Origin of the sequence: Enterobacter sp. HSTU-ASh6 (genome assembly GCF_026319105.1) — a bacterium.
Classification (GTDB): Bacteria; Pseudomonadota; Gammaproteobacteria; order Enterobacterales; family Enterobacteriaceae; genus Enterobacter; species Enterobacter sichuanensis.
The window spans coordinates 1-57,671 of record NZ_WSPD01000006.1 but is presented as its reverse complement, the minus strand read 5'-3'; the positions used below and the strand labels follow the sequence as shown (position 1 = coordinate 57,671).

48 protein-coding genes (1 of these 48 running past the window's edge) are annotated in these 57,671 nt (G+C 55.5%); 23 read left to right on the top strand and 25 right to left on the bottom strand.

All coding sequences use genetic code 11. The features are described from left to right. From aceE to traT, 4 genes are all read left to right on the top strand, one after another. A protein-coding gene (aceE, locus tag GM298_RS09055) for a pyruvate dehydrogenase (acetyl-transferring), homodimeric type (protein WP_025756775.1) crosses the window boundary here: on the top strand, window positions 1-881 show its 3' portion. 1,783 nt of this gene lie to the left of the window's left edge; the window shows 881 of its 2,664 coding nt (coding positions 1,784-2,664); its start codon lies beyond the left edge, outside the window; the stop codon is at window positions 879-881. A gap of 14 nt (window positions 882-895) precedes the next feature. Next, window positions 896-2,791 carry a pyruvate dehydrogenase complex dihydrolipoyllysine-residue acetyltransferase gene (gene aceF / locus GM298_RS09050; RefSeq protein WP_025756776.1) on the top strand — a complete coding sequence of 632 codons (1,896 nt, stop codon included), beginning with the start codon at window positions 896-898 and terminating at the stop codon, window positions 2,789-2,791. 175 nt (window positions 2,792-2,966) lie between these two features. Next, window positions 2,967-4,391: a dihydrolipoyl dehydrogenase gene (gene lpdA / locus GM298_RS09045; protein ID WP_003856313.1), complete on the top strand. Its 1,425-nt coding sequence runs from the start codon at window positions 2,967-2,969 to the stop codon at window positions 4,389-4,391. A 195-nt stretch (window positions 4,392-4,586) separates the two neighbouring features. Continuing rightward, a complete protein-coding gene (traT, locus tag GM298_RS09040) occupies window positions 4,587-5,318 on the top strand; it encodes a conjugal transfer complement resistance protein TraT (protein WP_025756777.1) in 732 nt (243 codons plus the stop codon). Between the two features lie 63 nt (window positions 5,319-5,381). On the opposite strand, the gene GM298_RS09035 is transcribed toward traT, so the two are convergent. Further along, on the bottom strand, window positions 5,382-6,173 hold the full coding sequence (locus GM298_RS09035; protein WP_266153986.1) for a DUF2950 family protein: 792 nt from the start codon (window positions 6,171-6,173) through the stop codon (window positions 5,382-5,384). Between the two features lie 10 nt (window positions 6,174-6,183). Continuing rightward, window positions 6,184-7,743, bottom strand: a complete 1,560-nt coding sequence (locus GM298_RS09030) for a DUF3300 domain-containing protein (RefSeq protein WP_262747800.1) — start codon at window positions 7,741-7,743, stop codon at window positions 6,184-6,186. 894 nt (window positions 7,744-8,637) lie between these two features. Here GM298_RS09030 and acnB point away from each other — a divergent pair. After that, a complete protein-coding gene (acnB, locus tag GM298_RS09025; RefSeq protein WP_032672437.1) occupies window positions 8,638-11,235 on the top strand; it encodes a bifunctional aconitate hydratase 2/2-methylisocitrate dehydratase in 2,598 nt (865 codons plus the stop codon). Window positions 11,236-11,386: 151 nt separating this feature from the next. Continuing rightward, complete coding sequence (gene yacL / locus GM298_RS09020) at window positions 11,387-11,749, top strand: protein YacL (protein ID WP_014830673.1); 363 nt, start codon at window positions 11,387-11,389, stop codon at window positions 11,747-11,749. Between the two features lie 31 nt (window positions 11,750-11,780). On the opposite strand, the gene speD is transcribed toward yacL, so the two are convergent. The 3 genes from speD to GM298_RS09005 all read right to left on the bottom strand — a co-directional run bounded on the left by speD (window position 11,781) and on the right by GM298_RS09005 (window position 13,908). Next, complete coding sequence (speD, locus tag GM298_RS09015) at window positions 11,781-12,575, bottom strand: adenosylmethionine decarboxylase (RefSeq protein WP_025756782.1); 795 nt, start codon at window positions 12,573-12,575, stop codon at window positions 11,781-11,783. Next, window positions 12,576-13,445: a polyamine aminopropyltransferase gene (gene speE / locus GM298_RS09010; RefSeq protein WP_025756783.1), complete on the bottom strand. Its 870-nt coding sequence runs from the start codon at window positions 13,443-13,445 to the stop codon at window positions 12,576-12,578. Between the two features lie 115 nt (window positions 13,446-13,560). Next, entirely contained in the window at window positions 13,561-13,908 is a 348-nt protein-coding gene (locus GM298_RS09005) for a YacC family pilotin-like protein (protein ID WP_025756784.1), read from the bottom strand. Window positions 13,909-14,053: 145 nt separating this feature from the next. Here GM298_RS09005 and cueO point away from each other — a divergent pair, with 145 nt between their 5' ends. Next, entirely contained in the window at window positions 14,054-15,622 is a 1,569-nt protein-coding gene (gene cueO / locus GM298_RS09000; protein WP_266153985.1) for a multicopper oxidase CueO, read from the top strand. 91 nt (window positions 15,623-15,713) lie between these two features. Here the strand turns inward: cueO and GM298_RS08995 are convergent, their stop codons facing one another. Continuing rightward, window positions 15,714-18,104 carry a glucose/quinate/shikimate family membrane-bound PQQ-dependent dehydrogenase gene (locus tag GM298_RS08995; RefSeq protein WP_025756786.1) on the bottom strand — a complete coding sequence of 797 codons (2,391 nt, stop codon included), beginning with the start codon at window positions 18,102-18,104 and terminating at the stop codon, window positions 15,714-15,716. A 208-nt stretch (window positions 18,105-18,312) separates the two neighbouring features. Between GM298_RS08995 and hpt the strand changes: the two genes are divergently transcribed. After that, window positions 18,313-18,849, top strand: a complete 537-nt coding sequence (gene hpt, locus GM298_RS08990) for a hypoxanthine phosphoribosyltransferase (RefSeq protein ID WP_025756787.1) — start codon at window positions 18,313-18,315, stop codon at window positions 18,847-18,849. Between the two features lie 48 nt (window positions 18,850-18,897). On the opposite strand, the gene can is transcribed toward hpt, so the two are convergent. After that, window positions 18,898-19,560: a carbonate dehydratase gene (gene can, locus GM298_RS08985; protein ID WP_013095615.1), complete on the bottom strand. Its 663-nt coding sequence runs from the start codon at window positions 19,558-19,560 to the stop codon at window positions 18,898-18,900. 107 nt (window positions 19,561-19,667) lie between these two features. Between can and GM298_RS08980 the strand changes: the two genes are divergently transcribed. From GM298_RS08980 to GM298_RS08970, 3 genes are all read left to right on the top strand, one after another. Then, window positions 19,668-20,594 (top strand): ABC transporter ATP-binding protein, encoded by a 927-nt coding sequence (locus GM298_RS08980; RefSeq protein WP_045285856.1) that lies wholly within the window; start codon window positions 19,668-19,670, stop codon window positions 20,592-20,594. Further along, window positions 20,591-21,361, top strand: a complete 771-nt coding sequence (locus GM298_RS08975; protein ID WP_023334536.1) for an ABC transporter permease — start codon at window positions 20,591-20,593, stop codon at window positions 21,359-21,361. Before GM298_RS08980 ends, GM298_RS08975 begins: the two co-directional genes overlap by 4 nt. Window positions 21,362-21,466: 105 nt before the next feature. Then, the gene (locus GM298_RS08970) at window positions 21,467-21,907 is read left to right on the top strand and encodes a PTS sugar transporter subunit IIA (protein ID WP_025756789.1); all 441 of its coding nucleotides are present in this window, start codon (window positions 21,467-21,469) and stop codon (window positions 21,905-21,907) included. An 8-nt stretch (window positions 21,908-21,915) separates the two neighbouring features. Here GM298_RS08970 and GM298_RS08965 read toward each other — a convergent pair whose 3' ends face one another. The 5 genes from GM298_RS08965 to GM298_RS08945 all read right to left on the bottom strand — a co-directional run bounded on the left by GM298_RS08965 (window position 21,916) and on the right by GM298_RS08945 (window position 27,615). After that, the gene (locus GM298_RS08965) at window positions 21,916-23,022 is read right to left on the bottom strand and encodes a fimbrial protein (RefSeq protein ID WP_128338886.1); all 1,107 of its coding nucleotides are present in this window, start codon (window positions 23,020-23,022) and stop codon (window positions 21,916-21,918) included. Between the two features lie 66 nt (window positions 23,023-23,088). Continuing rightward, entirely contained in the window at window positions 23,089-23,643 is a 555-nt protein-coding gene (locus GM298_RS08960; RefSeq protein WP_025756791.1) for a fimbrial protein, read from the bottom strand. 23 nt (window positions 23,644-23,666) lie between these two features. Continuing rightward, window positions 23,667-24,263 (bottom strand): fimbrial protein, encoded by a 597-nt coding sequence (locus GM298_RS08955; RefSeq protein ID WP_266153984.1) that lies wholly within the window; start codon window positions 24,261-24,263, stop codon window positions 23,667-23,669. A gap of 2 nt (window positions 24,264-24,265) precedes the next feature. Then, window positions 24,266-26,842 (bottom strand): outer membrane usher protein, encoded by a 2,577-nt coding sequence (locus tag GM298_RS08950; protein WP_266153983.1) that lies wholly within the window; start codon window positions 26,840-26,842, stop codon window positions 24,266-24,268. Between the two features lie 35 nt (window positions 26,843-26,877). Continuing rightward, window positions 26,878-27,615 (bottom strand): fimbrial chaperone, encoded by a 738-nt coding sequence (locus GM298_RS08945; RefSeq protein ID WP_045285860.1) that lies wholly within the window; start codon window positions 27,613-27,615, stop codon window positions 26,878-26,880. Window positions 27,616-27,938: 323 nt separating this feature from the next. On the opposite strand from GM298_RS08945, the gene GM298_RS08940 reads away from it, so the two are divergent. After that, on the top strand, window positions 27,939-29,183 hold the full coding sequence (locus GM298_RS08940; protein WP_025756794.1) for a polysaccharide deacetylase family protein: 1,245 nt from the start codon (window positions 27,939-27,941) through the stop codon (window positions 29,181-29,183). 1 nt (window position 29,184) lies between these two features. Here GM298_RS08940 and panD read toward each other — a convergent pair whose 3' ends face one another. The 9 genes from panD to thpR all read right to left on the bottom strand — a co-directional run bounded on the left by panD (window position 29,185) and on the right by thpR (window position 36,109). After that, window positions 29,185-29,565, bottom strand: a complete 381-nt coding sequence (panD, locus tag GM298_RS08935) for an aspartate 1-decarboxylase (protein ID WP_003856284.1) — start codon at window positions 29,563-29,565, stop codon at window positions 29,185-29,187. A gap of 32 nt (window positions 29,566-29,597) precedes the next feature. Then, on the bottom strand, window positions 29,598-30,449 hold the full coding sequence (gene panC / locus GM298_RS08930; RefSeq protein WP_126800512.1) for a pantoate--beta-alanine ligase: 852 nt from the start codon (window positions 30,447-30,449) through the stop codon (window positions 29,598-29,600). A gap of 11 nt (window positions 30,450-30,460) precedes the next feature. Next, window positions 30,461-31,252 (bottom strand): 3-methyl-2-oxobutanoate hydroxymethyltransferase, encoded by a 792-nt coding sequence (panB, locus tag GM298_RS08925; RefSeq protein WP_025756796.1) that lies wholly within the window; start codon window positions 31,250-31,252, stop codon window positions 30,461-30,463. 110 nt (window positions 31,253-31,362) lie between these two features. After that, complete coding sequence (folK, locus tag GM298_RS08920) at window positions 31,363-31,842, bottom strand: 2-amino-4-hydroxy-6-hydroxymethyldihydropteridine diphosphokinase (protein WP_025756797.1); 480 nt, start codon at window positions 31,840-31,842, stop codon at window positions 31,363-31,365. After that, window positions 31,839-33,236: a polynucleotide adenylyltransferase PcnB gene (pcnB, locus tag GM298_RS08915; protein ID WP_266154060.1), complete on the bottom strand. Its 1,398-nt coding sequence runs from the start codon at window positions 33,234-33,236 to the stop codon at window positions 31,839-31,841. The genes folK and pcnB overlap by 4 nt, the downstream gene beginning before the upstream one ends. Window positions 33,237-33,278: 42 nt before the next feature. After that, the gene (gene gluQRS, locus GM298_RS08910; protein WP_252087740.1) at window positions 33,279-34,169 is read right to left on the bottom strand and encodes a tRNA glutamyl-Q(34) synthetase GluQRS; all 891 of its coding nucleotides are present in this window, start codon (window positions 34,167-34,169) and stop codon (window positions 33,279-33,281) included. A 59-nt stretch (window positions 34,170-34,228) separates the two neighbouring features. Further along, window positions 34,229-34,684 carry an RNA polymerase-binding protein DksA gene (gene dksA, locus GM298_RS08905; RefSeq protein WP_001155232.1) on the bottom strand — a complete coding sequence of 152 codons (456 nt, stop codon included), beginning with the start codon at window positions 34,682-34,684 and terminating at the stop codon, window positions 34,229-34,231. 176 nt (window positions 34,685-34,860) lie between these two features. Beyond that, window positions 34,861-35,565 carry a DNA/RNA nuclease SfsA gene (gene sfsA, locus GM298_RS08900; protein WP_025756800.1) on the bottom strand — a complete coding sequence of 235 codons (705 nt, stop codon included), beginning with the start codon at window positions 35,563-35,565 and terminating at the stop codon, window positions 34,861-34,863. Further along, complete coding sequence (gene thpR / locus GM298_RS08895; RefSeq protein ID WP_266153978.1) at window positions 35,555-36,109, bottom strand: RNA 2',3'-cyclic phosphodiesterase; 555 nt, start codon at window positions 36,107-36,109, stop codon at window positions 35,555-35,557. Before thpR ends, sfsA begins: the two co-directional genes overlap by 11 nt. Before the next feature lie 73 nt (window positions 36,110-36,182). Here thpR and hrpB point away from each other — a divergent pair, with 73 nt between their 5' ends. The 6 genes from hrpB to fhuB all read left to right on the top strand — a co-directional run bounded on the left by hrpB (window position 36,183) and on the right by fhuB (window position 47,505). After that, a complete protein-coding gene (gene hrpB, locus GM298_RS08890) occupies window positions 36,183-38,612 on the top strand; it encodes an ATP-dependent helicase HrpB (protein WP_266153977.1) in 2,430 nt (809 codons plus the stop codon). 169 nt (window positions 38,613-38,781) lie between these two features. Continuing rightward, window positions 38,782-41,307: a bifunctional glycosyl transferase/transpeptidase gene (gene mrcB / locus GM298_RS08885; RefSeq protein WP_025756802.1), complete on the top strand. Its 2,526-nt coding sequence runs from the start codon at window positions 38,782-38,784 to the stop codon at window positions 41,305-41,307. 231 nt (window positions 41,308-41,538) lie between these two features. Continuing rightward, window positions 41,539-43,788 (top strand): ferrichrome porin FhuA, encoded by a 2,250-nt coding sequence (fhuA, locus tag GM298_RS08880; protein ID WP_025756803.1) that lies wholly within the window; start codon window positions 41,539-41,541, stop codon window positions 43,786-43,788. A 50-nt stretch (window positions 43,789-43,838) separates the two neighbouring features. Next, complete coding sequence (fhuC, locus tag GM298_RS08875; protein WP_045285869.1) at window positions 43,839-44,636, top strand: Fe3+-hydroxamate ABC transporter ATP-binding protein FhuC; 798 nt, start codon at window positions 43,839-43,841, stop codon at window positions 44,634-44,636. Beyond that, a complete protein-coding gene (gene fhuD / locus GM298_RS08870; RefSeq protein ID WP_266153975.1) occupies window positions 44,636-45,526 on the top strand; it encodes a Fe(3+)-hydroxamate ABC transporter substrate-binding protein FhuD in 891 nt (296 codons plus the stop codon). Before fhuC ends, fhuD begins: the two co-directional genes overlap by 1 nt. Next, complete coding sequence (gene fhuB / locus GM298_RS08865) at window positions 45,523-47,505, top strand: Fe(3+)-hydroxamate ABC transporter permease FhuB (protein ID WP_266153974.1); 1,983 nt, start codon at window positions 45,523-45,525, stop codon at window positions 47,503-47,505. The genes fhuD and fhuB overlap by 4 nt, the downstream gene beginning before the upstream one ends. Before the next feature lie 93 nt (window positions 47,506-47,598). On the opposite strand, the gene hemL is transcribed toward fhuB, so the two are convergent. Beyond that, window positions 47,599-48,879: a glutamate-1-semialdehyde 2,1-aminomutase gene (gene hemL, locus GM298_RS08860; protein WP_126800516.1), complete on the bottom strand. Its 1,281-nt coding sequence runs from the start codon at window positions 48,877-48,879 to the stop codon at window positions 47,599-47,601. A 177-nt stretch (window positions 48,880-49,056) separates the two neighbouring features. Between hemL and clcA the strand changes: the two genes are divergently transcribed. Both clcA and erpA read left to right on the top strand, forming a co-directional pair. After that, complete coding sequence (gene clcA, locus GM298_RS08855; protein ID WP_045285872.1) at window positions 49,057-50,457, top strand: H(+)/Cl(-) exchange transporter ClcA; 1,401 nt, start codon at window positions 49,057-49,059, stop codon at window positions 50,455-50,457. 85 nt (window positions 50,458-50,542) lie between these two features. Continuing rightward, window positions 50,543-50,887: an iron-sulfur cluster insertion protein ErpA gene (erpA, locus tag GM298_RS08850; RefSeq protein ID WP_008501923.1), complete on the top strand. Its 345-nt coding sequence runs from the start codon at window positions 50,543-50,545 to the stop codon at window positions 50,885-50,887. Between the two features lie 93 nt (window positions 50,888-50,980). Here erpA and GM298_RS08845 read toward each other — a convergent pair whose 3' ends face one another. The 3 genes from GM298_RS08845 to mtnN are packed head-to-tail and all read right to left on the bottom strand — an operon-like array spanning window position 50,981 to window position 53,111. Further along, window positions 50,981-51,598: a TRIC cation channel family protein gene (locus tag GM298_RS08845; protein ID WP_025756809.1), complete on the bottom strand. Its 618-nt coding sequence runs from the start codon at window positions 51,596-51,598 to the stop codon at window positions 50,981-50,983. 21 nt (window positions 51,599-51,619) lie between these two features. After that, complete coding sequence (btuF, locus tag GM298_RS08840) at window positions 51,620-52,420, bottom strand: vitamin B12 ABC transporter substrate-binding protein BtuF (RefSeq protein WP_266153973.1); 801 nt, start codon at window positions 52,418-52,420, stop codon at window positions 51,620-51,622. Then, window positions 52,413-53,111 (bottom strand): 5'-methylthioadenosine/S-adenosylhomocysteine nucleosidase, encoded by a 699-nt coding sequence (gene mtnN / locus GM298_RS08835; RefSeq protein ID WP_025756811.1) that lies wholly within the window; start codon window positions 53,109-53,111, stop codon window positions 52,413-52,415. The genes btuF and mtnN overlap by 8 nt, the downstream gene beginning before the upstream one ends. An 82-nt stretch (window positions 53,112-53,193) precedes the next feature. On the opposite strand from mtnN, the gene dgt reads away from it, so the two are divergent. The 3 genes from dgt (at window position 53,194) to cdaR (ending at window position 57,579) form a co-directional block, all read left to right on the top strand. Continuing rightward, entirely contained in the window at window positions 53,194-54,708 is a 1,515-nt protein-coding gene (gene dgt, locus GM298_RS08830; RefSeq protein WP_047957782.1) for a dGTPase, read from the top strand. A gap of 131 nt (window positions 54,709-54,839) precedes the next feature. Further along, window positions 54,840-56,276 carry a serine endoprotease DegP gene (degP, locus tag GM298_RS08825; RefSeq protein ID WP_025756813.1) on the top strand — a complete coding sequence of 479 codons (1,437 nt, stop codon included), beginning with the start codon at window positions 54,840-54,842 and terminating at the stop codon, window positions 56,274-56,276. Window positions 56,277-56,421: 145 nt separating this feature from the next. Continuing rightward, complete coding sequence (gene cdaR / locus GM298_RS08820) at window positions 56,422-57,579, top strand: DNA-binding transcriptional regulator CdaR (RefSeq protein ID WP_025756814.1); 1,158 nt, start codon at window positions 56,422-56,424, stop codon at window positions 57,577-57,579. Window positions 57,580-57,671 lie beyond the last annotated feature (92 nt).

The following is a 57,671-nucleotide window of genomic DNA, read 5'->3' as shown; positions in this document are numbered from 1 at the left end:
CGTTCTACATCTACTACTCCATGTTCGGGTTCCAGCGTATCGGTGACCTGTGCTGGCAGGCAGGCGACCAGCAGGCTCGCGGCTTCCTGATCGGTGGGACTTCCGGTCGTACGACCCTGAACGGTGAAGGTCTGCAGCACGAAGATGGCCACAGCCACATTCAGTCTCTGACTATCCCTAACTGTATCTCTTACGACCCGGCTTACGCGTACGAAGTGGCAGTCATCATGCATGACGGTCTGCATCGCATGTACGGTGAAGCGCAAGAGAATATTTACTACTACATCACCACCCTGAACGAAAACTACCACATGCCGGCAATGCCAGCAGGTGCCGAGGAAGGTATCCGTAAAGGTATCTACAAACTCGAAACCCTCGAAGGTAGCAAAGGTAAAGTTCAGCTGCTGGGTTCCGGTTCTATCCTGCGTCACGTACGTGAAGCGGCACAGATCCTGGCGAAGGACTACGGTGTAGGTTCCGACGTGTACAGCGTGACCTCCTTCACTGAACTGGCGCGTGATGGCCAGGATTGTGAGCGCTGGAACATGCTGCACCCACTGGAAACTCCACGCGTTCCGTACATCGCTCAGGTGATGAACGACGCGCCAGCGGTGGCGTCTACTGACTATATGAAACTGTTCGCTGAGCAGGTTCGTACTTACGTTCCAGCTGATGATTATCGCGTTCTGGGTACTGACGGCTTCGGTCGTTCTGACAGCCGCGAAAACCTGCGTCACCACTTCGAAGTTGATGCTTCTTACGTGGTTGTAGCAGCACTGGGCGAACTGGCTAAACGTGGCGAAATCGATAAGAAAGTGGTTGCGGACGCAATCACCAAATTCAACATCGATGCAGAAAAAGTTAACCCGCGTCTGGCGTAAGAGGTAAAAGAATAATGGCTATCGAAATCAATGTACCGGACATCGGGGCTGATGAAGTTGAAATCACCGAGATCCTGGTCAAAGTGGGCGACAAAGTTGAAGCTGAACAGTCGCTGATCACCGTAGAAGGCGACAAAGCCTCTATGGAAGTCCCGTCTCCTCAGGCTGGCATCGTTAAAGAGATCAAAGTCTCTGTTGGCGATAAAACCGAGACCGGCAAACTGATCATGATTTTCGATTCCGCCGACGGTGCAGCAGCTGCTGCACCTGCGCAGGAAGAGAAGAAAGCCGCTCCGGCCGCCGCTGCTCCAGCAGCTGCCGCAGCAGCAAAAGAAGTGAACGTGCCTGACATCGGCGGTGACGAAGTTGAAGTCACTGAGATCCTGGTGAAAGTGGGCGATACCGTAGCGGCTGAGCAGTCTCTGATCACCGTAGAAGGCGACAAAGCCTCTATGGAAGTGCCAGCGCCATTCGCGGGTACCGTTAAAGAGATCAAGATCAACACCGGCGACAAAGTGTCTACCGGCTCCCTGATCATGATCTTCGAAGTGGCGGGTGCTGCACCTGCCGCCGCGCCTGCTCAGGCAGCTGCTCCGGCTCCGGCCGCTGCACCTGCTGCTGCCGGCGGCGTGAAAGACGTTAACGTACCGGACATCGGCGGTGACGAAGTTGAAGTGACCGAAGTGATGGTGAAAGTGGGCGACAAAGTTGCCGCTGAACAGTCACTGATCACCGTAGAAGGCGACAAAGCGTCTATGGAAGTGCCTGCGCCGTTCGCGGGTACCGTTAAAGAGATCAAAATCAGCACCGGCGACAAAGTGTCTACCGGCTCTCTGATCATGGTCTTCGAAGTGGAAGGCGCTGCGCCTGCCGCAGCTCCGGCTGCCGCGGCTGCTCCGGCACCTGCCGCTGCACCGGCTCAGGCTGCTAAACCTGCCGCTGCCCCTGCTGCTAAAGCTGAAAAATCTGAGTTCGCTGAAAATGATGCTTACGTCCACGCGACCCCGCTGATTCGTCGCCTGGCGCGCGAGTTCGGTGTGAACCTGGCGAAAGTGAAAGGGACTGGCCGTAAAGGTCGTATCCTGCGCGAAGACGTTCAGGCCTATGTGAAAGACGCGGTGAAACGCGCCGAAGCTGCACCTGCTGCAGCCGCTGGCGGCGGTATCCCGGGCATGCTGCCATGGCCGAAAGTGGACTTCAGCAAGTTCGGCGAAATCGAAGAAGTGGAACTGGGCCGTATCCAGAAAATCTCTGGTGCGAACCTGAGCCGTAACTGGGTGATGATCCCGCACGTTACGCACTTCGACAAAACCGATATCACCGATCTGGAAGCGTTCCGTAAACAGCAGAACGCGGAAGCTGAGAAGCGTAAACTGGACGTGAAATTCACCCCAGTGGTCTTCATCATGAAAGCCGTTGCCGCTGCCCTTGAGCAGATGCCACGCTTCAACAGCTCTCTGTCCGAAGACGGCCAGAAGCTGACGCTGAAGAAATACATCAACATCGGTGTTGCGGTTGATACGCCAAATGGTCTGGTTGTTCCGGTCTTCAAAGACGTGAACAAGAAGAGCATTACTGAGCTGTCCCGTGAACTGACCACCATCTCCAAAAAAGCGCGTGATGGTAAGCTGACTGCCGGCGAAATGCAGGGCGGCTGCTTCACTATCTCCAGCATCGGCGGCCTGGGTACGACCCACTTCGCACCGATTGTTAACGCGCCGGAAGTGGCGATCCTCGGTGTGTCCAAGTCCGCGATGGAGCCGGTGTGGAATGGCAAAGAGTTCGTGCCGCGTCTGATGATGCCAATCTCTCTGTCCTTCGACCACCGCGTGATCGACGGTGCTGATGGTGCGCGTTTCATCACCATCATCAACAACATGCTGAGCGACATTCGCCGCCTGGTGATGTAATCGAAAAGCCGGCCGGTCGGCCGGCTTTTTTCTGATAATCTCATGGGGTTTATGAGGTTATTGGTGTAAGCGATAATTCGTGAGCCGTTTGTTGTTTCAAAATTGTTAACAATTTTGTAAAATACGGGCGGATAGAACGACCCGGTGGACGACGGGTATAAATTAAGAGGTCATGATGAGCACAGAAATCAAAACTCAGGTCGTAGTACTTGGGGCAGGCCCAGCAGGTTACTCCGCAGCATTCCGCGCAGCGGATTTAGGTCTGGAAACCGTCATCGTAGAACGTTACAGCACCCTCGGCGGTGTTTGTCTGAACGTCGGCTGTATCCCTTCTAAAGCGCTGCTGCACGTAGCGAAAGTTATCGAAGAAGCCAAAGCACTGGCTGAACACGGTATCGTCTTCGGCGAGCCGAAAACCGATATCGACAAGATTCGTACCTGGAAAGAGAAAGTTATCACTCAGCTGACCGGCGGTCTGGCGGGTATGGCCAAAGGCCGTAAAGTGAAAGTGGTTAACGGTCTGGGTAAATTCACCGGTGCGAACACCCTGGAAGTTGAAGGCGAAAACGGCAAAACCGTGATCAACTTCGACAACGCGATCATCGCGGCAGGCTCTCGCCCAATCGAACTGCCATTCATTCCACATGAAGATCCACGCGTGTGGGATTCCACCGATGCACTGGAACTGAAAACCGTTCCAAAACGCCTGCTGGTTATGGGCGGCGGTATCATCGGTCTGGAAATGGGTACCGTATATCATGCGCTGGGTTCAGAGATCGACGTGGTTGAAATGTTCGACCAGGTTATCCCGGCTGCAGACAAAGACATCGTTAAAGTCTTCACCAAACGCATCAGCAAGAAATTCAACCTGATGCTGGAAACCAAAGTGACTGCCGTTGAAGCGAAAGAAGACGGTATTTACGTTTCCATGGAAGGCAAAAAAGCCCCATCCGAACCACAGCGTTACGACGCCGTGCTGGTGGCTATCGGCCGTGTGCCGAACGGTAAAAACCTCGACGCGGGCAAAGCTGGCGTGGAAGTGGACGACCGTGGCTTCATCCGCGTTGACAAACAGCTGCGCACTAACGTGCCGCACATCTTTGCTATCGGCGATATCGTCGGTCAGCCAATGCTGGCGCACAAAGGCGTTCACGAAGGTCACGTTGCCGCTGAAGTTATCGCAGGCATGAAACACTACTTCGATCCGAAAGTGATCCCATCTATCGCTTACACCGAGCCAGAAGTTGCATGGGTGGGTCTGACTGAGAAAGAAGCGAAAGAGAAAGGCATCAGCTACGAAACGGCCACCTTCCCTTGGGCGGCTTCTGGCCGTGCTATCGCGTCCGACTGCGCAGACGGTATGACCAAACTGATCTTCGACAAAGAGACTCACCGCGTTATCGGTGGTGCTATTGTCGGTACCAACGGCGGCGAGCTGCTGGGTGAAATCGGTCTGGCTATCGAAATGGGCTGCGACGCGGAAGACATCGCGCTGACCATCCACGCTCACCCGACTCTGCACGAGTCCGTTGGCCTGGCGGCAGAAGTGTTCGAAGGCAGCATTACCGACCTGCCAAACGCAAAAGCGAAGAAGAAGTAAGTTTCTTCCGTGATTGCCTGACGCCTCCTCTGGAGGCGTTTTTTTTGCCTGAAAACTACCCGTTATGGTAGGTAAATTATTGTTATTTCCCCTAAAAATTTGCGTCTGTCTGCCGATACTTTTTTCACCATTGTGTAGCTACTGGCCGCACGGTTAACGATCTGGATTTTTGATTACACGCAAAAAGGAAATAACATGTCTTTGAAGAAAGTGATGGGGATTGGCTTATTAGCGGCAGTGATGACGCTGACCGGGTGCGGCGCGATGACGACGGCGGTGAAGAAGCGCAACCTGGAAGTAAAAACGCAGATGAGTGAAACCATCTGGCTTGAGCCATCCAGTGAGAAGACGGTCTACATTCAGGTCAAAAATACCTCTGATAAAGACATGAGCAACCTGCAGACGCTGCTGGCAAACGATCTGAGCGCCAAAGGGTACAAAGTCACGTCCTCGCCTGACAGCGCCTACTACTGGGTGCAGGCTAACGTCCTTAAAGCGGACAAAATGGACCTGCGCGAAGCCCAGGGCTATTTGAAAACCGGTTATGAAGGTGCCGCCGTTGGCGCTGCACTGGGTGCCGGTATCACTGCCTATAACAGTAATTCTTCGGGGGCGGCGCTGGGCGTAGGCCTGGCCGCTGGTCTGATCGGCATGGCTGCCGATGCGATGGTGGAAGATGTGAACTACACCATGGTGACCGACCTGCAGATCTCTGAGCGTAGCAAAGCGAAAGTTACTACCGATAACATCGCGGCGCTGCGTCAGGGGACGTCTGGCGTGAAACTGCAAACCAGCAGCGAGCAGGGCGATCGCGCGAAGTATCAGACCCGCGTGGTATCGAACGCTAACAAAGTCAATCTGAAGTTCGAGGAAGCGAAACCGGTTCTCGAAGCGCAGCTGGCGAAATCGGTCGCCAATATTCTGTAAGTTAAAAAGCCGGGTGGCAGCGCTGCCATACCCGGCTTATAACACTCAGCCCGTTGGCGGCATTCAGGGCGCGACGGGTTGCCAGGTTTTATCCGGGTTATATGAGGTGATCGCCTGGGCTTTCTGCGCCGAATCGCTACCGAGATCGGCCTGGTAAACCTTGTCGTCCTGGTTTATCACAAAGCTCATTACGCCCGTCTGGCCATAGCTGACCGGCCAGGCCACCATCGCGAAACCGTTGCTCTCCGGCAGGATCCGGAAGCGATAGCCGTGATAGCCGGTACCCGGTTCTTTCGGGCTAAATGCCGGGCCGAGCGGGCTGGGGGCTTCCCCGGGTGACGCGGGCCAGTACAAACCGTCTTTTTTCCCTTCCGAACTCACAATTTTCTGCGCGTAGGTTTGGTTCATCGCAAAGTAGCTTTGCTGCGCATCAACGTAGGCATGTAACGCTTCAATGGCGGCGAGCTCGTTACGTCCGATTTCGCGGGTCAGGATCTCTTCAGCACCTTCTTTGATATCGAATTGCCAGCCAGCGGGGGTTTTAATCACCGGAATAGGAAGCTGCCAGCCGCTGTCGCCAACGACAAGATGCGCCGTATCTCCTTCGACAACGGTGTTATGACGCACTTTCCAGTCGCGCAGGAAACGATCGACGGCATCCGGGTCAACGCCTTCCGGAGGCAGAAAATCGCGCCAGTTCTCGCCAAGCAGATTGCTCATCGCGCGCTCGTTATGCTCGCTTATGGCTTTTGCCAGCGCATCGGTCGCCTGGTCGGGCGTGGTAAAGGCTTGCTGCGCCATCGCCGAAGCGGAAAGCATGAACAGCACCAGTCCACTGAGAAGTTTACTTTTCATGTCGGTTCCCTTAGCGATGTCGAATTTCACGGCGTTCAGCGCGTCCAGCAGATGCCTGACGCGTCTGCTGCTGGCGGGCGGCGAGTTGTCTGCTTTGCGCACCACGTTGCTGCTGCGCCTGCCAGTTCGCGGAGCGGCTGTCGTTGCCGCTCAGCGCGTTGGCCCGGGGCTGGCTGTTTCGCTGCTGAAGCGTGCGCTGCTGCGCAGGTTGTGAAACCCGTTTCTCTTGTCTCTGGGTTGCAGCCTGACGGCTTTCTCGCTGCTGCGTGGTGGCGCGCTTCACCGTCTGCGGGTTGGTGTCGTAGCCACGGTAGTTATTGCGTTGCGAAATCTGCTTCAGCTGTTCGCTTGAGGCCTGACGTTGCATATCTTTCGTGGCAGGACGCGCCGTTTGGGGGAAGGTTTTACCCGTTGATTTCTCCATCTGGCTCAGGGCCGCCTGACGCTGGCTGTCGCGGTTAACCGGTTTTTGCTGTGTTGAACTTAACCCGGTTGCCGTGCTGGTGGAGTGGAATCGCGAGTTGAGCTGATTCGTGGGGTAGGGCACCCCTTCCCGATAAGCCGGGTTATGCTGCCAGGTACGGTTGGCGTCCGTCAGGCGCTGTCCGCTGATTTTATTGAAGTTCTCAACGTTAATATTGATGTTGTTATCACCGTTGCGGTTATAGCCGCCGTGATTATCCCAGTCGTCATGGTGATGATCCCAGTCATCGTCATCATCCCAGTCAATGCTGCTGAAAATGGCATAGGTTGTGGCGACACCCAGGCTGAAACCTAAGCCGTTGACGAAGCTGTTGCCAAACTGCTCCCCGGGTGACGGTGGGAGATACGTTGGTGGATAGGCGGTGTTTGGCCAGGTCCCGTAAACCGTATTGGGGTTATAGGTGGGAACGTAAACGACCTGCGGGTCGGCGGATTCAATTTTGATCACCGTTGGTGCGGGTGCAGACGCGGCGGTTGTGGTTGATTCGGCGGTGCTGGTTTTCGCCGGTGCCGGTTTTGTGACGGTGGTGACCGTCTGCTGAGGCGTCGATTGCAGGGCGCCGGTCTTCTGTGCCAGCGCGCGCAGGCGCTGAACGGAATCCATCACATCTTTTGGTTGCGCGAGGAACGCATCACCTAAATTTTGAACCCACGGCGGGTTTTCTCCCATTAGCGACATAAGCTGAGGGAAGGCGACCAGCGATTTTACGCTGGGATCCCAGGGCTGGCTGGCGACGGCCTGAATCGCGGCGTCCCCTTCCATTTTAGGGTTATCTTTTGACCACTGGGCCGCCTGGATCACGTTGGCCGGATAAGTCGAGGCCATTAAAATTTGTGACAGCAGGGCGTCCGGGTAGAGCGCGATGGGAGCAACCCACTGATCGATCTGCGCGGCAGAATACGTTGGCGCGACGACAGGGGCGGGTTGTGCTGCGGCAGGCGTAGCCGGTGCAGCCGGTTGTTGTGCGACAGGGGCTGGCGCAACGGGTTCCGTTGCACGGCTTTTGACAAACATGACGCCTGAGGCGGCAAGCAGCCCGGCACTGCAGAGAAGGACAAGCAGATGTGGTTTAAAGGGCAACTTCATAAAATGACTCCAACGAGACCAGCGCTGTGCCGTGAGGCGTTACGGTTGGCGTGAGTATTATTCACCCGTCTTTTACAGTTTTGACTTTTATTGGGAAGCGTCCGGTACGTCCGGATAAAGAGTGTGAGTATTTATTACACAATTATATGCGATGCGGGAAAAACCGCAGGGAATTCAGAAGGCCGCTCTTGCGAGCGGCCAGCAGCTAGTTGCCGAGGTTAACGACGAACAGCACCGTGATGTCGGATATATTCCAGCCACCGTGGAGTGCGGTAAGCAGTAAACCGAGCGCAACGATCAGCGCAGTGATTCGCATCTCCATTGCGTGCGTTCCTGTAAAGGCTACGCGGGTTCATTCCCCACCGGGAAAGGCAGAACCAGGCAAATGAGTGTATTGCCGCGTAGGTTACGGCACTGCTCCCGGGCCCGGTGACTGGTTGCTACACCAGCGAAGCAGGCCGGGTGCAACAGTATTACAGTAGGTACGCGCTGAGAAGCGGGGAAATGCAGTTGCATCCTTTTTCATCCGAAACTGGATGGCGGCTCATAAACGCCAGGAAGGGACTTGCAGATTTTCTTACTGAAGAGCAATATTAGTGTCGAGTGTATTGCCGCAAATCTGCCAGCCCGGTGTGCTACCACCGCAAGGCAACAAATTAACCGCTGTGAGGCGGTTTTTTTTGTACCCAAAATTCGCCTCATCTCTCCGCTACATCATGCTTAACGATTCAGCAAACTTTTTAATGTTGCTTTTTTGTAAACGGATTAACACTGTGCAGAAATCCTGCTATGCTGCCCGACGCGGTATCGGGCATTTACCCTACAAACTGCTGTCTCACAGGAGCGTGAAGAGAACGCCCGCCGCATATGACAATGAGAGCGAGGAGAACCGTCGTGCTAGAAGAATACCGTAAGCACGTAGCAGAACGTGCCGCCGAGGGAATTGTACCCAAACCGTTAGATGCAACCCAAATGGCCGCGCTCGTCGAGCTGCTGAAGAACCCGCCTAAGGGCGAAGAAGAATTCCTGTTAGATCTGCTGATCAACCGCGTACCGCCTGGCGTAGATGAAGCTGCCTACGTAAAAGCCGGATTCCTTGCTGCTATCGCCAAAGGCGAAGCCACCTCCCCACTGGTTACTCCTGAAAAAGCCATTGAACTGCTCGGCACCATGCAGGGTGGTTACAACATTCATCCGCTGATTGACGCGCTGGATAACGACAAGCTGGCGCCGATTGCCGCTAAAGCGCTCTCTTCCACGCTGCTGATGTTCGATAACTTCTACGATGTGGAAGAAAAAGCCAAAGCAGGCAATGTCTATGCGAAGCAGGTCATGCAGTCCTGGGCTGATGCCGAATGGTTCCTGAACCGTCCTGCTCTGGCTGAAAAAATTACCGTCACTGTTTTCAAAGTGACCGGTGAAACCAACACCGATGACCTCTCTCCGGCGCCGGATGCGTGGTCTCGCCCGGATATCCCTCTGCACGCCCTGGCGATGCTGAAAAACGCCCGTGAAGGTATCGAACCGGATCAGCCAGGCGTTGTCGGTCCGATCAAACAGATCGAAGCCTTACAGAAAAAAGGTTTCCCGCTGGCCTACGTGGGTGACGTTGTGGGGACCGGCTCTTCCCGTAAATCTGCGACCAACTCCGTGCTGTGGTTCATGGGTGACGATATTCCGCATGTGCCGAACAAACGCGGTGGCGGTCTGTGCCTCGGCGGTAAAATTGCACCCATCTTCTTCAACACCATGGAAGATGCCGGCGCACTGCCGATCGAAGTGGATGTTTCTAACCTGAATATGGGCGACGTGATTGACGTTTACCCGTACAAAGGGGAAGTGCGTAACCACGAAACTAACGAACTGCTGGCGAGCTTTGAGCTGAAAACCGACGTGCTGATCGATGAAGTGCGCGCCGGTGGCCGTATTCCACTGATCATCGGCCGTGGCCTGACGACCAAAGCGCGTGAAGCGCTGGGTCTGCCACACTCAGACGTTTTCCGTCGTGCGAAAGACGTCGCGGAAAGCAATCGCGGTTACTCGCTGGCGCAGAAAATGGTGGGCCGCGCGTGCGGCGTCGCTGGCATTCGTCCGGGCGCTTACTGCGAACCTAAGATGACCTCCGTCGGTTCTCAGGACACCACTGGCCCAATGACCCGTGACGAGCTGAAAGACCTGGCGTGCCTGGGCTTCTCGTCTGACCTGGTGATGCAGTCCTTCTGTCACACCGCGGCATATCCGAAACCGGTTGACGTGACCACGCACCACACGCTGCCAGACTTCATCATGAACCGTGGTGGTGTTTCCCTGCGTCCGGGCGACGGCGTGATCCACTCCTGGCTGAACCGTATGCTGCTGCCGGATACTGTGGGTACCGGCGGTGACTCCCATACCCGTTTCCCAATCGGTATCTCCTTCCCGGCGGGCTCTGGTCTGGTGGCGTTCGCGGCGGCGACCGGCGTGATGCCGCTGGATATGCCTGAATCCGTACTCGTGCGTTTTAAAGGCAAAATGCAGCCGGGTATCACCCTGCGCGACCTGGTTCACGCGATCCCGCTGTATGCGATTAAACAGGGCCTGCTGACCGTTGAGAAGAAAGGTAAGAAAAACATCTTCTCTGGCCGCATTCTGGAGATTGAAGGTCTGCCGGATCTGAAAGTTGAGCAGGCATTCGAGCTGACCGATGCGTCCGCTGAGCGTTCCGCTGCGGGTTGTACCATCAAGCTGAACAAAGAGCCGATTATCGAGTATCTGAACTCGAACATCGTGCTGCTGAAGTGGATGATTGCAGAAGGCTACGGCGACCGTCGTACGCTGGAGCGTCGTATCCAGGGCATGGAAAAATGGCTGGCCGATCCGCAGCTGCTGGAAGCCGATGCTGACGCTGAGTACGCGGCGGTGATCGACATCGATCTGGCGGATATCAAAGAGCCTATCCTGTGTGCGCCGAACGATCCGGACGACGCGCGTCCGCTCTCTGAAGTTCAGGGCGAGAAGATCGACGAAGTGTTCATCGGATCCTGTATGACCAACATCGGTCACTTCCGTGCTGCCGGTAAACTGCTGGATACCCATAAAGGCCAGTTGCCAACCCGTCTGTGGGTGGCGCCGCCAACCCGTATGGACGCGGCTCAGCTGACCGAAGAGGGTTACTACAGCGTGTTTGGTAAGAGTGGTGCGCGCATCGAAATTCCTGGCTGTTCCCTGTGTATGGGTAACCAGGCGCGCGTAGCCGACGGCGCGACGGTGGTCTCCACCTCGACCCGTAACTTCCCGAACCGTTTAGGCACCGGTGCGAACGTTTACCTGGCGTCTGCAGAGCTGGCGGCGGTTGCGGCGCTGATTGGCAAACTGCCAACGCCGGAAGAGTACCAGACCTTCGTGGCTCAGGTGGATAAGACTGCGGTGGATACCTATCGCTATCTGAACTTCGACCAGCTCTCTCAATACACCGAGAAGGCTGACGGGGTTATCTTCCAGACGGCGGTATAAAAACCAACCCCTCACCCTGGCCCTCTCCCCAAAGGGGAGAGGGGCTGGGGGTGAGGGGTATTTTTTTATTTTCATTCCTCCCACCTCTCACGCTTTTTTTCTTCCTCTCTGCTGCGATAATTACCGTAATGGCTTTGCAGAGGAAAACACTATGGATTACGAATTTCTGCGCGACATCACTGGGGTGGTGAAAGTGCGTATGTCGATGGGCCACGAAGCCGTAGGACACTGGTTTAACGAAGAGGTGAAAGAGAATCTCGCCCTGCTTGATGAAGTAGAACAGGCGGCAAATACGGTGAAAGGCAGTGAACGTTCCTGGCAACGTGCCGGACATGAATACACGCTGTGGATGGATGGCGAAGAGGTGATGGTGCGCGCCAACCAGCTTGAATTTTCGGGTGATGAGATGGAAGAGGGGATGAGCTACTACGACGAAGAGAGCCTGTCGCTGTGCGGCGTAGAGGACTTTCTGCAGGTTGTGGCGGCGTACCGGGCGTTCATGAAACAGAAATAGCTTACCGGAGCGTCCTTGCTCCTCGTGCGTTTTACACGGCCGGAATATTGCGGCCGTAGTAGATTTCGCGCATCTCTTTCCAGAGCAGGTCTGTGATGACCTTGCGCTCCTCTTCGCTCAAATCTTCTGGCCGGGTATGGAACATGTAATGCTTCAGGTCGAACTCCTTCAGCAACATCTTGGTGTGGAAAATGTTTTCCTGATAGACGTTCACGTCCACCATGTCGTACAGCGATTTCATGTCGTCGGACATAAAGTTCTGAATGGAGTTGATTTCATGGTCGATGAAATGCTTCATCCCGTTGATATCACGGGTAAAACCACGCACGCGATAATCAATCGTGACGATATCTGATTCCAGCTGGTGGATTAAATAGTTCAGCGCGTTTAGCGGGGAAATCACGCCGCAGGTCGACACTTCGATATCGGCGCGGAACGTGCACAGCCCACCTTCCGGATGACTTTCCGGGTAGGTATGTACGCAGATGTGGCTTTTATCAAGGTGGGCCACAACCACTTCCGGCAGCGGGCCCGGATGTTCAGTTTTGTCGATGAGCTTCGGATCGACCGGCTCTTCACTGACCAGTATGGTCACGCTGGCGCCCTGGGGTTCATAATCCTGTCGGGCGATATTCAGAATGTTTGCGCCGATGATCGAACAGGTTTCTGTCAGGATCTCAGTCAGACGGTTGGCGTTGTAGAGTTCATCGATATAGGCGATGTAACCATCGCGCTCTTCCGCTGTTTTGGCATAGCAGATATCGTAAATACAAAAACTCAGGCTTTTGGTCAGGTTGTTAAAGCCATGCAGTTTAAGCTTTTTCAATTAGTTCACCCCCTGGGAGGACAGTGCATCTTGCAGGTACTGCGGCAAGGCAAAGGCTGCGGTATGGACCGCCGGATTGTAATAACGGCACGTGAGCGCTGCCTGATGGAAGCGTGCCTGGATAATTTCGGTGGAGAGATGGCGCAGGACGTCGTTATCCGTGGCCCAGGCAAAGGTCATGATCCCACCGTAGTAGGTTGGAATAGCGGCCTGATAGAAACTGACATCGCCGAAATAGGTGCTCAGTTTACGATGGCTGTCGAGCGCTTCATCCTGCTGCAGGAAGCAGACGCCATTTTGCGCCACGAAGATCCCGCCTGGGTTCAGGCAACGCTTGCAGCCTTCGTAGAAGGAGGAGGTAAACAGCGACGCCCCAGGGCCGATCGGGTCGGTACAGTCGGAGATAATGACGTCAAAGGTCTGGGTTGTCTGGTTAACGAAGTTGACACCATCGTCAATCACCAACCTGAAACGCGGATCGTCGTAGCTGCCGGCATTGTGGTTGGGCAGATACTGACGGCAGAAAGAGACCACGCCCGCATCGATCTCCACCATGGTGATGGTCTCAATGGATTGATGACGGGAAACTTCGCGCAGCATTGCGCCGTCGCCACCGCCGATAATCAGCACGTGTTTTGCGTGCCCGTGCGCCAGAAGCGGGACGTGGGTCATCATCTCATGATAGATAAACTCATCGCGTTCGGTGGTTTGCACCACGCCGTCCAGCGCCATGACGCGGCCAAAGGCGGCATTCTCGAAGATGATCAGATCCTGATGATCGGTTTTTTCATGATAAAGCACGTTATCAACGGCAAAGTACTGACCAAACTGGTCATGCAGTGTTTCATGCCACAACGTGTGGTCGGCCATACGCGGACTCCTCCTTTGTTAACATCCGTTACACTCACAAAAAATGAGCGAAACATGATAGCTAACTATAACCGCGGTTGCACGGCTATAGGTTCAACAAGGGGCGTCGGGAAGGTTATTTCACATAGGCGAGCAGGCTGAGTGAATCGCGAGCCAGCGCTTTGCATTTTTTTGCAGTGGGGATGCCAATACCGCTTAAGTCACGGTAGCTGTCTTCACCGAGCGCCTTCATGTCGAAGCTGTCGTAGTTGCTGAGATCCCACTGGTTCTGTTGGGCAAAAAAGACCAGTGCGCGGCGAATCTGGCCGTTGGGTAAATTCTGGTAGCCACAATCATTTTTCAGGAATACAAAAACCGCCGTTAAGTCGGCCATATCTTCCGCTTCATTTTCACTTAGCGCATAGCTGTTCGCACACATTGCCATCAGGCTACTGAACAAAATTGTCCTGAAAAACGTCTTCATTGCTTCTACCACTGCTTCACGGAAAATTAACGTTAGCATACTTGATGCCAGTGCGACGATCTTTATTATTGCCGCTTTACTTGACCTTCCGGTAAGGGGAGGGTTTATGCTCAAAAGATCGCCTGCTGGAAATAAGGAAATGAACATGCAACGTCGTGATTTTTTGAAATATTCCATCGCGCTGGGAGCGGCCAGCGCCTTACCTCTCTGGAGTCGCGCGGTTTTTGCGGCTGACAGACCTGCCTTGCCCATTCCCGACTTACTGACCGCTGACGCCCGTAGCCGTATCCAGCTTGTTGTTCAGGCCGGTAAAACGACGTTCGGCACACACAGCGCTACCACGTGGGGTTATAACGGCAATCTGCTCGGTCCGGCGCTTCGGTTACGCAAAGGGCAGGCGGTGACGGTAGATATCCACAACACGCTCGCCGAAGAGACGACGCTGCACTGGCACGGGCTGGAAGTGCCGGGCGAGGTGGACGGCGGGCCGCAGGGAGTCATCAAGGCGGGCGGCAAGCGCAGCGTTACCTTTACGCCGCAACAGCGCGCCGCAACCTGTTGGTTTCACCCGCACCAGCATGGCAAAACCGGCCATCAGGTAGCGATGGGGCTGGCGGGGCTGGTGCTGATTGAAGACGACGAAAGCCGTCTGCTGCGCCTGCCTGAACAGTGGGGCATCGACGACGTGCCGGTGATTGTGCAGGACAAGAAGTTCACCGCTGATGGGGAAATTGACTATAGGCTTGACGTCATGAGCGCGGCGGTCGGCTGGTTTGGCGATACGCTGCTGACCAACGGTGCGATTTACCCTCAGCACGCCGCACCGAAAGGCTGGCTGCGCCTGCGCCTGCTCAACGGGTGTAACGCACGCTCACTCAATTTCGCCACCAGCGATAAACGTCCTTTGTACGTGGTGGCCAGCGACGGGGGACTGCTGCCAGAGCCGGTGAAGGTGAATGAATTACCGATGCTGATGGGGGAACGTTTTGAAGTGCTGGTGGATATCAGCGACGGCAAAGCGTTTGACCTGGTGACGCTGCCGGTTAGCCAGATGGGGATGGCGGTTGCGCCCTTCGACAAGGCGCATCCGGTGCTGCGTATTCAGCCGCTGCAGGTGACGGCCTCCGGTACGCTGCCGGATACCCTGACTACGCTCCCGGCACTACCGTCCCTCGAAGGGTTAACCCAGCGGAAGCTCCAGCTCTCCATGGACCCGATGCTCGACATGATGGGTATGCAGGCCCTGATGAAGAAATACGGTAATCAGGCGATGGCGGGAATGCATCACGGACAGATGATGGGCCACATGAATATGGACCACGGCAAAATGGGCGGTATGGGGAACATGAACCACGGTGACCATGGCTTTGATTTCCACAACGCTAATATGATCAACGGCAAAGCATTCGACATGAACACGCCAATGTTTGCTGCCGCAAAAGGGCAGTTTGAGCGCTGGGTGATTTCAGGTGAAGGGGACATGATGCTGCATCCGTTCCATATCCACGGCACCCAGTTCCGTATTCTCTCTGAGAACGGCAAAGCGCCGGATGCGCATCGCGCTGGCTGGAAGGATACGGTGCGAGTGGAAGGCGGCGTCAGTGAGGTGCTGGTGAAGTTTGACCACGATGCACCGAAAGAGTTTGCCTACATGGCGCACTGTCATCTGCTGGAGCATGAGGATACGGGGATGATGCTGGGGTTCACCGTATAAAGCGGTGCGGCCTGATGCCCTCACCCTGACCCTCTCCCACGGGGAGAGGGAACAAACACTAAAAACGGCAACTTTCGTTGCCGTTTTGCATTTATTTGGCATCGTCCGGCAACGCATACGCCACAATATAGTCGCCCATCTTCGTGCCAAACGAACCGTGACCTCCCGCGGAGATGACAACGTACTGCTTGCCATTCACTTCATAGGTCATCGGCGTCGCTTGTCCACCGGCTGGCAGACGGCCTTGCCACAGTTTCTCACCGTTGGTCATGTTGTACGCGCGCAGGTAGTTATCTGCGGTTGCCGCGATGAACAGCACGTTACCAGCGGTAGAGATTGGGCCACCCAGCATTGGCATACCCATATTGAACGGCACTGGAACCGGCATCGGGAACGGCATGCTGTCCTGCGGGGTACCAATACGTTTTTTCCACACGATCTCGTTGGTTTTCAGATCCAGACCGGAGATATAACCCCAGGCAGGCTGTTTACACGGCAGACCAAACGGAGACAGGAACGGATTCAGCGTCACGCCAAACGGCACGCCATACTGCGGCTGAATACCGGCTTCGGTACCGCTGCCTTTCGCGTCTTTCGGCTGCTCCATCGGGTTACCAGGACCGCGCGGGATCAGCTTAGAGACAAACGGCAGCGCCATTGGGTTGGCAATCGCCACCTGACGGTTCGGGTCAACGGAGATCCCGCCCCATTCGAACATCCCCAGGTTACCCGGGAAGACCAGCGTGCCCTGCTCAGACGGCGGTGTGAAGATACCTTCATAGCGCAGCTGATGGAACATCACGCGGCACACCAGCTGGTCAAACATGGTGGCGCCCCACATGTCTGCTCCGCTGAGGTCTTTCTTCGGACGGAAGCTCAGGTCAGAGAACGGCTGCGTCCTGGTGACGTAGTCGCCTTTTGCTGCACCCTGCGGAACCGGTTTTTCCGGCGCAGGGACGACCAGCTCGCCGTTACGACGGTCCAGCACGAAGATGTTACCGGTTTTCGCCGGAGCATAAATCACCGGCACGGTTTTACCGTTAACGGTAATGTCCGCCAGCGTCGGCTGGGACGGCATGTCCATATCCCACAGGTCGTGGTGAACGGTCTGATAGCTCCAGGCCAGTTTACCGGTGGTCGCGTTCAGCGCCACGATGGAGCTGGCATAACGCTCCTGCTCCGGTGTGCGATTTCCGCCCCAGATATCCGGCGTGGTCACACCCATAGGCAGGTAGACCAGATCCAGCTTCGCGTCATACGCGGCCGGTGCCCAGGAGTTCGGCGAGTTAAAGGTAAAGGTGTGTTCATCCGACGGGATCGCGTTTGGATCTTTCGCGCCCGGATCAAAGGCCCACAGCAGTTTACCGGTGTTTACGTCGAAACCACGAATAACGCCAGAGGTTTCGCGGGTGGAGAAGTTATCCGTAACCGAACCCGCAATCACGATGGTTTTATCGGTGATAATGGGCGGTGAGGTCGGCTCATACAGACCCGGCGTGGTGTCCGGCATGTTGGTCTGCAGGTTGAGGATACCTTTGTTGGCAAAAGTTTCGCACAGCTTGCCCGTTTCGGCGTTAATCGCGAACAGGCGACCATCGTTCACCGGCAGCATAATGCGGCGAGGACAGTCGGCAATGACCTCTGGGCTCGCATTATCCGCACGCGCTTCGTGATAAGAAACGCCACGGCAGGTGACGTGCTGGAAGGATGGGTTAGAGTTCAGCTGCGGATCGAAGTGCCATTTCTCTTTACCGGTGGCCGCGTCGAGCGCGAACAGACGCTGGTGCGCCGTACACAGATAAAGCATGTTGCCCACTTTAATCGGCGTGACTTCGTTGGTCAGTTCACCCGGATCGTTCGGCATCTTCAGATCGCCGGTACGGAATACCCAGGCTTCTTTCAGGTTTTTAACGTTGTCGGCGTTGATCTGCTTCAGCGGGGAGTAACGCTGGCCTTCCTGGTTACGCCCGTAGGCTGGCCAGTCACCGTCAGCGACCTGCGAGATCGCCGCCGCTGGCGTGGATTCTGCATTCAGCGTCCCGTTGATCTCCTGCGGGTCGTTAAAGCCGGCCCAGGTCAGGATGCCGCCGCTGATTAACAGGGCCACCACCAGCGCCGCAACGGCACCACTGGACGGCACAATCAGGCGACGCCAGACGAACGGCAGGATCAGCCAGATACCGAAGAACACCAGAATGTCGCTGCGCGGCGTCAGTGCCCAGAAGTCGAAGCCGACTTCCCAGACGCCCCAGATCATGGTTGCGAGGAGTAATGCGGCGTAAAGCCACAGTGCGGATTGTTTTCTACGCCAGAGCAGGACGGTTACGCCAAGCATAACCAGGCCCGCAATCGGGTAGTACCAGGAGCCGCCGATCGCGACCAGCCAGACGCCACCGATTAACAGGTACAGGCCGCAGAAGGCGGCGAATAGCGCTGTTAGTGTCACCAGTAGACGCGGCTGTTTAGAGTTTGTTTCAGCCATAGAAAGTGTACTCGTCAGTTTTTGTTAATAATTTGCTAGCAACTAATTATAGGTATTAACAAGTGTGATCGGAATCACAATATTTGCTTTTTATAACTCATGCGCCAGGCGTAGCCATTTACTGGTATAATGGCTGGCTTGCGTATCGATGCCGGAATACCCTGTATTCGCATTGAGAGATTTTCATCAAAATCATGTGGTTAGTAATATGAAACATACTGTTGAAGTGATGATCCCGGAAGCCGAGATCAAAGCGCGTATCGCCGAACTGGGTCGTCAAATCACCGAACATTACAAGGACAGCGGCAGCGAAATGGTGCTGGTCGGTCTGTTGCGTGGCTCTTTCATGTTCATGGCAGACCTGTGCCGTGAAGTGCAGGTGCCGCACGAAGTCGATTTTATGACCGCCTCCAGCTACGGCAGCGGCATGTCCACAACCCGTGATGTGAAAATCCTGAAAGATCTGGATGAAGATATTCGTGGCAAAGATGTGTTGATCGTCGAAGACATCATCGACTCCGGCAATACGCTCTCAAAAGTGCGCGAGATCCTTGGCCTGCGTGAGCCAAAATCGCTGGCTATCTGCACCCTGCTGGATAAACCAGACCGCCGTGAAGTGCAGGTGCCGGTCGAGTTTGTGGGTTTCTCTATCCCGGATGAGTTCGTTGTCGGTTACGGCATCGACTATGCGCAGCGTTATCGTCATCTGCCGTATGTTGGGAAAGTGGTATTGCTGGACGAGTAAGTGTGGCCCCGGCCCTCTCCCTGAGGGAGAGGGAGAAAACCCCCGGCTTTATTTATGGTTCACATGCTTAAGCTTGAGGTTGGCAATTCCTGAACGGTAACGCTGCTCCAGCGTTTCCCGGTTGGTGGCGGTGACTTCCAGGTTACGTAGCAGACCATCGTGAATGCCGTACGCCCAGCCGTGGATAGAGACCTTCTGCCCGCGCTTCCATGCTGATTGCATGATCGTCGAGTGGCCCAGGTTATACACCTGCTCCATCACGTTGAGTTCGCAAAGGGTATCCATACGACGTTCCTGCGGCATTTCACCCAGCAGTGAGCTATGTTTGAACCAGATATCACGGATGTGAAGCAGCCAGTTATCAATGAGCCCCAGTTCCGGGTTTTCGACCGCCGCCTGCACGCCGCCGCAGCCGTAGTGGCCGCAAATGATGATGTGCTCAACTTCCAGAACATCAACGGCATATTGCACAACAGAAAGACAGTTGAGATCGGTATGAATCACCAGGTTGGCGACGTTGCGGTGAACAAACAGTTCGCCGGGCTCAAGACCTGTCAGGCGCTCTGCCGGCACCCGGCTGTCGGAACATCCAATCCAGAGAAAGCGTGGGTTCTGCGCTTGCGCGAGCTTTCCAAAAAATCCGGGGTCTTCCTCCACCAGCATTTTTGACCATAGTGCATTGTTGCTGATGAGTGTATCTATGTTGTTCATGGAGGTTAGCGACCTGTAACCGAGTAATTGCGTTGCGCTACTATAGGGTAACCCGACTTTTAATGAAACCACACAACGTGTGTCAGAACCTAAGGTAAGTTTATTTCATGGCGATTGCACTGGAGCTTGAGCAGCTAAAAAAAACCTATCCGGGCGGCGTTCAGGCGCTACGCGGGATAGATCTGAAAGTAGAGGCGGGGGATTTCTACGCGCTTCTGGGGCCGAACGGGGCGGGGAAATCGACCACCATTGGTATCATCAGCTCGCTGGTGAATAAAACGTCCGGCAGGGTGAGCGTCTTTGGCTACGATCTGCAAAAAGATGTGGTGAACGCCAAGCGTCAGCTCGGGCTGGTCCCGCAGGAGTTCAACTTCAACCCGTTTGAGACGGTGCAGCAAATCGTCGTCAACCAGGCGGGTTATTACGGCGTTGAGCGAAAAGAGGCGTTAGCACGCAGTGAAAAATACCTCAAACAGCTCGATCTGTGGGAAAAGCGTAACGAACGTGCGCGTATGCTGTCCGGCGGGATGAAGCGCCGCCTGATGATTGCCCGTGCGCTGATGCACGAGCCAAAACTGCTCATTCTCGACGAACCGACTGCGGGCGTGGATATCGAACTGCGTCGTTCCATGTGGGGCTTTCTGAAAGACCTCAACGACAAAGGCACCACCATTATTTTGACCACCCACTATCTTGAAGAGGCTGAAATGCTGTGCCGCAACATCGGCATCATTCAGCACGGCGAGCTGGTGGAAAATACCTCGATGAAGAATCTGCTCTCCAAGCTCAAATCAGAGACCTTTATTCTCGATCTGGCGGCAAAAAGCCCGCTACCCAAGCTTGAAGGGTACCAGTATCGTCTGGTGGATACCTCGACGCTGGAAGTGGAAGTTTTGCGCGAGCAGGGAATTAACAGCGTGTTCTCGCAACTGAGCGCGCAGGGCATTCAGGTTTTAAGTATGCGTAACAAAGCGAACCGACTGGAAGAGCTGTTTGTCTCTCTGGTGCAGGATAAACAAGGAGACAAGGCATGACGCATCTTTACTGGGTCGCGCTGAAAAGTATCTGGGCGAAAGAGATTAACCGCTTTATGCGCATCTGGGTGCAAACCCTGGTGCCGCCGGTGATCACCATGACCCTCTATTTCATCATCTTCGGTAACCTGATTGGTTCCCGTATTGGTGAAATGCACGGCTTTACCTATATGCAGTTTATCGTGCCGGGCCTGATCATGATGGCGGTGATCACCAACGCCTATGCTAACGTGGCGTCGTCGTTCTTTAGCGCCAAGTTCCAGCGTAATATTGAAGAGCTGCTGGTGGCACCGGTGCCAACGCATGTGATCATTGCGGGTTACGTCGGTGGCGGCGTGGCGCGCGGTTTGTGTGTCGGGATCCTGGTGACGGCCATCTCGCTGTTCTTCGTGCCATTCCAGGTGCACTCCTGGCTGTTTGTGGCCCTGACGCTGCTGCTGACGGCGATCCTCTTCTCGCTGGCCGGTCTGCTGAACGCGGTGTTTGCCAAAACGTTTGACGATATCAGCCTGATCCCGACCTTTGTGCTGACGCCGCTGACCTATCTGGGCGGGGTGTTCTATTCCCTGACGCTGCTGCCGCCATTCTGGCAGGCGCTGTCGCACCTGAACCCGATTGTCTACATGATCAGCGGTTTCCGCTTTGGCTTCCTCGGGATCACCGATGTGCCGCTGTTTACCACGGTCGCGGTGCTGGTGGTGTTCATCATCGCCTTCTACCTGCTGTGCTGGTATCTGATCCAGCGCGGGCGCGGTCTGCGCAGCTAATCTTCCGCCCGGCGACATTCTGTTTGCCGGGCGCTTTTCTTTGACAGTTATCACCGAAAGCTAACCTTCACTCCGCTAAACTACTTGCCTGCTAAGGAGAGAGTTATGCTGGGATGGGTTATCACCTGCCACGATGAACACGCGCAGGATATGCTGGACAAGCTTGAAGCCAGGTTTGGTCCGCTGGTGCAATGTCGGGCAGTCAATTACTGGCGCGGTTTGAGCACTAACATGCTCAGCCGAATGATGTGCGATGCCCTGCATGAAACGGACACCGGTGACGGCGTTATTTTTCTTACCGATAAATCAGGCGCGGCGCCATATCGTGCAGCGGCTCTGTTGAGCCACAAACACGACTGCTGTGAGGTCATCTCGGGAATTAATCTCGCTTTACTCGAGTTAATGTATCCCCGGCGTGAGTCATTGAGCAGCGCAGAATTTCGTGATGCCATCGTGGCGCAGGGCGAACCCGGCGTGACCAGTTTATGGCATCAGCAGCAAAAAAATCCGCCCTTTGTCCTGTTTCACGAACGCGACAACCACTGAGCTTTTTTCTATTCATAATCCATCAAAAAGGTCGCTGCTGCATTGAAATCGCCCGCTTTAATCGCCCCGCCATCGGCTAACAGTTGGGCTGAAAAGTGAAGATTCTCCAGAGATGACCAGTCACTGCTGCGATCAATATCGGTACTGGTTTCACTGTTTGGGATCATCATGCTGGAAGTATCCGTGTTAATGATCCTGACGGCGACCCCTGCCGCGCTCCCGCTACTCAGCCCTAACATGCTGTGATCCGGAGAAACAAAGGCCGATGTCATCTTCACCTTGAGCTTGGGGGTATAACAGCTTGCAAGCGAGATTGAGAAGGGAATAACCGGCGTGTTGTTGTTTTTAATATCATCTATCCAGTAATCACCCAGCGCAACGTTATTACCCGAGACGGTATCACCCTGGGCGACACCAAATGAGCAACTGCTTGCCGGGACCGTAAATTTCAGCGTGCTGGTTGTGGCACTGAAGATAATTTTGGGCTGACTGCTGGTTCCAATTTGGAAATAGGCAATCGTACCGGCGAGTGAGTTTCCGGTATTGATACCTTTCTGCGGTTTAAATTGTGGCGTGATCCAGAGCGTAAATTTGAGCTTCCATTGGCTGTCGGCATCGGCATAGGGAGCCCCACTGCTTTGTGATGGCACCGTATTATCCGTGCCATTTCCTCCCTTCAGATAGAGATCAACCGTTGGATGCGATGAACCACAACCCTCTGATACGTAACACATTAACTCGACAGTGTAGTCAATGCCCGGCACCGTGGTTTTAAGCAGGGCGTTGCCCTCTGGCGTGGTGTATTGCGTATCGAGCAAATTCCCTGCGGCATTCGTAAAGTGGACGGTATTGTCGTAGGGGGTCCAGTTTTTACAGCCTATCGGGTTGCTGGTAATAAACTGGATCACATATGTGGATGTCACATCCAGGCTCGTTGGCGTGGAAACTTTATTTGTCGAGAGGTTAAGAAGCGATGAGCTTCCAGTGGTATAAGTGCCCGCGTTATTGCTTTCGATATAACAGCTTTGATCGGCCAATGCCGGGCGGCACAGCATTCCAAAGGCGGCAAATACCAGAAGCATCACCAGGGCATTGAAAGCACTCTTTTTTATCATAAGTTGAAATCTACGCAGAAAAAGAAAGGAACTGCCGGCATCCGTCCGGACAATTCCTCTCTGGTTTCACTGATAGGTCACCATGAACGTTACCAGGGATGTCACCGCACCAGGCGTAACATCGGCAATGGTTTTTCCATCGGCAATAACAATACGCGCATTCATATCCAGCGAACCGGAACCCGAACTGATCGTCACGTTTTGGGTAGGTTGGGTGGTGCAATTGAGAACGGTGCCGGTATCGGCAAGACCTTTCCAGACTTCGAAAGCCGTTCCGTGTGTTGAACCAAATTTGTCGCTGGATCCGGTAGAACAGCTTGTGCCTGCGCCCGGGGTGGCCTGCACGGTGGCGCTTTTCACCCCCGAACAGTTGCTGAAATTCAGTTTAAAGGCTTCGATACGGCTTTTCGCCGTCAGATCGGACTTGAACACATCGCCAAAATTAATCTCTGTCGATGCATTGCCTGTGGAATCCTGAATTTCTGCGGTACAGGTGCCTGGCACAACATTGGTTTCAAATGTTGCCGTCAGACTGGATGTACCGCTGATCTGTGCCTGTGAGGCGAAGGACAACAGTCCACCGCAAATCGCCATTGTTAAAGCCGTCAGATGTTTACGCATTACTCGCTCCTTTCCCTGTCCCGTTATTCGTAACTGAAGTTAAACGTCGCAATGGCTCTGAATGAGCCCGTTGTGGCCTGATTGGCTACGGTTTCTACCATCGTGGCCACCAGCCCAACTTCTTTTGCGCTGATTTCTGCTGGTGTCCATACCAGCCGTTTACTGTTATCTGTCGAATTGATGACAAAAGGGGCATCCGGAGCAGAGACACGCGCAATAGACAGCCCCGTGTTGGCGGCTCCTCCTGCTGATGAGTCGATGCCGTTCGCGATAGCGGTGTTGACGCTACCTGAAGCGGTACCTGCCACTTCCGTCTTTAATGAAACCAGACTGGAAGGGCACTCGGTGATCACCAGTTTGAAGTTTTCTTTTGCTTCTCCCGTTGCAATCGTATCTACACGGGTATTCCCGTTAGCGCCAATCGTAATGGTATTATTTGTGCCATCACCTGTTCCCCCATCAATTTTAATATCACAGGTTGTTTCCCGGATATTTGCGCTGAAGGTCAGGTCGAGGTTCTCTGCTGCTCTGACGCCGCACGTCGCCGAAAATAAAACAGCAACCAGCGCGGTATGGACGAGAAATCGCTTTTTATCAAAAGCAGTTACGTTATTTTCCATATTTAATGTTTCCTTTGCATAATGCATGTTTGGTTATGGAGGATGGTGGTTAAACCCACCTTCTGTTCATCAGTACCAAAATGATAATTTACTGAGCAGGTTTCATCCTTTCCTGCTCCCCATACTACGGTTAATTTACCTGTTTCATTTACCCCCCTGACATATGCTTGCCCTGCCTGGCCTACGCTTCCAATGATGTCTCCCTTTTCATTCATGACGTCTGCGCCCAGCGGAATAAACCCGCTATCTGAACGCGTTAATTCGAGCACCGCCGAGCGACCCTCATTCGTTTTAAAATCAACCATCACCACCGCGCCATTACGCGGTACCTCCACGGTACTGTTATTTTCAACGGCGACATCCTCCGTTAAGGTACTGGTATCCAGGGTGATCCGATTTTCGCGGTATGCAGAGAGATAAGGCATGACGACATACCCTGAGTCACTGATTTCGCCACGGCTGTTGCTCACATGGGCTCCCTTTGCGCCACTGGCCTTAATGAGCGCCAGCGCGTCATTTTCACCAATGCTGCCGGGCGTGAAGGTGACTCCGCCACCGTGAATAATCGCTCCGCCACTGTAGCTGGCAGAGTACTGTTGGCTGTTTTGTGAATCTGACGACGCGGAAAGGCTAAGAGGGCCATAGTCGCTGTTATAGCTGCCATAGGCGCTCACCTGACTTAAATTTTCAGCGGTGCTTTGGCTATAACTCGTCGTCACACTGTAGTTATAGCGACTGTCTTGCGAAGCACCGTTAGCCGTCATATTGAGGTTATGTGAATGTCTCAGGTCTGAGCTCATTCCCATATTCACGTTGTTAAAACCGGCGAGACTGTTTTTATTTTTTAAGAACGAGTCAAACGGTATGCTGAAATTTAAATAGAGGCTGTTATCTGCTTCGCCAAATGCATCATAGGTCCGTTGCAGAGACACGTTATAACTGCCATAACGAAAATTGTTGCTGTAGCCCATCGCATAACTGGCCGTCTGGTTATTCCCGTTCCACCAGCTTTGCCAGCTGCCGTTAATATAAAGAGATCCATAGTTCTGTTTATTTATGTCCAGCGGCTGGTTCAGGTTTATTTGTAACTGGTTCTTCATTTGCTGAAGGTTTTGTTTTGCTTCGTCCGCACTCTGGCCATCATACTGAATGTGATCCTGCAACTGGGCGGCGTCATCCAGGCTGAGATAGTCCTGCGTTGAAAAGCGCAGCGCTGCGACATTCAGAGACGTATCCGTCTGGTCTACGGTCTTGTTCCAGGAGAGACGGTAGCTCTGGCCTTTCATTGCCGGAATCGTATCAATCTGTGCTGAAGAGCGGGTCACATCAAAGGCAAACGCCCCCAGAGGCGTATTCATGGCGATGCCAGCCAGAGCTGCAGAAAAACCCATATCGGTATATTGCAGCCCGGTATAACCGGTAAAAAGGTTATTGAGGCCATAATAGAGTGTGCCAAACGCCAGTCTGGGTGAGAAATGTAAAGCCTCATCCTGCAACTCACCCACCCCGGCCTCCCAGCGGGCATAGCCTGGCCGTAACATCTGTGTGACGGAGGAGAAGGGAACGGTAAAAGCGTGTTGGCTACCGTCAGCCTCTTCTATGGTTACGGTGAGGTCTTGTCCATAACCGGTGGCATTCAGATCGTTAATCTCAAATGCCCCAGGGGGAACGGTGGTTTCGTAGATTTTATTCCCGCTCTGGGTGACGGTGATTTTGGCATTGGTGTTAGCCGTACCGCGGATCACGGGAGCGTAGCTGGACATTCCGCCAGGTAGCATTCGGTCATCGTTAAACAGACGGCCACCCCGAAGATGGAGGGCATCGAAGGCATCTCCACGTGTCCAGGAATCGCCCATTACCATCTGCGCCTTGAGCGGCGTAATATCCCTTTGCAGATAAATATCCTGGTTATCGTAGCGGGTACCGCTCTGCTGATCCCAGTTCAGGCTTCCGTTTGAGCGCAACCGCCACGGCCCGTAGTTAACACCATAGTGAAGCCCGGCATAGGCGCTGTCGCGCTGCGACTGCTGGCCCTGGTTATGCCAGGCATTCATATCGTAAGACAGCAACCCCGCGGGAATACCCTCGTCCCAAAGTGACGGGTCGATATAGCCCGCCGCGTGTTTCAGCAGAAACAGTTGCGGCAGGCTGACGTTCAGCGCCTGGCTTGTGGTGTCAAAATCAACCGTCGAACCTGGATATAAGGTGGCGATATCCAGGCACGTATCGTCGTTATCGTCGATTTTGAGATGAGAAATATCTACATCCATCTGCTTTAGTATTTTGAGGGGAATACAGGGTGTGGCACGGGCGGTACCGTTATCGGTAAATTCAACATCCGTCACCGCTTTTGTTATGCCGTTAACAACAAGCGTTACGCGATGAATACCGGGCGTAACGGGATTACCTCGGGAAAAACGATGCACATCAATATTCCCGTCAGTAGTAAATAAAAACTGATCGTTAAACTCAATATCATTATTTTCGCCTCCGGTAACAGACGATGCAGCATGTTCTTCTGCGTGTGCATTCAGGGCGGCACACAGCAGAAGAGAGAATAATGCGTATCGGAATGACATATTTCACGGTGAGGCTTATCTGTAATATGTGTTGATTAACGCGTAATGGCGATTTGATGATTTTCAGAACCGCCAAAATCATTAATGGATACAAAATTAAGCATGCCGGAGGTCCCGTTCAGGAGGCCTTTGATTTTCATATTTTCACTGGAGAACGGTTTAACCGAATGGCTCTCAATAGAATACCTTTTCCCCCCGGCACTCAGTTCTGCACTGGCAATCGAAATATTAAAAGGTGAGTCATTTTTTGCTGTTACGACGCTGCTACCTGCGGCAGCGTTCAGAGACCACTTAAGATTTTTTACGGCTTCTGCCGCTGTACCTTTTAATCCCTCCGGGCGGAAAAATAATTTAATGCGGGTACGGAAAGCCACCTGCAAAAGGTTTTTCTTATCCGCCCCTTGCGCTTTGGGTGGGACTTCCAGAACATTAAACCAGTAGAGTGACTCTCGGTCCTGAGGCATATTTTGGCCCAGCCAGGTAATGCGAATCGCCTGGCCTTTATGTGCATCCACACGCGTGACGGGAGGCGTAACAATAAAAGGGAGTTTTAGCTGCTGGGGATTAACGTTATCGCGTCCGTCATCCAGCCACGACTGAACCAGTAAAGGTTTATTGCCTTTGTTCTGCAGGTTGACCGTCACATCTTTTGCCGTGGAAGGATAAACGATACGCGTCCCGGAAATGATAATGTCGGCACAAGCATGAAAGGAAATAAGACCAGCCAATAACAGTGCTGACGCCTTTACAACGTTAAGTTTGATACCTGACATAAAATTCCGCCTCAGTTCTACATATTTATTACATCAATTGTTTTGCTGCTAATTATACTAATGGCAGGTGTTTTGTTATTGGATTTCGTTTTTTTTAGATGTCTGTTAAGTTTAACTAAATGATTTGCGAGCATCTTTTTTTTGCGAGTAAATACAGGGGGTTGTTTTTGTTTGCAGTACCGGTGAAATGAAATAAAAGTGATTTAGAGGTTTTTTTTATTCTCGTTTTAAGAAAGAACTTAGCCAGAGGGACATTAAAGCAGAGTTATGAGAATCATTATGTTACAATGGTGAAAGATGAATGTTGAAGGCTTATAGGGTTCATGTTTATTCGATTTGTCCTGGTCCTGATGATCTTTTCCTGTAGCGCGTCCGCCAGCCTGCTCAGCGACCAAAAGGCAGTAGCACAATACATGCAAACCACGGAAGACGCGGCGATCTGGGCACAGGTTGGAAACGCGGTCGTTAACGTTGGCAACGTGCGTGCGGGACAGATACTGGGCGTGGTTCCTGCCGCTGCAGATTACTACGAATTTCGCTTCGGTTTTGGGACTGGCTTTATCGACAAGGGGCACCTTGAGCCGGTTCAGGGAAAACAGCGCGTCGAGGATAGCCTCGGCGATCTGAATAAACCCCTGAGCAACCAGAACCTTATCACCTGGAAAGACACGCCGGTGTTTAATGCGCCTTCCAGCGGGAGTGCGCCGTTCGGCACATTAAGCGCCAACCTTCGCTATCCGATACTGAACAAGCTGAAAGACCGTCTGAATCAGACCTGGTATCAGATCCGCATCGGCAACCGCCTGGCGTGGGTCAGTAGCCTGGATGCACAGGAAGATAATGGGATCCCGGTTCTGACCTACCATCATATTCTGCGTGATGAAGAGAACACCCGTTTTCGTCATACCTCTACCACGACCAGCGTACGTGCCTTTAACAACCAGATGGCCTGGCTGCGCGATCAGGGATACACCACCCTGACGATGTATCAGCTGGAAGGGTATGTGCGTAACAAACTGAATCTGCCTGCCAAATCGGTGGTGATCACCTTTGACGACGGGCTGAAATCGGTGAGCCGCTATGCGTATCCGGTTCTGAAAGAGTACGGCTTTAACGCCACGGCGTTTATCATTTCGTCACGCATTAAGCGCCATCCGCAGAAGTGGGATCCTAAATCGCTGCAGTTTATGAGCGTTCAGGAGCTGAAGGGTATCCAGGACGTGTTTGATATTCAGTCCCATACGCACTTTCTTCACCGCGTCGATGGTAACAAACATCCGATTTTGCTCAGCCGCAGCTATCACGTGATCCTCTTCGATTTTGAACGCTCGCGCCGGGGGCTGGCGCAGTTCAATCCGCGAGTGTTGTATCTCTCCTATCCGTTTGGGAGCTACGACACGAAAGCGATTAAAGCAGCAAATGACGCCGGTTTTCACCTGGCGGTGACAACGATGAAAGGGAAGGTCAAGCCGGGGGATAATCCGTTCTTACTGAAACGCCTCTATATCTTAAGAACGGATTCGCTGGAGACGATGTCGCGGCTGATCAGCAATCAGCCGCAGGGGTAAATCAGGCAACCTGAACCGGGATCGCTTTCGCGGTGCGTTTCATCTCGTTGTCGCCTTCGAAGTAGGCCACTTTCGGCTGCCAGCGGCGCGCTTCTTCGTCAGACATCATCACGAAGCTGGCGATGATCACAATGTCGCCCACGTCCGCGCAGTGCGCAGCCGCGCCGTTCACGGAGATGATCTTTGACCCGCGCTCGGCGGCAATGGCATAGGTAGAGAAACGCTTGCCGTTGTTCACGTTCCAGATATCAATGGCTTCGTTTTCGAGAATACCCGCCGCGTCGAGAAAATCCTGATCGATCGCGCAGGAGCCTTCATAGTGCAGGTCGGCCTGGGTGACTTTCACACGGTGAAGCTTACCTTGCAGCATTTTGCGAATCATTACGTTTACCTTTCATTTTCCGGGTAGAAAAACTACGCCAGTTCAACCACTTTGTTGTCGATGAGGCGGGCCTGGCCAAGCCATGCCGCCACCAGAATGACCGCGCGTTTGCTGGTCTCTGCAAGCGCCAGAAGCGTGTCGGCATCGCGGATTTGAATATCGTCAGCGCGGAAGCCTTTGTCGTTCAGCGCCTGTTCAGCCAGAGCAATAATCTCTTCGGCGGTTAACTCTTTCGCCAGAAGCTGATCCGCCATGGTGTTCATGACTTTGCTTAATCCCGGGGCGATCTTACGCTGCTCTGCGGTCAGGTAGCCGTTACGGGAGCTGAGCGCCAGACCGTCTTTAGCGCGCACAATCGGCACGCCCACGATCTCGATATCATAGCCCATGTCGGCCACCATCTTGCGAATGAGCGCGAGCTGCTGGAAATCTTTCTCACCAAAGCAGGCAACGTCAGGCTGCACCAGGTTGAACAGCTTGCTGACGATGGTCGATACGCCACGGAAATGGCCCGGGCGGCTTGCGCCTTCGAGCATGGTGGAGATACCCGGTACGTCAACGTAGGTTGCCTCTTCCGTACCCTGTGGATATACGTCCGCCGGTGCCGGCGCGAAGACGATGTCCGCATGGCGTTTTTTCAGCTTCTCGCAGTCTTCCTGCAGGGTGCGCGGATAGCGTGCCAGGTCGTCGGCCCGGTCAAACTGCATTGGGTTAACGAAGATACTGACCACCACGATATCTGCACGGGCTCTCGCTTCGTCGACCAGCTTCATATGGCCATCATGCAGGTTGCCCATGGTCGGGACCAGTGCAATACGTTTACCTTCCTGACGCGCGCGACGGATATGCTGGCGAAGCAGCGGCAGGGTTTCAATGATTAGCACAACGAGACTCCTTAATGGAAACTGTGTTCTTCACCCGGGTAAACACCGGATTCAACGTCGGCAATATACTGCCTGACCGCGGCGCGCATGTCGCCCGCTTCCGCGAGGAAATTTTTGGCAAATTTCGGGATATGCCCACCGGTGATGCCAAAGGCGTCATGCATCACCAGAATCTGACCATCGGTCACGTTGCCCGCGCCAATACCAATCACCGGAATCGACAGCGCGTCGGTAATGCGTTTCGCCAGTTCAACCGGCACGCACTCCAGAACCAACAGCTGAGCGCCTGCAGCTTCCAGCGCCAGGGCATCCTCAAACAGCGTCTGGGCTGCATCGCCACGGCCTTGTACCTTATACCCGCCAAAGATATTCACGGATTGCGGCGTCAGGCCAAGATGACCGCATACCGGCACGGCGCGCTCGGTGAGCATTTTCACCGTCTCCACCAGCCAGGCGCCGCCTTCAATTTTGACCATATTCGCCCCGGCACGCATGACCGTTGCCGCATTGTCGAATGCCTGCTCTGGTGTGGCGTAGGCCATAAACGGCAGGTCGGAAAGCAGCAGGCAGGCCGGTGCGCCACGACGCACGGCGCGGGTGTGGTAAGCAATATCCTCAACCGTCACCGGAAGGGTGGAATCATGTCCTTGTACCGTCATCCCTAACGAATCTCCGACCAGCATGACGTTGATACCCTCTTCGGCAAACAGTTTGGCGAAGCTGTAGTCATACGCGGTGATGGTGGCGAAGCGTTTTTTTTCCTGTTTGCATTTCTGCAGTAAGGAGATGGTGGTTGGTTTCATACTGTTTCCTGATAGCCCAAAGCGAATCTTTGCGCATTCTAACAGTAACATTCGGGGGAACAATGATTTTAGGTCGTCGATTAGCCACATTTATTTTGTGGCTAACAGGCTTACCAGCGAGCGGGTCTTTCCGCGTGGAGGTTGTCCAGAATGTCCCTGAGCGGAATGCCGTCGGGGAAGGTGAGATCGGGCGCGACTTCAAACAGCGGCCACAGCATAAACCCGCGATTTTTCATATCGTAATGCGGAACGGTGAGGCGGTCGGTATTAATGACGTCATGACCAAACAGCATAATGTCGAGATCCAGCGTGCGCGGTCCCCAGCGTTCGGCTTTGCGTACACGACCCTGCTGCAGCTCGATGCGCTGAGTGTTATCCAGCAACGTTTCGGCGTCCAGAGCGGTTTCCAGTACCACGGCGGCGTTCAGGTAATCCGGCTGATCCTGCGGTCCCAGCGGTGGCGTGCGGTAGAAAGAGGAGACCGCCACGATCCTGCTTTGCGGGATCTCCCCCAGCGCCTGAACGGCAGCATTCACCTGCTCCAGCGGAGAGGCTAAATTGCTGCCGATAGCGATATACGCGAGGGTCATGCCGTGCCTTCGCGACGCGGGGCGCGTTTGCGCGGACGACGGTGGCGGCGACGCGGGGCCGGCTCTTCATCAAGGCCGGTGAGCATATCTTTCTGCTCCGGCGGCGCGGAGACCTGGAACTCGGCCCACCACTGTGCCAGACGCTGCAGCTCCTGATTGCGTTCCACTTCAGCGCGCAGTGACAGCAGATCAAACGCCGCGCGGAACTTAGGATGCTCCATCAGCTTCCAGGCGCGTTTGCCCTGGCGACGGGACATTCGCAGCTGAAGCTGCCAGATATCGCGCACCAGGGTGGTAATACGTTTCGGAATAGCCAGCGTACGGCAGCCCTCGTCCAGCACGTCGTTTGCGGCCAGCGCGAAAGCATCGTAATAGGCGAGACCGCTCTCCTGGGTAATTCGCTGGGCCGTTTCCAGCAGCGGATACCAGAACATCGCCGTGAACAGGAACGCCGGGTTCACGCGCATGTCGTTGCGGATACGGGTGTCGGTATTCTTCAGTACCTGGGCAATCATCCGCTCCATTGGGCTATCACCGTTTTCGGTGAAGTAGCGGGTAATGGTCGGGAACAGCGGCTGGAACAGGTTGTATTCACGCAGCAGATTATAGGTTTCAAAGCCGTAACCGGCCTGCAGCAGCTTTAGCGCCTCTTCAAACAGGCGGGCTGGCGGCACGTCGTTGATCAGCGTCGCCAGACGCGGAATAGGCTCGGCCGTTTCCGGGCTGATGCGCATATTCAGCTTGGCGGCGAAGCGCACGGCGCGCAGCATACGCACGGGATCTTCACGATAGCGCGTTTCCGGCGTGCCAATCAGACGGATCAGACCTTCTTGCAGGTCCTGCATGCCGCCGACGTAATCGCGCACGGTGAAATCTGCCACGCTGTAATAAAGGCTGTTGATGGTGAAGTCGCGACGCTGGGCATCTTCTTCGATAGAGCCGAAGATATTATCGCGCAGCAGCATGCCATTCTGGCCACGCTGCGACGTGGTGCGATCGGACGCGCCTGCTTCATGGTGCCCGCGGAAGGTCGCCACTTCGATGATCTCGGGCCCAAACATCACGTGAGCCAGACGGAAACGGCGACCGACAAGACGGCAGTTACGGAATAATTTGCGCACCTGCTCAGGCGTGGCGCTGGTCGTCACGTCGAAATCTTTCGGTTTTTTGCCCAGCAGTAAATCACGTACTCCACCGCCGACGAGATAGGCCTCGTAGCCCGCTTTATTCAGACGATAGAGCACCTTGAGGGCATTTTCACTGATATCTTTGCGGGAAATAGTGTGCTGCTCACGCGGAATAACCGACATGTGTGGCTGCGCAATAGCATCGTTCGCCATGCTCTCTTCGCGGCTTAGCACTTTACGGCAAAAATTAGCGACTCGGGTAAAAATGGTACACCTCGTAGTGTGTTTTGTTATGAAAAAAGCGGCTAATCATAGCTCAGCGCAACGCATTTGAGAATGCTGGATTTTTGGCACATCCCTGAGCGTCCAGTTGGTGACGGCCATTTTCAGCAGTTCGTCAGTACGCAGATCCTGCCATTCGTTGGTTACATTCTGGTTGAGAAATCGCAGCGCGTCGATCAAAACAGGCCGCGGATCGCCGTCTGGCAGGGCAGGGGCGTGATTCTGCTTTGACAGCTTACAGCCCTGCTCGTTGACCGCCAGCGGCAGATGAATGTAATCCGGTGCCGTCCAGCCAAACTGGTGATAAAGCGAGATTTGTCGCACGGTAGGCTCGACCAGATCCGCCCCGCGCACAATTTCCGTTACGCCCTGAAAATGATCGTCCACCACCACGGCCAGGTTATAGGCGAACAGGCCATCACGACGGTGAATAATAAAATCCTCGGCGGCAAGACGCGCATCGGCGAAGATCTCACCGGAGAGTAAATCGTTAAACCGCGTCACCGGGGCGCGCTGCCTGATGCGCACGGCGGCATTTTCCGGCGGAAGGTTACGCGTGCGGCAGTGGCCGTCATAGACGCCTCCCACGCTCTGGATACGCGCGCGGGTGCAGGTGCAGTTATAGGAAAGCCCCTGAGCGCTTAGCCAGGCCAGGCGTTCGCGATAAGCGTCGTGACGTGTTGACTGCCAGAGAACCTCGTCATCCCAGTGAAGACCGTAATGTTCCAGCTGACGCAGAATGGTTTCTGCTGCACCGGGAACTTCACGCGGTGGGTCAATATCTTCAATGCGAACGAGCCATTTGCCCTGGCTGGCGCGAGCCTGCAGGTAGCTGCCGAGCGCGGCAATTAATGAGCCGAAGTGTAATTCACCGGAGGGAGATGGCGCGAAGCGCCCAATATAGTGTGATTCAGACATATCAACAGTAACAAGGCGGGAGAGACTCCCGCCTTTGGAGTGTGTAAACAGCGCTGGTATTAACCGGCCATCTGTTTTTCGCGGATTTCGGCCAGCGTTTTACAGTCGATGCACAGATCGGCGGTTGGACGCGCTTCCAGGCGACGAATACCAATTTCAACACCGCAGGATTCGCAGTAGCCAAAATCTTCGTCTTCGACTTTTTTCAGCGTTTTCTCGATCTTTTTGATCAGTTTGCGTTCGCGGTCACGGTTACGCAGTTCGAGGCTGAACTCTTCTTCCTGAGCGGCACGGTCTACCGGATCCGGGAAGTTAGCAGCTTCATCCTGCATATGAGTAACGGTGCGATCGACTTCATCCCTGAGTTGATTACGCCATGCTTCAAGAATACGCTTGAAGTGCGACAGCTGGGCTTCGTTCATATACTCTTCGCCCGGCTTCTCTTGATACGGCTCCACCCCAGCGATGGCGAGAATACTCAGGGACGATGTTTTACGGTTTTGCCCTTCTTGCATGTTGCTTCTCCTTAACACGCACTATCGATCCCCGTGTTGGGGGAAAAATCAGGTCGCTATAAATAGCAGATGCTTTTCCGTATGGCAATTATCTAAACGTAACACTTGACAAGCCTGTGAGGAAAAGCGTATTTGCGCACGCGGCCAGAACAATTAATCATCAATCGCCTAATCCCTTATAAGACAATGGGAAGAGAGGATCTCAGAGTCATATTATCGGCAGAAAGTTCCGCTTTATAAGCTAAAACCTCTACCCCCTGCTTTTGTGCCTCATTCAACAATTGCGCGTATTTAGGATCAATATGGCGGGCAGGGGAGAACCGTTCAATGGCTGAATGCAATACCGCAAACAGCAACACGGCGCGTTTGCCCGCCGCCGCAACACTCATTAGCTCTCGCAGATGCTTCTGGCCACGTAGCGTTACCGCATCCGGGAAGTAGCCATTTTCCTGTTCCGCTAACGTCACTGATTTTACTTCAATATAGCACTCAGGCCTGTCTTCCGCCTGTAACATGAAGTCAATTCTGCTGCTTTCATCGCCATACTTCACTTCGCTTTTATGCGTGCCATAACCCACCAGTTCGGGAAGGGTTCCCAGGGTCAGCGCTTCCTTTACCAGCTGATTGGCGCGCAGGGTATTCACACAAATAAATGCCCCATTTTGCGTTTCAGTCATTTCCCAGGTATGGGCATATTTGCGTTTCGTATTTTCTGACGTGGAATACCAGACCGTGTCACCCGGCGTCGCGCACCCCGTCATGGCACCCGTATTGGGGCAATGCAGGGTGAGCGCTACGCCTTCAGGCGTGATCACGTCGGCAAGGAAGCGTTTGTAGCGCTGGACAAGCGTGGCATGCTGCAGGGGAGGACTAAACTTCATCAGAATTCCTTTCGGTGTTGCCCAGCGGCCAGCGCTGGAGCGGCGTATAGCGGGTGCGTCCCTGTGCAAAGACGGATTCGTAAAGCGCGAATTCATTGACCGGAAAAGCCCAGTGAAAACCCGGCGGCGGGATGGCAACGGCCTGGCCGGCATCGCGCAGCAAGGTGATATGCGGATGAAACGGCTGCGGACTCTGATAACAGCCGCTCCGCGCCGCCTGTGCGCGCAGCATATTCGCCAGTTGCAATAACCCGCGCGGCGGCTGGCGCGTCCCCAGCCAGAGCACGCGCGAACGCAGCCACTGACCCGCGTCGTCGAGGTGCAGCGTAAATGCCGGCTGGGTAATGCGCCCGGCCATGGCGGTTAATGCCCGCTGTTTTTCGGCGCTGACGTCCCCCAGAAAGGCCAGCGTCAGGTGCAGGTTAGCCGCTGCGACAGGGCGGCCTGCTTCCGGCGGGAAGTGTTCAGCGCGCCAGCGTACAATTTGACGCTGCAGGGGGGCGGGCAATTCAATGGCAAAAAACAGCCGTTTCGACTCAGGCATAAGGGGGACTCGGTAATGATATGCGCCGATGCTACAATGTACGCCGACTAATGTTAACCCTCTGGAGCTGTTCGTGTCCTCATTGCCGGTCGCCGTCGTCCTTCCTGAGCTTCTCGCTGCCTTACACCATGCCCCTCAGGTTTTGCTTAACGCGCCTACGGGCGCCGGTAAGTCGACCTGGCTGCCGCTACAGATCCTGAAAGACGGGAACATCAGCGGGAAAATTATCCTGCTGGAGCCGCGCAGGCTGGCCGCACGCAACGTGGCGCAGCGCCTGGCGGAACTGCTGGACGAAAAAACAGGGGAGACGGTGGGGTACCGCATGCGCGCCGAAACCTGCGTGGGGCCGTCCACGCGGCTTGAGGTGGTGACCGAAGGGATCCTCACCCGCATGCTGCAAAACGATCCGGAGCTGACCGACGTCGGGCTGGTGATCCTGGATGAATTCCACGAGCGCAGCCTGCAGGCGGATCTGGCCCTGGCGCTCTTGCTGGACGTGCAGCAGGGGCTGCGCGACGATCTTCGGCTGCTCATCATGTCGGCGACGCTGGATAATGAGCGGCTGCAGCAGGCGTTGCCGCACGCGCCGGTCATTAGCTCGGAGGGACGCGCATTCCCGGTCGAGCGGCGCTACCAGCCGCTGCCAGCGCATCAGCGTTTTGACGAGGCCGTGGCCATTGCAACCGCAGAGCTGCTGCGTCAGGAACCCGGCTCGCTGCTGCTGTTCTTACCCGGCGTGGGCGAGATCCAGCGCGTGCAGGAACAGCTGACCTCCCGCGTAAGCAGCGATGTCCTGCTGTGCCCGCTCTACGGTGCGCTGTCGCTGGCCGAACAGCGTAAAGCGATCCTGCCCGCGCCTGCGGGTCAGCGTAAGGTGGTGCTGGCGACCAATATCGCTGAAACCAGTTTGACCATTGAAGGGATTCGCCTGGTGGTGGACAGCGCCCAGGAGAGAGTGGCCAGTTTTGACCCGCGTACCGGGCTGACTAAGCTCCTGACGCAGCGTATTAGCCAGGCGTCGATGGTACAGCGCGCGGGCCGTGCGGGACGTCTTAAGCCGGGTATCTGCCTGCATCTGACCAGCGCGGAGCAGGCTGAACGCGCGGCACAACAAAGTACGCCGGAAATTTTACAAAGCGATCTGTCCGGGCTGGTGATGGAACTGCTGCAATGGGGCTGCCGTGACCCCGCCCAGCTGACCTGGCTTAATCCTCTGCCAGCCGTGAACCTTGCCGCTGCGCGGGCTTTACTGACTCAGCTTGGCGCCCTGGACGGTGAGCGGTTGTCCTCCCGCGGGCAAAAAATGGCCGCGCTGGGGAACGAGCCCCGGCTGGCCGCCATGCTGGTGGCGGCAAAGGGGGATGATGAAATCGCTACGGCTGCGAAACTGTCCGCTATCCTTGAGGAGCCGCCACGCGGAGGCAGCTGCGATCTGGCCCAGGCCTTTTCGCGCAATCAGGGAAACTGGCAGCAGCGGGCGCAGCAGCTGTGTAAGCGGCTTAACAGCCGCAGCGGCGTGCCAGACAGTGAGAGTCTCCCACGGCTTCTGGCGCAGGCTTTTCCGGACCGGATTGCCCGTCGGCGCGGGCTGGATGGTCGCTACCAACTGGCAAACGGTATGGGCGCGATGCTGGACAGCGATGACGCCCTGACGCGCCATGAGTGGCTGATCGCACCGCTGTTGCTGCAGGGAAGCCACTCCCCGGATGCGCGGATTTTGCAGGCCATTGCCGTGGATATCGACACCCTGACCCGCGCGTGCCCGCAGCTGCTCCAGCAGTCCGACATCGTCGAGTGGGATGATGCGCAGGGTACGCTGAAGGCATTTCGTCGCAGTCAGATAGGTAAACTGACCCTCGGGACGAAGCCGCTGGCGAAGCCGTCGGAAGAGGAACTGCATCTGGCGATGCTGAACGGCATTCGGGAAAAAGGATTAGGTGTTCTGAACTGGACACCGGAGGCCGAACAGTACCGTATTCGTCTGCACTGCGCCGCGCGCTGGCTGCCAGAATATGCCTGGCCGGCGGTGGATGATGACACGTTGCTTGCATCGCTGGAAACCTGGCTACTGCCGCAAATGAGCGGTGTACACTCGCTTCGGGCGCTGAAAGCGCTTGATGTTAAGGTCGCGTTACAGAATTTACTCGACTGGTCGTTACGTCAACGTCTGGATAGTGAACTGCCAGGGCATTACACTGTGCCGACCGGCAGCCGGATTGCCATTCGTTATCACGAGGATAATCCGCCGGCGCTGGCGGTACGGATGCAGGAGATGTTTGGGGAGGCGACCACGCCGTCCATCGCCGAAGGACGTGTTCCGGTGGTGCTTGAACTGTTGTCGCCCGCGCATCGTCCGCTGCAGATCACCCGCGATCTGGGGGCGTTCTGGGCGGGGAGCTACCGTGAAGTGCAAAAAGAGATGAAGGGGCGCTACCCTAAACACGTCTGGCCTGACGATCCAGCGAATACGGCGCCGACGCGGCGGACGAAGAAGTATTCGTGATGCAGGGGAAAGAGGGGAGTGCGGCCTGGACAGTGCGGCCTGATGCCCTCACCCCGGCCCTCTCCCACAGGGAGAGGGAGAAAACAAATTTTGAGAGATTTCTTCTTTCACAGACCGGTGGAAGAAAAGAGAATCGGGCCTTTGCGCCTGAAAGTTGCGGAGAAAAAGCATGGCGGGGAATGACCGCGAGCCAATAGGACGTAAGGGAAGACCAACGCGTCCGGCGAAAGAAAAGGTAAGCCGTCGTCGCCTCAGAGATGAGGACTATGACGATGACTATGAAGACGATTATGAGGATGAAGAACCGATGCCGCGCAAAGGAAAAGGCAAAGGGCGTAAGCCTCGGGGCAAACGCGGCTGGTTCTGGCTGCTGCTGAAGCTGTTTATTGTTTTTGTTGTGCTGATGGCGATCTACGGCGTGTATCTGGATCAGAAGATCCGCAGCCGTATCGACGGTAAAGTCTGGCAGTTACCTGCGGCGGTGTATGGCCGTATGGTGAACCTTGAGCCGGATATGTCCATCAGTAAGAACGAGATGGTCAAACTGCTGGAAGCCACGCAGTATCGCCAGGTATCGAAAATGACGCGGCCTGGCGAATTTACCGTGCAGGCAAACAGCATTGAGATGATCCGCCGTCCGTTTGACTTCCCGGACAGCAAAGAGGGGCAGGTGCGCGCGCGTCTGACCTTTGACGGCGATCGTCTGGATACCATTGAGAACATGGATAACAACCGTCAGTTCGGTTTCTTCCGTCTCGATCCCCGTCTGATCACCATGCTCTCATCAGCAAACGGCGAACAGCGTCTGTTTGTGGCGCGTAACGGCTTCCCGGATCTGCTGGTGGACACCCTGCTGGCAACCGAAGACCGTCACTTCTACGAGCACGATGGCATTAGCCTCTACTCGATTGGCCGTGCGGTTCTGGCTAACCTCACTGCGGGGCGTACCGTGCAGGGGGCAAGTACGCTTACTCAGCAGCTGGTGAAGAACCTGTTCCTCTCCAGCGAACGCTCTTACTGGCGTAAAGCTAACGAAGCGTACATGGCCGTGCTGATGGATGCGCGCTACAGCAAGGATCGTATCCTTGAGCTGTACATGAACGAGGTGTACCTCGGTCAGAGCGGCGATAACGAAATCCGCGGCTTCCCGCTGGCGAGTCTGTATTACTTTGGTCGTCCGGTCGAAGAGCTAAGTCTGGACCAGCAGGCGCTGCTGGTGGGCATGGTGAAAGGGGCGTCCATCTACAACCCATGGCGTAACCCGAAACTGGCGCTGGAACGTCGTAACCTGGTACTGCGTCTGCTGCAACAACAGCAGGTGATTGACCAGGAGCTTTACGACATGCTGAGCGCGCGTCCGCTGGGCGTTCAGCCGCGCGGTGGGGTGATCTCGCCTCAGCCGGCGTTTATGCAACTGGTGCGTCAGGAGCTGCAGAGCAAGCTGGGTGATAAAGTGAAAGATCTTTCCGGCGTGAAGATCTTCACCACCTTCGACTCCGTGGCGCAGGATGCGGCAGAAAAAGCGGCGGTGGAAGGCATTCCGGCACTGAAGAAACAGCGTAAGCTCTCCGATCTTGAAACCGCGATGGTGGTGGTTGACCGTAACAGCGGTGAAGTTCGCGCGATGGTGGGCGGGGCTGAGCCGCAGTTTGCGGGTTACAACCGTGCCATGCAGGCGCGTCGTTCGATCGGTTCTCTGGCAAAACCGGCGACCTATCTCACTGCCCTGAGTCAGCCAAATCAGTATCGCCTGAATACCTGGATTGCGGATGCGCCGATCTCCCTGCGTCAGCCTAACGGTCAGGTCTGGTCACCGCAGAACGATGATAAACAGTTCAGCGGCCAGGTGATGCTGGTGGATGCGTTAACGCGTTCCATGAACGTGCCAACGGTCAATCTGGGGATGTCGCTGGGCCTGCCGGCCATTGTCGACACCTGGCAGAAACTCGGCGTGTCGAAAGATCAGCTGCACCCGGTGCCTGCGATGATCCTCGGTGCGCTTAACCTGACGCCGATCGAAGTGGCGCAGGCGTTCCAGACCATTGCCAGCGGCGGTAACCGTGCACCGCTGTCAGCGCTGCGTTCGGTGATTGCCGAGGATGGCTCCGTACTGTATCAGAGCTTCCCGCAGGCGGAGCGTGCCGTTCCTGCTCAGGCTGCCTATATGACGCTGTGGACGATGCAGCAGGTTGTGCAGCGCGGCACCGGGCGTCAGCTGGGGGCGAAGTATCCGGGTCTGCATCTGGCGGGTAAAACCGGGACCACCAACAACAACGTTGATACCTGGTTCGCCGGTATTGACGGGCGTGAAGTGGTGATCACCTGGGTAGGCCGCGATAATAACCAGCCGACCAAGCTGTACGGTGCGAGCGGGGCGATGTCGATTTACCAGCGCTATCTGGCTAATCAGTCTCCGGTTCCGCTGAACCTGGTTGCGCCGGAAGACATCGTTGATATGGGCGTGGACAGCTCCGGTAACTTCGTCTGCGGCGGCGGGATGCGTACCCTGCCAGTCTGGACCACAAACCCGGACTCGCTGTGCCAGCAAAGCCAGCCAGAACAACCAACCGGTAACCCGTTTGAGCAGTCTTCTCAGCCACAGCAGCCGCAGCAGCAACAGCCGCAGCAGCAGAATGAGAAGAAAGACAGCGACGGTGTCGCAGGCTGGATTAAAGATATGTTCGGCGGTAACTAATCGCCTCAGGTCCCCCCGCAAGGGGGGATTTTTTTACCCATTCCCCCCATTTTTTTAACCCTCTTTTTAATACTGATTAACCCTTCGTTTTCTCCTGGTTATTTCTTAAACCCTTAATTCTCGTAGGGCCGCGTACTGCTTGCTTTGCAGCCAACGTTTCGCCTATTATGCTGCGGTCATAATAATAATTCTCGTTTACGTTATCATTCACTTTTCCATCAGAGATACACCATGGCGCTTTCCAATACTGCTCAGCCAATTAACACGTCGCTGCGTAAAATCGCGGTCGTTGTAGCCACAGCGGTTGCCGGCATGTCGGCTTATACTCATGCTGCCGAAACCCCTAAAAAAGAAGAAACCATTACGGTAACCGCAGCACCAGCGGCACAGGAGAGTGCCTGGGGTCCGGCTGCAACCATCGCAGCGAGACAATCCGCGACCGGGACCAAAACGGATACCCCCATCCAAAAGGTACCGCAGTCAATTTCTGTAGTAACAGCTGAAGAGATGGCGCTGCATCAGCCGCGCTCGGTTAAAGAAGCTCTGAGTTACACGCCAGGCGTTGCGGTAGGCACCCGTGGTGCATCCAACACCTATGACTATTTGATTATCCGTGGCTTTGCGGCTGATGGTCAGACACAAAATAACTACCTCGATGGCATGAAAATGCAGGGGAACTTCTATAACGACGCGGTGATCGATCCTTATATGCTGGAGCGCGCCGAGATCATGCGCGGTCCGGTTTCCGTTCTGTATGGCAAAAGCAGCCCTGGTGGCTTGCTGAATATGGTAAGTAAGCGCCCAACCACCGAGCCGCTGAAAGAGATCCAGTTCAAAGTAGGTACGGATAGCCTGTTCCAGACCGGGTTTGATTTTAGTGATGCCATCGACGACGACGGCGTTTACTCTTATCGCTTAACGGGTGTAGCGCGCTCTAATAACGCTCAGCAGGAGCGTGCAGAAGAGCAGCGTTATGCCATCGCGCCATCTTTCTCCTGGCGTCCTGATGAGAAGACGACCTTTACGTTCCTCTCTTATTTCCAGAACGAGCCTGAAACAGGTTACTACGGCTGGTTACCGAAAGAGGGGACGGTCGATCCGTTGCCAAACGGCGATCGTCTGCCGACTGACTTCAACGAGGGCGCGAAGAACAATACCTATTCCCGTAACCAGAAAATGGTGGGATATAGCTTCGACCACGAATTCAACGATACCTTTACCGTGCGCCAGAACCTGCGCTTTGCCGAGAATAAAACCTCGCAAAACAGTGTTTACGGTTATGGCGTCTGCACCGATCCGGCGAATGCAGGCAACAAACAGTGTGCGGCGCTGTCCCCTGCTGATAAAGGGCATTATCTGGCGCGTAAATACGTTGTCGATAATGAAAAACTGCAGAACTTCACCGTTGATACTCAGCTGCAAAGCAAATTCGCTACTGGCGAGGTGGATCACATTCTGCTGACCGGCGTTGACTTTATGCGCATGCGGAATGACATCAACTCCTGGTTCGGTTATGACGACTCGGTTCCGCTGCTGGATCTTTATCATCCTGTGAACAGCGATTTTGATTTCGGTGCAAAAGATCCGGCTAACTCAGGTCCTTACCAGGTCCTGAACCGCCAGAAGCAGACCGGTCTTTATGTTCAGGATCAGGCGCAGTGGGATAAAGTGCTGGTCACGTTGGGCGGCCGTTATGACTGGGCCGATCAGGAGTCCTATAACCGTGTGTTCAATACCACGTCCAAACGTGATGACACCCAGTTTACCTGGCGTGGCGGTGTTAACTACCTGTTTGATAACGGTGTAACCCCGTACTTTAGCTACAGCGAATCGTTTGAACCGGCTTCGCAGACTGATGCTCAGGGTAAACTGTTCTCTCCGTCTAAAGGCAAGCAGTACGAAGCGGGCGTGAAATACGTTCCGGACGATCGTCCGATTGTCGTCACCGGTGCGTTGTACCAGTTAACCAAAACCAACAACCTGATGGCGGACCCGGCGGGCTCCATCTTCTCGGTTGAGGGCGGTGAAATCCGTGCCCGTGGCGTAGAGCTGGAAGCGAAAGCTGCACTGTCTGCGAGCGTTAACGTTGTCGGCTCCTATACCTACACCGATGCGGAATACACCACCGATACCAATTACAAAGGCAACACGCCTGCACAGGTTCCGAAACATATGGCATCGTTGTGGGGTGATTACACCCTCTTTGATGGCGCGCTTTCCGGCCTGACGTTGGGTACCGGCGTGCGTTATACCGGTTCAAGCTATGGCGATGCGGCGAACTCCTTCAAAGTGGGCAGCTATACCGTCGTCGATGCGCTGGTCCGATACGATCTGGCTCGCGTTGGTATGGCCGGTTCGAACGTGGCGCTGCACGTGAATAACCTGTTCGATCGTGAGTACGTTGCCAGCTGCTTCAACACCTACGGTTGCTTCTGGGGTGCTGAACGTCAGGTTGTTGCCACCGCGACCTTCCGCTTCTAACCGCTCCTTGGGCACGGTTCGCCGTGCCCTTTTTATTTAAGTTGGCTGATATGCAGGATAATCAAACGCAACCCGACACCACCTTTACGCTCAACCATCTCTCCTTTCGCGTACCCGGACGCACGCTGCTGCATCCGCTCTCTCTGACGTTTCCGGCTGGTAAAGTCACGGGCCTGATTGGTCACAACGGCTCCGGTAAATCCACGCTGCTCAAAATGCTGGGCCGTCATCAGCCGCCTTCAGAAGGCGACATTCTGCTGGACAACCAACCGCTGGAGAGCTGGAGCAGTAAAGCCTTCGCGCGTAAAGTGGCCTATCTGCCGCAGCAGCTGCCGCAGGCGGAAGGGATGACGGTACGCGAGCTGGTGGCCATTGGGCGTTATCCCTGGCATGGCGCGCTGGGGCGCTTCGGCGTTGCCGACAGGGAGAAAGTGGAAGAGGCGATTGCGCTGGTGGGACTAAAACCGCTGGCGCACCGGCTGGTGGATAGCCTCTCCGGCGGAGAGCGTCAGCGCGCGTGGATTGCGATGCTGGTGGCGCAGGACAGCCGCTGCCTGCTGCTCGACGAGCCGACCTCCGCGCTGGATATTGCCCACCAGGTCGACGTGCTGGCGCTGGTGCATCGCTTAAGTCAGCAGCGGGGTTTGACGGTGATTGCGGTCCTGCATGATATCAATATGGCCGCGCGTTATTGTGACTACCTTGTCGCGCTACGTGGTGGCGAGATGATTGCACAGGGCTCGCCGTCCGAGCTGATGCGCAGTGAAACGCTGGAACGTATTTACGGTATTCCTATGGGGATTCTGCCTCACCCGGCCGGGGCTGCGCCGGTGAGCTTTGTATACTGATGCTGAATAACATACTTATCAGCCGCCGCCGCCTGCTGACGGCGATGGCGCTCTCACCGCTGCTGTTAAAAATGACGCCGGCGCGCGCTGCCGCCGTCGATCCGCACCGTATTGTGGCCCTGGAGTGGCTGCCGGTCGAGCTGATGATGGCGCTCGGCGTTACGCCCTACGGCGTGGCGGATATTCCCAATTACACCCTGTGGGTGAATGAGCCGAAACTGCCGGACTCGGTGATCGACGTCGGCCTGCGTACCGAACCAAACCTCGAGCTGCTCACCCAGATGAAACCGTCATACCTGTTCTGGTCGGCGGGCTACGGTCCATCTGAAGAGGTCATGGCACGCATTGCGCCAGGACGCGGATTCGCATTCAGCGACGGTAAAAAACCGCTGAGCGTGGCGAAAAACTCGATTAACGAGATGGCGCATTTCCTCAACCGCGAGGCCGAGGCCAAACAGCATCTTCAGGAATTTGATGACCTGATAGCTACGTTAAAACCGCGTTTTGCGCGCCGGGGCGATCGCCCGCTGCTGATGGTGACGCTGCTGGATGCCCGCCATATGCTGGTCTTTGGTAAAAACTGCCTGTTCCAGGAAGTGCTCGACAGTTTTGGCATCCGTAATGCCTGGGAAGGGGAGATGACGTTCTGGGGCAGCACCGCCGTGGGTATCGACCGCCTGGCGGCGTTTCGTGATGTGGATGTGCTCTGTTTTGACCACGGGAACGAACGTGACATGCAGACGCTGATGGCGACACCGCTGTGGCAGGCGATGCCGTTTGTGCGTGAGCAGCGCTTCCAGCGCGCTCCGGCGGTCTGGTTCTACGGCGCGACGCTGTCAGCCATGCACTTTGCCCGGGTGCTGGATAACGCGCTGGGAGGTAAAGCATGAGCAAGCGTATCGCCCGCTTCCCGGCGTTGCTTTTGGCCGTACTTTTCCTCGCCGCGCTGGGGTTAACCTGGTTCAACCTCTCGGCAGCGCTGCCGCGTGGACAGTGGGGCGGCGCGCTGGCCGCACCGGATATTGATAACATTCAGCAGATGCTGTTCCACTACAGTCTGCTGCCGCGTCTGGCGATCTCGCTCCTGGTGGGGGCCGGTTTGGGGCTGGTGGGCGTTCTGTTCCAGCAGGTTTTACGTAATCCACTGGCGGAGCCCACGACGCTCGGCGTCGCGACCGGCGCGCAGCTTGGGATCACGGTCATCACGCTGTGGTCCCTGCCGGGGGCGCTGGCCTCGCAGTTTGCCGCACTCGCGGGGGCGTGCGTGGTGGGGGCGCTGGTCTTTGGCGTGGCCTGGGGCAAACGCCTCTCCCCCGTGACGCTGATTCTGGCCGGGCTGGTGGTGAGCCTCTATTGCGGGGCGATTAACCAGTTACTGGTGCTGTTCCACCACGATCGGCTGCAAAGCATGTTCCTGTGGAGTACCGGCACGCTCACCCAGACCGACTGGAGCGTCGTGCAGCGTCTGTGCCCACAGCTGGCCGGCGGCACCGTACTGACGCTGTTGCTCCTGCGTCCACTCACGCTGATGGGACTGGATGATGGTGTGGCGCGTAATCTGGGGCTGGCGCTGTCGCTGGCGCGCCTGGCTGCATTGACGCTGGCGATTGTATTGAGTGCCCTGCTGGTGAACGCGGTTGGCATCATTGGGTTTATCGGCCTGTTTGCCCCGCTGCTGGCGAAAATGCTCGGGGCGCGTCGTTTGCTGGCGCGTCTGCTGCTGGCCGCGCTGATTGGGGCGCTGATCCTCTGGCTTTCCGATCAGCTGATTCTCTGGCTGGCGCGGGTGTGGCGGGAAGTCTCTACCGGGTCGGTCACGGCGCTTATCGGTGCGCCGCTTCTGCTCTGGCTGCTGCCGCGTCTGCGCAGCATGAGCGCGCCAGCGATGGATGCGGGCGATAAAGTTTCTGCTGAACGTCAGTCGGTGCTGTGGTTTAGCCTTGCCGGTCTGGCGGTGCTGGTTATCGCCTCGTTTACTGCGCTCGCTTTCGGGCGCGATGCGGCGGGCTGGCACTGGGCAACGGGCGAGTTGCTTAACGAATTGCTGCAGTGGCGCTGGCCGCGTATCTTCGCTGCGCTGATCGCCGGGGTGATGCTGGCGGTAGCGGGGTGTATCATTCAGCGTCTGACCGGCAACCCGATGGCGAGCCCGGAAGTGCTCGGGATCAGCTCTGGCGCCGCCTTTGGCGTGGTGTTGATGCTGTTCTTTGTACCGGGCAATGCGTTTGCCTGGCTGATGCCTGCCGGTAGTCTCGGTGCGGCGACCACGCTGATGATTATCCTCATTGCTGCCGGTCGCGGCGGATTTTCTCCGCACCGAATGCTGCTGGCCGGGATGGCGCTCAGCACCGCGTTTACGATGCTGCTGATGATGCTGCAGGCGAGCGGTGACCCGCGTATGGCGAAGATCCTGACCTGGATTTCCGGCTCAACGTACGGTGCTACCGGCAGCCAGGTTGTCTGGTCCGGGATCGTGATGATCGTGCTGCTGGCGATGGTCCCGCTGTGCCGTCGCTGGATGACCATTCTGCCGCTCGGCGGTGAAACCGCGCGTGCGGTGGGCATGGCGCTGACGCCAGCGCGTGTGGCTCTGCTGCTGCTGGCGGCGTGCCTGACGGCGACGGCCACCATGACGATCGGACCGCTGAGTTTTGTGGGATTAATGGCGCCGCATATTGCGAGAATGATGGGATTCCGCCGGACGATGCCGCATATTGTGATGTCTGCCCTCACGGGCGGGGTCATGCTGGTGTTTGCGGACTGGTGCGGAAGAATGGTGCTGTTCCCGTATCAGATCCCGGCGGGCCTGCTGTCGACCTTCATTGGTGCGCCGTATTTTATTTATCTGTTGAGAAAGCAGAGTCGGTAATAAAAGTAAACGGCAATCCTTAGATTGCCGTTTTAGTGTTTGCTCCCTCTCCCTGTGGGAGAGGGTTGGGGTGAGGGCATCAAGCTGCTCATCTTAGAGCTTCGCAAACACCTTACGCGCCGCGTCGATGGTGTTATTGATATCTTCTTTGCTGTGCGCCACGGACATAAAGCCTGCTTCGAACGCTGACGGCGCCAGGTAGACGCCTTCTTCCAGCATCAGGTGGAAGAAGCGCTTGAAGCGTTCGACGTCACATTTCACCACGTCCTGATAGCTGGTCACGGTTTTCGCATCGGTGAAGAAAATCCCGAACATGCCGCCCACGTGGTTCACAACCAGCGGAATACCGGCTTCTTCTGCCGCGTCAAGCAGTCCGTTTGCCAGCTGCGTGGTCAGCTCAGTCAGGGTTTCATGAATCCCCGGTTGAGCCACTTCGCTCAGGCAGGCAAAACCTGCCGCCATCGCAATCGGGTTACCGGAGAGCGTGCCTGCCTGGTAGACCGGGCCGGTTGGTGCCAGGGCTTCCATGACGTCCTTACGCCCACCAAATGCCCCGACCGGCATGCCGCCGCCGATGATTTTGCCAAGGCAAGTCAGATCTGGCTCAACGCCATAATAAGACTGGGCACCCGCCAGCGCCACACGGAAGCCGGTCATCACTTCGTCGATGATCAGCAGGGCGCCGAATTCATCGCACAGGGCACGCAGGCCCGGCAGGAAATCAGGCTGCGGTGGGATGCAGTTCATGTTACCCGCAACAGGCTCAACGATAATGCAGGCGATCTCCTGCGGATACTGCTCGAATGCCGCGCGAACGGAAGCCAGATCGTTGTAGGTGCAGGTCAGAGTATGTTTGGCGAAATCTGCCGGTACGCCAGGGGAGTTTGGCTGGCCGAGGGTCAGCGCGCCGGAGCCCGCTTTCACCAGCAGGCAGTCCGCATGACCATGGTAACAGCCTTCAAATTTGACGATCTTATCGCGGCCAGTGAAGCCGCGCGCCAGGCGGATGGCGCTCATGGTCGCTTCGGTACCGGAGTTCACCATACGCACCATGTCCATGGTGGGCACCAGCTCGGTGACCAGCTCCGCCATTTTCACTTCCATCTCGGTTGGCGCACCGAAGCTCAGGCCGCGCTGTGCGGCTTCGATCACCGCGTTACGGATAGCCGGGTGGTTGTGGCCCAGCACCATTGGGCCCCAGGAGCCGACATAATCGATATAGGCTTTGCCATCGACATCATACAGATACGCGCCGTCAGCACGTTCGATAAACAGCGGCGTACCGCCCACGCCGGTAAAGGCGCGCACAGGTGAGTTCACGCCACCCGGAATAAGCTCGCGGGCTGCACTGTAGAGGTTTTCAGACTTGCTCATGGCGTCGTTCCTGGTTCGTATAAAATGATTAAGCACACTATTCTAAGTGATCCGCGAAAGGTAATGAAATTTTTGCCCGTTTTCACGGCTAAACAATTGTTAAGTATTTTTCACGGGAAGATGCGACACACTCTGGTAAAATCCCTGCGGCTATTTGTATGACGAAAAGAAACGGTAATGAAAGCAGACCTCCCCACTTTCGAAGAACAGCAGTTCAGACGTGCCCAACACCGTATCAGCATCCGGCGGCTGATTAATCGCGATAAAACGCCGCTGGCAATTCTGCTCGCCGCTGCCGTGGTGGGTACTCTCGCGGGTCTGGTTGGTGTGGCGTTTGAAAAAGCGGTGAATGCCGTCCTCAACTGGCGAGTGGGAACCGTAGCCGGTTTCGCCGATAACCCCTGGCTGGTCTGGGCTGGGGCATTCTGGCTCTCTGCGCTGTTTGCCATGGTGGGCTATTTTCTGGTGCGCAAATTTGCGCAGGAGGCGGGGGGCTCGGGCATCCCGGAAATTGAAGGTGCGCTGGAGGAGTTACGCCCGGTGCGCTGGTGGCGGGTGATCCCGGTGAAATTTATCGGTGGTATGGGAACCCTCGGTGCGGGGATGGTGCTGGGACGTGAGGGACCGACCGTACAGCTGGGCGGGAACGTCGGGCGTATGGTGGGGGACCTGTTTCGGATGCGCAGCGCGGAAGCGCGCCATACGCTGCTGGCCACCGGTGCGGCAGCGGGGCTTTCAGCCGCGTTCAACGCGCCGCTGGCGGGGATTTTATTCATCATTGAAGAGATGCGCGCCCAGTTCCGCTACAACCTGATCTCCATAAAAGCGGTCTTTACCGGCGTCATTATGTCGAGCATTGTTTTTCGCATTTTTAATGGCGAAAGCCCGGTGATCGAAGTGGGGAAACTGACCAATGCGCCGGTGAATACGCTGTGGCTTTACCTGATCCTCGGCATGATTTTTGGCGTGGTGGGCCCGCTGTTTAATATCTTTATTTTACGCGCTCAGGATTGGTTCCAGCGTATTCACGGTGGGGATACAACCAAATGGGTTCTCATGGGCGGCCTGCTGGGCGGGATGTGCGGGGTGCTCGGCTTTATTGAACCGAACGCCGCCGGCGGCGGGTTCGGGCTGATCCCGATTGCGGCTGCGGGGAACTTCAGCGTGGGCCTGCTGCTGTTTATGTTTATCTCCCGTGTCATCACCACGGTGCTCTGTTTTTCTTCCGGTGCGCCCGGCGGGATATTCGCCCCGATGCTGGCGCTGGGAACGCTGCTCGGCACTGCCTTTGGCATGGCGGCCGAGGCCGGTTTTCCGGCATACCATCTGGAAGCTGGCACCTTTGCGATTGCCGGAATGGGGGCGCTGCTGGCGGCGTCCCTGCGTGCGCCGTTGACCGGGATCGTGCTGGTGCTGGAGATGACGGACAATTACCAGCTCATTTTGCCAATGATCATTACCTGTCTCGGCGCGACACTATTAGCCCAATTCCTGGGTGGAAAACCGCTATACTCCACCATCCTTGCGCATACTCTGGCAAAACAAGAGGCTGAACGGGCCGCAACGCAGAATACTTGAATGAATTACCAGGGTATTAGATAATGACACAAAGAATTGGGTGAATTTTACCCAATAGCAGTAGCAGTATTCATGGGAGCATAAGATGAGTGATGATGTAGCTGTGCCGCTGGAATTTACCGAAGCAGCAGCCAACAAAGTGAAAACCCTGATTGCCGACGAAGACAATCCGGATCTGAAACTGCGTGTCTATATTACCGGTGGCGGCTGCAGCGGCTTCCAGTATGGTTTTACTTTTGACGATCAGGTCAACGATGGCGATATGACTATCGAGAAGCAGGGTGTTGCACTGGTGGTTGACCCGATGAGCCTGCAATATCTGGTGGGCGGTTCGGTGGATTATACCGAAGGCCTGGAAGGTTCGCGCTTTGTGGTGACCAACCCGAATGCGACAAGCACCTGCGGGTGTGGTTCTTCGTTCAGTATTTAAGAGGGTGCGGGCTGATGCCCTCACCCCGGTCCTCTCCCACAGGGAGAGGGAGAAAAGACTAAAAACGGTAACCTTGCGGTTACCGTTTTGCGTTTACCTGTCATCCAGCGCAAACGTCGGCAGCTTCAGATGCCAGCGTATCGCCGCTAAACGTATCACCAGGGTCACGACCATTCCCAGCATCGCTGCATTTTCCAGTGGGATCGCAAAGGTGTAATACGCGGTCGCGTGAACAATGCCGCCCGCAATACAGGCCGTTGCGTATATTTCAGTACGCAGGATCATCGGCACTTCACGCGCCAGAATGTCGCGTATGATCCCGCCGCCCACGCCGGTTAATACGCCCATGCAGATCGCCACCATCGGGCCGGTACCCGCATTAAACGCCTTGTTTACGCCGATCCCGACAAACACGGCCAGGCCCACCGCATCCAGTACCGGCAGTATCCATTTCGGTAATCGGCGAGGCTGACGAACCAGCACAATGGTTAACAGGCAGGTGACCATCGCCACCACCAGATCGGTCGGATCTTTTACCCAAAATACCGGGCCATTTGCCAGCGCCATATCACGGATAGTCCCACCTCCCACGGCGGTGACCACGCCCAGCACCAGCACGCCAAACGGATCCATGCGTAGTTTTCCGGCGAGCAGGACGCCGGAGATAGCAAAAACGGCTGTGCCAAGAATATCCAGCCAATAAACGAGCATCGTTAAATCCTCGAACGAATGTTAGTGACTCTCTGCCAGCGCGGCACAGAGCTGTTTTGCGGCGAGGATAATACGCGGGCTGGCGCGTTCAAACCAGTCGCTGTTGAGCGGGATCACCGGAATTTTTAGCTGCCTTTGCCAGAATTGTTCAATTTTAGGAATCTCGCTCGCATTTCCGACCACGACGATAGCCTGTGGCTGGCGCGCCAGAACCTGTTCACGGCTTACCTGGGGCCACGGTACGCGGCTGGCCGCAAAAATATTCTCACCACCACAGACTTCCAGCACCTGGTTCTGAATCGATCCCTTTCCGGTGGTGAACAGCGGCTGGCTGCCAAACTGCAGGAAGATGCGTTTTTTCACTGGAGTGTCGTAGCGGGCTTTCAGCGCGGCATAGGCGCTGAGCATCTGTCTGGCGGCGTCGTCCGCCTTTTTGGGGGTAGGGCTATAGGGAGCCAGGGCGCGTAGCGCCTGCGCGACTTGTTCAATGCTCACCGCGTCAACCCACATCACTCTGATGCCAAGCGAGGTCAGCTGGTTGACCTGCCGCTCGGCGTTGCCGCCGCGCCAGGCCAGCACGAGATCCGGTTTAAGCGCCACGATGCGCTCAAGGTTCATCCCTTGCCAGGTTGCTACCTGTTCAATGCCCGCTGCCTGCGGGGGATAATCGGAAAAGCTGCTCACGCCAACGGGGGTAATGCCGGCGGCAAACGCCAGTTCCGTGTTCGCGGGGGAGAGCGTAATCACACGCGGTACCGCATAAAGCCACAGCGGTGCGAAAAGAAGCAGGGCGGCCAGCGCCCTGATGCTATGTTTAGCCACGTGCCAGAGTCTGCACCAGGCGTTCCACCATCACGGTGGACTGTTTTGCTGCAACGGTCAGGAACTCGTCGAAGCTGATGTGGGACTGCTGGTCAGCCACGTCAGAGATGGCGCGAACCACCACGAACGGCACGCTGAAGTTATGACAAACGTGAGCGATCGCGGTCGCTTCCATCTCAACGGCCACCGCCTGCGGGAAGTTATGGCGGATTTTCGCCAGACCCACGGAGCCATTGATAAACGCATCGCCGCTGACAATCAGGCCGCGTACCGCGTTGAGATTGAGCTCCGCAATGCAGGTTTCTGCCGCGGCAATCAGTTTGTCGTCAGCCTTGAATCCTGCCGGACAGCCCGGGAGCTGGCCGTACTCGTAGCCGAAGGCGGTCACGTCAGCATCGTGGTAGCGCGCTTCGTCGGAGACCACGATATCACCCACTTTCAGCGTCGGCGCCAGGCCACCTGCAGAGCCGGTATTAACGATCACGTCCGGCTTGCAGCGCTCAAGCAGCAGGGTTGCACCCAGCGCAGCAGCCACTTTACCGATGCCTGATTTCAGCAGAGCCACGTCAACACCGTTCAGCTGACCGGTGTAGATCTCACAACCCCCCAGAGAGAGTGTCTGACGGTTCTCAATTTTGTCACGCAGCAGCGTAACTTCTTCTTCCATTGCACCAATAATGCCGATTTTCATAGATTTACTCGCGATGTGCCTTGTTAAGATGCATAGTCTATCATGCGGTTAAGGGGAAACGCATTCTCAGGCGGGGGAGCACATGTCACCAATCGATTTTCGCACCAAAATTAACTGGCACCGACGTTTCCGTTCGCCGCAGGGCGACAAGAGCGAACATGAGATCCTGCGTATCTTCGAAAGCGATCGCGGACGGATCATCAATTCGCCCGCCATCCGTCGTCTGCAGCAAAAGACTCAGGTGTTTCCACTTGAGCGTAATGCCGCGGTGCGCACGCGCCTGACCCACTCCATGGAAGTGCAGCAGGTGGGGCGCTATATTGCCAAAGAGGTGTTGAGCCGCCTGAAAGAACAGCGTTTGCTGGAAACCTATGGTCTGGACGAACTGACGGGCCCTTTCGAAAGCATCGTTGAGATGGCCTGCCTGATGCATGACATCGGCAATCCGCCTTTCGGTCACTTTGGTGAGGCGGCAATTAATGACTGGTTTAAACAACGGCTGTACCCCTCGGATGCGGTCAGTCAGCCCCTCAGCGATGACCGCTGCATCGTACGCGATCTTCGCCTGCGTGAAGGTGAAGAGGGGTTGAACGATCTGCGGCGTAAAGTGCGCCAGGATCTCTGTCATTTCGAGGGTAATGCACAGGGCATCCGGCTGGTCCATTCACTGATGCGTATGAACCTGACATGGGCCCAGGTCGGCTGCATCCTGAAATATACCCGCCCCGCCTGGTGGATGGGGGAGACGCCTGCGTCCCACAGCTATTTAATGAAAAAACCGGGCTATTACCTTTCTGAAGAGGCCTATATTGAACGGCTGCGTAAAGAACTCTCTTTGACGCCAAACGGCCGCTTTCCATTGACCTGGATTATGGAAGCCGCGGACGATATTTCCTATTGCGTGGCCGATCTGGAAGACGCCGTTGAGAAAAGAATCTTCAGCGTCGAGGAACTTTATCAGCATCTTTATGCGGCCTGGGGGACCCATGAAAAAGGGTCGCTGTTTGCGCAGGTTGTCGAAAATGCCTGGGAAAAATCACGCTCAAATACATTAAGCCGCAGTACGGAAGATCAATTCTTTATGTATTTGCGGGTCAATACATTAAATAAACTGGTGCCGTATGCGGCGTCGCGCTTTATTGATAATTTACCGCTGATTTTCGACGGGGAATTCAATCATGCGCTGCTGGAAGATGACAGTAGTTTCAGTCAACTGCTCGAACTTTATAAACATGTGGCGATGCGGCATGTGTTCAGCCATCCGGATGTTGAACAGTTAGAGCTGCAGGGCTACCGGGTAATCAGTGGGTTACTGGAAATTTATTCCCCGTTGCTTCAGCTGTCGGTCGACGAGTTCAGTGAGCTGGTGGAACACGAACGCGTGCGCCGAATACCTATTGAATCGCGACTTTATCAGAAACTCTCTACCCGTCATCGTCTGGCGTATGTCGAAGCGATGAGCAAGCTGGATCGCCATTCTCCTCAATGGCCGGTGATGGAATATTATTATCGCTGCCGTCTTATCCAGGACTATATCAGCGGCATGACCGACCTGTATGCCTGGGATGAATACCGCAAGCTCATGGCGGTGGAATAACCCCGGAGTTTTGTAAAGACGACCAATAAATTTTTACCTTTTCCATAAACTTATCGCCGGAACTAAGCGGTATAAAATGAATCTGAGTTACACAGCAATTTTGCGTTACCTGTAAATCGAGATTGAGAAACATGAAAAAAACCACATTAGCAATGAGTGCACTGGCTCTGAGTTTAGGTTTAGCGCTGTCTCCTCTGACTGCTACTGCAGCCGAGACCGCGTCGTCGGCAGCAACCGCGCAGCAGATGCCAAGCCTGGCACCGATGCTCGAAAAAGTGATGCCATCGGTGGTGAGTATTAACGTTGAGGGTAGCACGACCGTCAATACGCCGCGCATGCCGCGTAACTTCCAGCAGTTCTTCGGCGACAACTCGCCATTCTGCCAGGACGGTTCACCTTTCCAGAGCTCTCCGTTCTGTCAGGGCGGTGGCGCAGGGGATGACAGCCAGGGCGGCGGCCAGCAACAGAAATTCATGGCGCTTGGCTCGGGGGTCATTATTGATGCAGCGAAAGGCTACGTCGTGACCAACAACCACGTTGTTGATAACGCTAACAGCATTAAAGTTCAGCTCAGCGATGGCCGTAAATTCGACGCTAAAGTGGTCGGTAAAGATCCGCGCTCTGATATCGCGCTGATCCAGATTCAGGATCCGAAAAACCTGACGGCGATTAAGATTGCCGACTCCGACGCACTGCGCGTGGGTGACTATACCGTCGCGATCGGTAACCCGTTCGGTCTGGGCGAAACGGTGACCTCCGGTATCGTCTCTGCCCTGGGGCGCAGTGGCCTGAATGCCGAAAACTATGAAAACTTCATCCAGACGGATGCGGCGATCAACCGCGGTAACTCCGGCGGCGCGCTGGTCAACCTGAACGGCGAACTGATCGGTATCAACACCGCGATCCTGGCCCCGGACGGCGGCAACATCGGTATCGGCTTTGCGATCCCAAGTAACATGGTGAAAAACCTGACCGCGCAGATGGTGCAGTATGGCCAGGTGAAACGCGGTGAGCTGGGTATCCTCGGTACGGAGTTGAACTCCGAACTGGCGAAGGCGATGAAGGTTGACGCCCAGCGCGGGGCATTCGTCAGCCAGGTGATGCCGAACTCCTCTGCCGCTAAAGCGGGCATTAAAGCGGGGGATGTGATCACCTCTCTGAACGGTAAACCGATCAGCAGCTTTGCTGCCCTGCGTGCGGAAGTGGGTTCCATGCCGATTGGCAGTAAAGTCACCCTCGGCCTGTTGCGCGACGGCAAGGCGGTTAACGTCAGCCTGGAGCTGCAGCAGAGCAGCCAGAATCAGGTTGATTCCAGCACCATCTTCAGCGGGATTGAAGGTGCCGAGATGAGCAACAAAGGGGCAGATAAAGGCGTGGTAGTGAATAACGTAAAAGCGAATTCACCGGCAGCCCGTATCGGCCTGAAGAAAGGCGATGTGATCATGGGCGCTAACCAGCAGCCGGTGAAAAACATCGCGGAACTGCGCAAAATTCTCGACAGCAAGCCTTCCGTGCTGGCGCTCAATATCCAGCGTGGTGACACCTCTATTTACCTGCTGATGCAGTAATCCTCTTAAGCCCCTGTACGCGGGGCTTTCTCGTTTCTGTGACCCTTTCCACAAGTCCATACTTCTCTCCCCGGCTTTGTGCATCTGCACAATGCGACCCTAATGGAACTCCCCTATGCTTGAGCTCTGCTCACAGGAGGGTTACATGGCTGGCTGGCATCTTGATACCAAAATGGCGCAGGATATTGTGGCGCGCACCATGCGCATCATCGATACCAATATCAACGTAATGGATGCCCGCGGGCGCATTATAGGTAGCGGCGATCGTGAACGGATTGGGGAATTGCACGAAGGTGCGCTGCTGGTGCTTTCCCAGGGGCGGGTCGTGGATATCGACGATGCGGTAGCAAAACATCTTCACGGTGTTCGTCAGGGTATTAATTTACCGCTGCGCCTGGAAGGGGAAATTGTTGGCGTTATTGGCCTGACCGGGGAACCGGAGTCTCTGCGAAAATATGGCGAGCTGGTCTGTATGACGGCTGAAATGATGCTGGAGCAGTCGCGCCTGATGCACCTGCTGGCGCAGGACAGCCGCCTGCGCGAAGAGCTGGTGATGAATCTTATTCAGGCGGAAGAGCATACGCCTGCACTCAGTGAGTGGGCGCAGCGTCTGGGGATCGATCTGAACCAGCCGCGCGTGGTGGCGGTGATTGAGGTGGATAGCGGCCAGCTTGGCGTGGATAGCGCGATGGCGGAGCTGCAGCAGCTGCAAAATGCGCTGGCGACGCCGGAACGCAATAATCTGGTGGCGATTGTTTCTCTGACGGAAATGGTGGTGCTCAAACCGGCGCTTAATCAGTTTGGTCGCTGGGATGCGGAAGATCATCGCCGTCGTGTGGAGCAGCTGATTGCGCGTATGCAGGAGAATGGTCACCTGCGTTTTCGCGTTGCACTGGGAAATTACTTTACCGGGCCGGGCAGTATCGCCCGCTCGTGGCGGACTGCACGCACCACCATGATGGTGGGCAAACAGCGGATGCCGGAAAGCCGTAGTTACTTCTATCAGGATCTGATGTTGCCGGTGTTGCTCGACAGCCTGCGCGGCGGCTGGCAGGCCAACGAGCTGGCGCGCCCGTTGGCACGCCTGAAAGCGATGGACAATAACGGTCTGCTGCGCCGGACGTTACAGGCGTGGTTCCGTCATAACGTGCAGCCGCTGGCAACGTCGAAGGCGCTGTTTATTCACCGCAATACCCTGGAGTATCGGCTCAACCGGATTTCGGAACTGACGGGGTTAGATCTGGGGAATTTCGACGACAGGTTGCTGCTGTATGTGGCGTTGCAGCTGGATGAACAGCGATGAGGGAGTGCAGTCTGATGCCCTTGTATGTTTAAAGTCACTTCAGTTACCCGTCAACAGACGGGTAAACTGTCACTGAGTTTGACCTGATGCCA

Bases quoted from the DNA above. Each gene is read 5' to 3' on its own strand.
- yacL (WP_014830673.1), top strand. From the start codon at position 11,387: ATGGATTACGAATTTCTGCGCGACATCACTGGGGTGGTGAAAGTGCGT.
- cdaR (WP_025756814.1), top strand. From the start codon at position 56,422: ATGGCTGGCTGGCATCTTGATACCAAAATGGCGCAGGATATTGTGGCG.
- speE (WP_025756783.1), bottom strand. From the start codon at position 13,445: ATGGCCGACCACACGTTGTGGCATGAAACACTGCATGACCAGTTTGGT.
- gluQRS (WP_252087740.1), bottom strand. From the start codon at position 34,169: ATGTCTGAATCACACTATATTGGGCGCTTCGCGCCATCTCCCTCCGGT.
- hemL (WP_126800516.1), bottom strand. From the start codon at position 48,879: ATGAGCAAGTCTGAAAACCTCTACAGTGCAGCCCGCGAGCTTATTCCG.
- degP (WP_025756813.1), top strand. From the start codon at position 54,840: ATGAAAAAAACCACATTAGCAATGAGTGCACTGGCTCTGAGTTTAGGT.
- GM298_RS08980 (WP_045285856.1), top strand. From the start codon at position 19,668: ATGGCGATTGCACTGGAGCTTGAGCAGCTAAAAAAAACCTATCCGGGC.
- GM298_RS08950 (WP_266153983.1), bottom strand. From the start codon at position 26,842: ATGTCATTCCGATACGCATTATTCTCTCTTCTGCTGTGTGCCGCCCTG.
- GM298_RS08965 (WP_128338886.1), bottom strand. From the start codon at position 23,022: ATGATAAAAAAGAGTGCTTTCAATGCCCTGGTGATGCTTCTGGTATTT.
- panB (WP_025756796.1), bottom strand. From the start codon at position 31,252: ATGAAACCAACCACCATCTCCTTACTGCAGAAATGCAAACAGGAAAAA.
- GM298_RS08970 (WP_025756789.1), top strand. From the start codon at position 21,467: ATGCTGGGATGGGTTATCACCTGCCACGATGAACACGCGCAGGATATG.
- fhuA (WP_025756803.1), top strand. From the start codon at position 41,539: ATGGCGCTTTCCAATACTGCTCAGCCAATTAACACGTCGCTGCGTAAA.
- GM298_RS08955 (WP_266153984.1), bottom strand. From the start codon at position 24,263: ATGGAAAATAACGTAACTGCTTTTGATAAAAAGCGATTTCTCGTCCAT.
- can (WP_013095615.1), bottom strand. From the start codon at position 19,560: ATGAACAACATAGATACACTCATCAGCAACAATGCACTATGGTCAAAA.
- GM298_RS08945 (WP_045285860.1), bottom strand. From the start codon at position 27,615: ATGTCAGGTATCAAACTTAACGTTGTAAAGGCGTCAGCACTGTTATTG.
- GM298_RS09035 (WP_266153986.1), bottom strand. From the start codon at position 6,173: ATGAAAAGTAAACTTCTCAGTGGACTGGTGCTGTTCATGCTTTCCGCT.
- fhuC (WP_045285869.1), top strand. From the start codon at position 43,839: ATGCAGGATAATCAAACGCAACCCGACACCACCTTTACGCTCAACCAT.
- GM298_RS08940 (WP_025756794.1), top strand. From the start codon at position 27,939: ATGTTTATTCGATTTGTCCTGGTCCTGATGATCTTTTCCTGTAGCGCG.
- folK (WP_025756797.1), bottom strand. From the start codon at position 31,842: ATGACCCTCGCGTATATCGCTATCGGCAGCAATTTAGCCTCTCCGCTG.
- lpdA (WP_003856313.1), top strand. From the start codon at position 2,967: ATGAGCACAGAAATCAAAACTCAGGTCGTAGTACTTGGGGCAGGCCCA.
- fhuD (WP_266153975.1), top strand. From the start codon at position 44,636: ATGCTGAATAACATACTTATCAGCCGCCGCCGCCTGCTGACGGCGATG.
- dksA (WP_001155232.1), bottom strand. From the start codon at position 34,684: ATGCAAGAAGGGCAAAACCGTAAAACATCGTCCCTGAGTATTCTCGCC.
- GM298_RS09005 (WP_025756784.1), bottom strand. From the start codon at position 13,908: ATGAAGACGTTTTTCAGGACAATTTTGTTCAGTAGCCTGATGGCAATG.
- aceF (WP_025756776.1), top strand. From the start codon at position 896: ATGGCTATCGAAATCAATGTACCGGACATCGGGGCTGATGAAGTTGAA.
- thpR (WP_266153978.1), bottom strand. From the start codon at position 36,109: ATGCCTGAGTCGAAACGGCTGTTTTTTGCCATTGAATTGCCCGCCCCC.
- fhuB (WP_266153974.1), top strand. From the start codon at position 45,523: ATGAGCAAGCGTATCGCCCGCTTCCCGGCGTTGCTTTTGGCCGTACTT.
- dgt (WP_047957782.1), top strand. From the start codon at position 53,194: ATGTCACCAATCGATTTTCGCACCAAAATTAACTGGCACCGACGTTTC.
- traT (WP_025756777.1), top strand. From the start codon at position 4,587: ATGTCTTTGAAGAAAGTGATGGGGATTGGCTTATTAGCGGCAGTGATG.
- mrcB (WP_025756802.1), top strand. From the start codon at position 38,782: ATGGCGGGGAATGACCGCGAGCCAATAGGACGTAAGGGAAGACCAACG.
- sfsA (WP_025756800.1), bottom strand. From the start codon at position 35,565: ATGAAGTTTAGTCCTCCCCTGCAGCATGCCACGCTTGTCCAGCGCTAC.
- GM298_RS08845 (WP_025756809.1), bottom strand. From the start codon at position 51,598: ATGCTCGTTTATTGGCTGGATATTCTTGGCACAGCCGTTTTTGCTATC.
- clcA (WP_045285872.1), top strand. From the start codon at position 49,057: ATGAAAGCAGACCTCCCCACTTTCGAAGAACAGCAGTTCAGACGTGCC.
- cueO (WP_266153985.1), top strand. From the start codon at position 14,054: ATGCAACGTCGTGATTTTTTGAAATATTCCATCGCGCTGGGAGCGGCC.
- mtnN (WP_025756811.1), bottom strand. From the start codon at position 53,111: ATGAAAATCGGCATTATTGGTGCAATGGAAGAAGAAGTTACGCTGCTG.
- GM298_RS08995 (WP_025756786.1), bottom strand. From the start codon at position 18,104: ATGGCTGAAACAAACTCTAAACAGCCGCGTCTACTGGTGACACTAACA.
- GM298_RS08960 (WP_025756791.1), bottom strand. From the start codon at position 23,643: ATGCGTAAACATCTGACGGCTTTAACAATGGCGATTTGCGGTGGACTG.
- GM298_RS09030 (WP_262747800.1), bottom strand. From the start codon at position 7,743: ATGAAGTTGCCCTTTAAACCACATCTGCTTGTCCTTCTCTGCAGTGCC.
- hpt (WP_025756787.1), top strand. From the start codon at position 18,313: ATGAAACATACTGTTGAAGTGATGATCCCGGAAGCCGAGATCAAAGCG.
- panD (WP_003856284.1), bottom strand. From the start codon at position 29,565: ATGATTCGCAAAATGCTGCAAGGTAAGCTTCACCGTGTGAAAGTCACC.
- GM298_RS08975 (WP_023334536.1), top strand. From the start codon at position 20,591: ATGACGCATCTTTACTGGGTCGCGCTGAAAAGTATCTGGGCGAAAGAG.
- erpA (WP_008501923.1), top strand. From the start codon at position 50,543: ATGAGTGATGATGTAGCTGTGCCGCTGGAATTTACCGAAGCAGCAGCC.